Here is a 57,198-nt window from a genome sequence, read left to right as displayed (position 1 = left end):
CGGTTGCTCCGGTATCGCCCGTTGCGCCTGTTGCTCCAGTCGAGCCTGTATCACCCGTGGCGCCGGTCGCACCAGTAGCGCCGGTCGCACCTGTGGCGCCGGTGGCACCTGTGGCGCCGGTTGCTCCAGTATCGCCGGTGGCGCCGGTCGCACCTGTGGCACCGGTTGCTCCGGTCGCACCCGTCGAGCCGGTTGCTCCGGTATCACCCGTGGCGCCAGTCGCACCTGTGGCGCCGGTTGCTCCGGTCGCACCTGTCGAGCCGGTCGCGCCTGTTGCTCCGGTATCGCCGGTAGCGCCTGTCGCTCCAGTTGCACCTGTCGAGCCGGTGGCGCCCGTTGCTCCGGTATCACCCGTGGCGCCAGTCGCGCCTGTGGCGCCTGTAGCTCCGGTCGCGCCCGTCGAGCCCGTTGCTCCGGTATCACCCGTGGCGCCAGTCGCACCTGTGGCGCCGGTTGCTCCGGTATCACCCGTGGCGCCAGTCGCGCCTGTAGCGCCGGTCGCACCGGTTGCCCCGGTATCGCCCGTGGCTCCGGTCGCACCTGTGGCGCCGGTTGCTCCGGTCGCGCCTGTCGAGCCCGTTGCTCCGGTAGCGCCCGTAGCGCCGGTCGTACCGGTAGCGCCAGTCGCACCGGTTGCTCCGGTAGCGCCCGTGGCCCCGGTCGCACCTGTCGCGCCGGTTGCTCCGGTAGCGCCCGTAGCGCCGGTCGTACCGGTAGCGCCAGTCGCACCGGTTGCTCCGGTAGCGCCCGTGGCCCCGGTCGCACCTGTCGCGCCGGTCGCACCTGCGGCACCTGTAGCTCCAGTCGGACCCGCGGGTCCGGTCGCGCCTTGACCTGTGGTGGCGATGAAGGCAGCGGTATCAAAGTGATTGCCATTATCGCCATTATTATTATCTACAGGCGTAAAACTATAACCTCCGGGAACTGGAGAAAGCGTACCGTAGAGTTTGAAAGTACTGTCGTAGACAAAATAAATATCAGTAGTGTTTGGAATCGTTATTGTTGTAGAAAAGTCTGTGATTAAACCGTTTTGGTTTGCAGACGGAAGCTGAAAACTACCAACAACTGTATCATCGGCAGTATTAAGCGACGGATTGGTCGGAGGAATCGCGTGAGTGTCCACTATATAGTATGTGTTAACAGCCGAAGAGCTGCCGCCAGCAGTTATGTCCCCGGTGAGTGTGAGATCGGCCGCTGCAAGCACCCCGATGTAACTTGCTACGCCAACTGGAGTCAGCGGCGGCAGGGGCGCCGACGCGCCCGCACGTGCGGGTAGTTCCCACGCACCGCCCAGGACTGCCGCACCGACAAGCGAACTGGACGCGCAGACATCCACGCCGACGGCCGCTTCCAAAGCGTCGACGAACGCATCGCCTGCGTTTCCTCGAGCCGTCTCGCAGCTCCATAGCCGCAGTTCGCCGTCCGCAGCGAGCGCCCTGCCGATCGCGGCGAATTCCTCAGCCGCCCCCTTCAACGTCCCGACCGACCATTCTCCTGAAGCGAAAACAACCCGACCAGGTGCGCCGTGCGCGATGATGTGGACCGCGTGCAGTTCTTCGTGCCCTCTCAGCGCCGCAGCCATCTGCGCCGCCGGCGCTTGACGGCCATCGACCAGGATGGCCTCGATCCCCGGCCGGACGTTGCTCAGAACAGTCTCGAGATCGGAGATCGAAGGATCCACAAAGAGAATTTCAGAGGCACGGGCCATGACTGGCTCCTGTTCGCGTCCAATTCATTTCAAAAGGGAAACCGCCCACCGGCTTAGTCGGCGAGCGGCGCGGAAATTGCGCTTGGCCGCGGTCATCTTCCGGACGGCCCGACGGCGCCGCTTGGGCGGCCAACGAGGGGGGCCTCCACGCGGAGGAAACCGGAGGCTTGGAAATTCCCGCCATCGTCAAATGTCCCGATCGCGAGAGAGCCGGCGGTGCTCGGAACCTTCACGGTTATTGCGACAGCGTGGCTTCGCTTGACGGCGGCGGGAAGAATGACCTGGCCGACGATCGCGTTCTTGGCGGCATCCAGAATGAAATAGGTTATATGCTCGGTCGCGTCGCCGATGGGCAAAACGCCCCTAACGGTCACGTCCATTGCAGTAGACGAAGTTGCGTAGGTCATCATGCACTCCCCGATTAGCGGCGGCTGGTGCCGCGGCTTCTCCTGCTTGACACTTGATTTTCAATCACCGCAGTACCGCCCCCGATCCGACGGGCTTGGCCGCAAACTCGCGCGAAAGCTCGCGCGCGAAGACGTGATGGGCTGCAGCCTTTGCTCCAGACGACTCCCGGTCCGATCGGCGGGCAGGAAGTCGCAGACGGCGCCGTTTTCCGACGGCACTCGGTTTGAACAGCTCTGTTGAGATTTGGTTTGGATGCGGGGCACGGGAGCAATCCGCCGCACCTTGCAGCAACAAATTTCCCGCCGGCGCATAGATGGGCACGGCCTGCGGCGCTCAGTTGCGGATAGGTTTGAAGTTTGTCGAAGCGGCGGGCTTCAAACTCCCTGGGAAACGCACGTGATATCACGTGATACACGATCCACTCCCGTCACAGCCGACGCCGATCTCTTGGCGAAAACTCGCGAGAGAGCTCCGGAGTGGAAAAACCTGTTCGACCCGAACAAAAAAGACAAACGCTCACTCGGCCGCGCGCTCACTAACGCACGTGCCTTAGTCGTCCGCGACTTTGGCCTTGCTACTCCGGAACCCTCTGGCTTGACTCCCCTACGACTTCCGCAGACTGCCAGCTACCCACGACCTGTGGGCCCCCCCTCACAGCAGCAAATTAGTAAATTTGAAAATTAGCGATCTGTAAACTATGGAAGCGACTAAACCGGCCTACCTCTAAAGTATTAGGTCAGGAAATATTACAGACCGCAACTCTAGAAAATATTTTGGAAATCCATAACTTAACCTCACCCGGCAACTTGCGTCAAACCCAGAAACGTGATCGGGATCGAGCTCCCGCTATCCCGTTTCGGCGTGGCGATGGGTCGACGCCAACCACCGCTTCGTCGATCTTGACGTCGCTCGGCAAATGGCGGTGAAGTGGGCGGAGATCGTCTGAGGACCTTAGCCGCTCCGGTGGCGGGACAAGTAGACAATAGGAGCTTCGAGACGGCTCCGCGAATTAATCCGCGGCACGAAGAATGGCATTGCTGAACGTCGCGCAACGTCAGAGCGAGAGATGGCAATTTCACGGATGACCACGGGCAAGCGACTTTGCCTGAACATGATCGTCAAGAACGAGATGGCGAACCTGCAGCGCTGTCTGGGGGCGGTTGTCGACCACATCGACTGCTGGGTCATCGGCGACACCGGGTCGACCGACGGGACCCAGGATTACATCAGGGCTTTCTTCGCCGATCGCGACCTGCCCGGGGAGTTGCATCAGTTCCCCTTCGAAAATTTCGAGCAGGCCCGCAACGCCGCGCTCGATCATGCATATGCTTCGTCGCTCGTCTATGATTATCTGCTTTTCGACGACGCCGACATGGAGTTGGTCGTCGAGGACGCGGGCTTCCGAGCGCAGCTCGACTGTCCCGGCTATCGGCTGCTCCAGCGATCCGGTTCCGACCTCGCCTATTGGAACACCCGCATCGTCAGGCGCGATGCCGGCGCCCGCTACCGTGGCGTGACGCATGAATATCTCGACGTTCCCGGCGACGTGAAGGAACTGCAGGGCGTTTGGTACAAGGACCACGCCACCGGATCGAACCGCGTCGACAAGTTCGAGCGCGACATCAAGCTCCTGCTGGAGGCGCTGGAGAAAGACCCGGAGAACCACCGATACTGGTTTTACCTGGCACAGTCCTACCGCGACGCCGGACGCACGGCCGAGGCGGCGGTGGCCTACGCCAAACGCGCGGCGATGGGCGGCTGGGACGAGGAAGCATGGAACGCCCGGCTGCAGGAGGCGCGCTGCCTAAGAAAGCTCGGGGACGACGCAGGCTTCATTCGCCAGGCGCTTGCTGCCTTCAATCAGCGCCCGCAACGTACCGAACCCCTCTACGACCTCGCGCGGTTCCATCGCGAGAAGGGGATGAATGACGCCAGCGTGCTGTTTTCGGAAGCCGGTCTGGCGATCAGGAAACCGGAGCAAGACATCCTGTTTCTCGAGGATTTCATCTACACGACGGGCCTTCGCGAGGAATACGCGATCGCGGCAAACTACGCCAGCGATCCATTGCGCAAGGACCGCGGGTTCGCAGTGTGCAATTGGCTGGCGCTGAGCCGCAGCATCGCCGACGGTTCCCGCGATCTGGCGCGCTCCAACCTGTTCTTCTACATCGAGCCCGCCAAGACGATGATGCCATCGTTCACTGCGCAACCGGTCGCCTTCGTGCCGCCCGAGGGCTATCGGCTCTCAAACCCGTCCGTGGCTCGCTGGGACAACCAGATCGTAGTGTTGCAGGGGGCCATCACCTTGGCGGCGGCGGAAGAGGACCTCCGGGCTCGAGCGCCGGATCGAGCGGCGGTGCACACACGCAATTTCTTGCTGCGCATCGACAGCGAATTCGGGATCGCGTCGGCCGACGAGATTTCACAGCCGACCGACTTGCCGCGACCTGCTTACGGCTGCGGCCTCGAGGCCATGCGTCCGTTTGCCTGGGAGGGGCAATTGTGGAGCAGCGCCTATATGCGCGCGTCGGCCGCAGAAGGCGAACCGGTCATCGCGCGCATCGACCATGGCGGGCCTGCACCATACCGGATGACTGACTGGCGAGTGCTCCGGCCGATCGGTGCGAAGATGAACGGCAACAACTGGCTCCCCCTCGTCAAGCCGGCTGGCATCGGCACCGACCGGGAGCGGCTGCAGTTCCTTTCTGTGGGTGATTCCATCCGCATTGTCGGCGATCAAGGGCAGACGATATCGGAAAAGCCGTCTTCCGTCGCTGCCGACGAGCTCAAGGGAGGCACCCAGGCGATTGCCTTCGAAGGCGGATGGCTGACACTCGCGCACGAGACGCGGGCAAGGCCGGACGGGGCTCAGCCATACTGCCAGCACCGCTTCGTCTGGTTGGACGAAACAGGTTGCTTGGCAAAGATCAGCCGGCCGTTCTTCTTCAATGAAAAGGGGGGTGAATTTGCCGCCGGCCTAGCCTGGCACCCAAAAGACGAGCGCCTGCTGATTTCGTACGGCGTCGCCGAGAGCGAAGCGTGGATCGCCGCCGTCGATGCCTCGGAGGTAAGCTCGCTGCTGGAGAGGACCGACTATTTGTTCGCAAGCGAGGCATATTGGAGCTCACTTGCGACGACGTCGGCGGACGGTGCGACCATACAAATTGCGGCGGCCCAGCAGCGCAAAGAACCCGGCGACCTCCATCAACAAACCCGGCCTGACAGCGGACTCCCGAAGGAGGCGAGCAGGATTGTCCTCTCCGGCAATGCGAAAGGCACAGAGGAGGTCCTGCTCGAGCTGGCGCCGTTCCTTCGCTTCGCAGACTCGCCGCATGAGCGTCGCGATCAATCCTGGGCGTTCGATAGCCGGATAGCCCCCTTCCTGGACAGGGGAGATGCCGCGCTGCCTCAGATCCACTGCTTTTACGAGGTGCTTTCCGACACTGCGAAGCATCTGACCTTGATTGCCGCCACCACGTCGATGCGCGCCGCAGGCCATCCCGTGAGGGTCTGGAGCTACTCGCCGAACAAGCTTCAATTCCTCGTGCCGCTCGGCGTCGAGGTACGCGCCGCGGATGACGTGATGCCGCGCAGCTTGTTCGAGCGAATGGTCGCCGGCTCCGAGATCCGCTATTTCAGCGACGCCTTTCGCTACGCCGTGCTTTACGAACATGGCGGGTTGTGGATGGATTGCGACGTGGTCATGCTGCGACCGTTTCCGTTCCGCGGCGATTACTTTTTCAATCTGCAATGGCGCGGCGGGCACCAAGGCCACTTCGTCTGCGGCAACGTCATCTATGCCGAAGCCTTCAGCCCCCATTTGAGAGCGCTCTACGAGATGTCAATCGAGCGCTTCTTCGGTGCAAGCGGCAAGGGGTTCGGCGAGATCGGCCCGAAACTGCTCTCCGACTACATCGCTTCGGATCAAGGCGCCGATCTGCGCGATTGGGTCTTCGGGCCAATGTTCTTTAACGCGATCGATTGGACCGAGATAGGCGAGTTCGAAAAGCCGCTCGCCGATGTGGCTGTCTACCTGAATGATGAGCGTGTCTTCGGAACACACCTGTGGACGGCACGAAATGAGGCTCGCTCGGGCGGGGAAGGAGCGCCGCTCATCTCCTTGCTGGTCGAGCCGCTGCGGAGCTTTCCCACACTCATCGATCTTGCTGATCGCTTCAACACCGACAAGAACCGCCATACCGGCAACCGGCATGCTTACGCACGCGTCTACGAGCGGCTGCTGTCGAGCCGGAGACTTTCCATGCGGAGGCTATTAGAGATCGGCCTCTGTCGCATCGCGGCGGAAGGCAACCAGTCCGAGACGCCCTCGGTCGCGCTCTGGCAGTCCTATTTTCCTTACGCCGAGGTGATCGGTGTCGACCTGACGGATTTTTCTCAGTTCAACAATGGGAGGTTCAAGTCTTTCGTTTGCGATCAATCCAAGCTGGAGGATCTGCGCTCCGTCGCGGCGAAGCTGGAACCGGGCTCGCTTGACGTGATTATCGACGACGGCAGCCACGCCTCGTTCGACGAGCAACTGACGCTTCGCGAATTCTTCCCGCTGCTCGCAGAGGGTGGATGGTATTTCATCGAAGACCTCGACTGGCAGCCAACAGGCGAAAATGCCGGTGAAATCACACTCACCAAGCATATCTTGCGAGAAATCCAACAGCACGGCACGGCCCGATCAATCGACCCGGTCGGTATCAGCGACCTTGCCGATCAGTTTGCCGAAATCCGGTTCTTCGACAGCCACTTCGAGCTTAGCCAGGCAAAATTGCTCGGAGGGCTAGTGGCGATCCGCAAGCGCGGAGGCGTCGGCCTTGTTCGATGAGCGTCACAGGGCGGCGCGGTCGGGTTCGGGCGAGTCCAGCCGTTCAGCGGGAGGTCGCTTAGCGACTGCGTCCAATCGCGGACCCCTTCCTTGAAGATAGCGGTCTACACCATCGCGTTGAACGAAGCCGCACATGTCGAGAGGTGGGCAAATTCGGCCGTCGGCGCCGACTATCGGATAGTCGCCGACACCGGCAGCACCGACGACACGGTATCCCGACTGATCAACGCCGGCGTTACCGTGCACCGGATCGCGGTCCGCCCATGGCGCTTCGATGACGCCCGAAATGCCGCCCTGGCACTCATCCCCGCCGACGTCGACGTGTGCTGCACGATGGACATGGACCGTTTCCTCGAGCCCGGCTGGCGCCCCAAGCTGGAGGCGGCCTGGAGACCCGAAACGACAGCCCTCTATTGCCAGACGATCTATAGAGCGAGTGTCGGCGACCCCAGACCGTTGCGGCAATGGGCCACCAAGAATTTTCACCATCGCTGGGGATATCGCTTCAAGCGCCCCGTCCATGAGGCCCTCGTCTTCACCGGAGAAAGGGAGGTGGTCACGACCAGCAACGACCTGGTCATGTTCGAGGTGCAGGACCTGGCCAAGCCAACCAGGAGCAGCTACCTGCCTCTGATGGAGGTTGCCTACAAGGAAGATCCCGACGACGCACAGATGTGTTTCTGGCTCGGGCGGGACCTGATGTGGGCCAACCGGCCCGACGAGGCCGTTCAATTGCTTGAGCGCTACCTTGGCTTGCCGACAAGCACCTGGGGCGAGGAACGGTCAGAAGCGATGCGCTACATCGCACGCATGATGCCGGACCAGAGATTGGTGTGGTTGGACAAAGCGCGAATGGAAGCGCCGCATCGGCGCGAGATCTGGGCCGACCTTGCGGAGGAACTCCACGGCAGGGCCGACTGGTTGAATCTGTTCTGGGCGTGCAGCAACGGAATCGAAAACACCCGTCGCACCGGAAGCTATCTCGATGACCCGAACTGCTGGGGCTTTCGGCTGTTTGATCTGGGCGCCATCGCCTCATGGCACCTGAATGCGATGGACCGTGCTGTGGAATGGGGGCAGATGGCGCTCGAGCTTGACCCGGGCAATGAGCGTCTCAGGAACAACCTCGATTTCTTCATTCGGCGCCGGCACGAAGATCGAGCAGCGCCGCTCGGCGAAGAAGGTGTTCGGTGAAAAGGCTATCGGTTGCCTGATGGGACGGACTGGCCGACTGCGGTCAACGCCAGCCTGTCGCTCACGTATTGATCCGTACCGATTCCTCCGGCCGTTCGTCACTGATGACAAGCGGCGGCAAGCACACATAGGCGTTGAGCGAGGGCATCACGCCCGCCATGATGCAATCGATGCCTGCATTGTTCAGCCTTAGGCCGAAGCCTGCAAAATCCACGATCATCGGCCGTATCGGAAGGCACCACTCCAACAGCGCGCGCGCGCCACGTGGCGAGACGGAGTAACAAACCGTGCCGAGCAGATAGCGCGCTCGAAGCAGAGCAGGTTCGATTTCCGCCTCCTGGAAGTCAGCAATATGCGTCATGACTTCGCCCGGAAAGAACTCCAGCCTGGCACCGGTTCCGCCAGGAAGGGCATCTAGCCAGGCATAGCATCGCAGACTTGCACTCCACAGGATGAAATCCCAATCGGCCGGGATGTTCGCCAAGAGCGCGTTCGTATGTCGTTCGAACTCGCGAGAGAAGATCGCATCATCTTCGGCAACCGTTATCACCTTGTGCCGACCGACGGCCTCTCTCCAGAGCGTCACGTGCGAGATGGCGCAGCCCAGACTCCCAGGCGCATACTCCAAATCCGAACTGATAACCCCACGCTCTATCAGCTTGTCGCGGTCGATGGATTTTCCGTCAAATCCGGAGAACCTCCGGACTTCCGGCAGGTGCGAGTTCAACTTGCGAAATTTATCCAGCCGCCCGACACTTCGATCGAGATTGATTACATAAATCTCCGACATGACGCTTTTAGCCCCATTTTGGCGATGGTTCGTCCATTCACTCACTTTGCATCGAGCGAACCAGCTTGCGCCCCGGCCTCCACTTGAGAGAACTTCAAGTCTAGCCGGATCGGTGGTAGCTGGCGAGACGGCTTGGACCAGGCATTCGAACTTTTGGAGGATTTGCGTCCGGCAACTGGAGAGGCTATGAGGCGCCGAGATTTGGCGGTTGGCATCATCGTTGCGGCAGCATCGGCTACCGCAATGGCAAAGTTTTCGGCCATCCTGGACCCGGGCTATGCAGCTATGCCATCCCCCCGGAATAAGACACCCGCGACGCTTCTGTCCGCCCCGCTCGAACTCGCGGGCAATTGGGGCCGCATGCTCCCGCAAGCGGCAGAACAGGTCGTTGAAAAGGCGCGGCGCGCCTGCCTAGACGGCGTCCGACTGCTGTCTGATCGCCAGCCGGCAAGGCTCCGCGTCGACCGCCATGGCACCGGACAGCCGGCGATCTGGCTGCATCCCGACGGCAGCAGTATGGCCTGGATCATTGTCGACATCGGCGAACGGGACTGGTCGAAGCTTGCCTACCAGTTCGGCCATGAACTCGGCCATGTGCTTGCCAACAGCTGGCAGGCCGATGCGAAGCCGGCACCGCCTTGCCAATGGCTGGAGGAAGCCATGGTGGAGGCCTTCTCGCTGCGAGGCCTGGGACGCCTGGCGAAAGACTGGAAACAGGACCCGCCTTTCGCAGGTGACAACGCTTTCGGCGATGCCATTGCCGAATATCGTGGGAACATAATCAAACGCTATACCGCGCTCGCCGACAGCCAGGGACTTACCCGAGATGCTGCGACGTGGTTCGCCGACCACCGAAACGAGATCGAAGTTCCAGGTCTCAATCCGTTCGCGCAAGCAATGTGCCCGACCATTCTCGCAGAATACGAACAGGTTCCCGATTGCGTTGAGGCGCTGGGCGCGCTCAACCGCTGGCCTGGCCGCAGCGGGGTTCCAATCGCCGAATATCTCCGCCGATGGAAAAAGAGCTGTACCGAATTGCAGGCCTCGCCGCACCTGCCGGTCCGACTCCAGCAATTGTTGCATGTTACCCGGGAGCGACGCTAACCAAAGGTCGGCAATGTGGCGGGAATCTTGTGATCGGACACATACGGGGGCATGCGCGGACGCTACGGGTCTCCAAAAAAGCAGGGACGAGAACGCCCAAGCCGGCAGTTGGTCAGCGGCCGTCCGTATGTCGTGGCTGATGTGGAAGGGATTGTTGCTTGGCAGCGTCCGGATCGGTCTCCTTCGCCTTCGGCTCGGAGTGTCGCCGACCATATACAAGCCTGAACACAATCGCGAGATAGCCGACCTGCAACAGAAGCGCGGCTAGGAGGCTCCAGGCAATGCTCATCCAGACGGACCCCGTGGCCTCATAGGCCCAGGTTCCGACTACGCTCGACGTGATCAGCATTCCGACCAGAAACTGAGGAAAGTACATCTCCCCAATCCTGCTTCCAGGCACTCGAGGCGAAAATTTCACTATTTTAGCAATCGAGCAAGTATCGCCATCTGTACCAATTTCGACGCAGCACCGAGTTTCTCATTCGAGCAGCACGGTAACGGACGACGCTGGAACGTCAGGTCGAAGCTTGGAGGATGACGTGTTCCTAGGTGAATTCCGAGTTGGAAGGCGAGCGGATGTCCGGCGGGTGGCGATGTCAAACAAGGTCGCCAGCGTGTACACCCGCCGGGGAGTGAGCGACCGACGAAGATGTGGGGACTTTGCGTGGGCCTTTCTGCACCGATTCCTGCCGCAGTACGCCGTTCGTTTCGCTTTTCCATTTTCTCCCCCGCAACGAAGACGTAAGGCTTACCCGCGAACTCGCCATTAGAAGGACGCAAAAAGGCGGACCAGGGAATACCGGGTCCGCCTTTTCTGCCGACGGGCTTCGGGGAAGAAGGCTGGGTTCGACAAACTATCCGAGGCAATCTCAGCTGGACAATGAGAGAATTCTTGCGGCCGCGCGCCAAGCTGGCCGGCTGGTGGTGGTGGCGGAAAACCACACCGTCATAGGCGGACTGGGTGAAAGTGTCGCCGCATTGCTTATGCGCGAGGGCGTGACACCCGCCTTTCGGCAGATCGCCCTTCCCGACGAGTTTCTGGACGCCGGTGCTCTGCCGACACTTCACGATCGGTACGGCATCTCGACAACTGAGGTCGTGCGCCGTATTCGCGAATGGACGGGTAAGTGAGGCACGATCTCGGCTCTGCTCTTGATGACGGTGATCGGCAGCCGTAACGCCACCAGGAGCGATTTCGATCAGGTCGCCGCATCGATCCGGGACGGCGAAATACCGATTACCAGGCTCGTGACCCACCGGACCACTCTGGCCAAGAGCCCTCACGACATTGCGCGCTGGTCACGCGAGAAGGCTGGGCTGATCAAGGCTGTCATCGCCGTCCACGACAGGTCCTGACCAGCTGACGTAAGGGCCAGCAGTCTCTTGCGAGCGGCGCCTTACCCATTTGGCGCTGTGCGAACGGCATCCGCTGCGCCAAGCCCGACGACCGGGATGTCCCGGTCATCACTTGCGAGACAGTCTTCCAATCTTCAAGCCGGGGAGGCGTCGGGGAGACCAGCGAACTCAGCGCTGTTGCCAAAAATATGCTCAACCTGGTCGGGAAGCAGAACCCCCGCTTCTTCAACGACTTGGCGTAAGGTCCTCTTGCCTGCCAAAGCGCGCTTGGACAATTCGGCTGCTTTGCCGTAGCCGATCAGTTTTGCTAAGGGCGTTGCCAGAACGAGGGATTGATCAAGCAGCGCTCTGCAACGATCAAAATCGACTTCGATCCCGTCCACGCAGCGCTCTTTGAAAATCCGCATTCCTCTCGTCAACAACCGCATGGATTGCAGGATGTTCAAGACGATCACCGGCTCCATTGCATTCAACTGAAGCTGGCCCGCGCTTGCGGCCAGTGTCACGGTAAGATCGTGGCCAATCACCTGGAAGCTGAGTTGGTTCACCATCTCAGGAATGACGGGATTGATTTTACCCGGCATGATCGAAGAGCCGGCCTGCACGGGTGGCAATCGAATCTCGCCCAGTCCGCCAAGCGGCCCACTGCTAAGCAGGCGCAAATCGTTGCAGATCTTGGTGAGCTTGACCGCAATGCGCTTCAGCATGCCCGAAAAGGAAACGAAGCCGCCGGTGTCCGACGTTGCCTCGATGAAATTACGGGCAGCAACAAGCTGAATGCCTGATATTCGCGACAGATGACCGCAAACGATGCCTGGGAACTCGCGGGGCACGTTAATCGAGGTGCCGATCGCCGAGCCCCCAAGGTTGATTTCCAACAACAATCTCGCGACCGACTGAAGTTGGACGATATCTTCGTCGATGAGTTCAGCAAAGGCTCCGAACTCCTGCCCAACTGTCATGGGCACCGCGTCCTGAAGCTGAGTTCGGCCAACCTTGAGCTCATTCGCGTGCTGGAGCGCCTTGGCGCGAAACGCATCACGCAAATTGACTTGTGCCGATACGAGCCCGTCGCAGGCCCGCAAAACCGTCAGACGGATTGCGGTCGGATACACATCGTTTGTCGACTGGGAAAGGTTTACGTCGTCGTTGGGGTGCAGCCTTGCGTAATCGCCAATTTTGGCGCCGAGTTTGATCAGGGCCAGGTTGGTCACAACCTCGTTGACGTTCATGTTTGTCGACGTACCGGCCCCTCCCTGCATCATGTCAACCGGGAAGTTTTCTTCGATCCCCTTCAGTTCGATGATATCGCCGCACGCATCTGAGATAGCCTGGGCCTTTTCGGGCGAGAGCAGTCCGAGTTCCATGTTTGCAAGACAAGCAGCCTTTTTCACCATCGCCATCGACTGGATGAACTCGGGAAAATCCTTCAGCCGCAGCCCGGACACATCGAGGTTCTGTTCTGCTCGACGGGTGTGCACGCCATAGAGCACGTGGCCCGGTACAGCGAGCGGTCCGATCAGATCCGTTTCGATACGGTCGGCAATCATGGTTGCTAACTCCGCTCAGCCAAGACCTCGGGCGTCACCCACGCAGGTGCAAGATTCACAAGTCTGGATACTAAGATGAGGTCCTCACGACCGGCTGATGACGGCGCCAGCCTTGATGGCGAGCGCCGCGATAGTCAGTGCCGGGTTGACGGCCGCGGATGTCGGAAGCACAGAAGCGTCGGTTACATAGAGGTTTGCAATTTCGTGGGAACGGCAATCAGGCGACACAACCGACGTCTCCGGATCGCTTCCAAGCCTGGCAGTGCCACACTGGTGCGAAGTCGTCTTTCTGCCGAAGGTTCGAGTAAGAACGATGGGGAAGCCCGCCCTTCGCATCACACCTCGCGTCCTGCGGATCAGCAGCTCGTGCGCTCGCATGTTGCTGCGAACCCAATGCATGACGATGCGGCCATTCTGAACCGTGACCCGGCTCTCTGGATTGGGCAGGTCCTCGCTGGTCAAGAACCAGCCATAGCAATTGCGGGCTATCAGCCCCGCCAGCCACCGTGGAAGCAAGGGCGCGTTGGCCTTGAGGATGTTACCGGTGATATGTCCAAGCAATTGCACGTTGCCAAGCGGGAAACCTGTTTCCGGATCGGCGTTATAGAAGTCGTTGAATGCCAGGGTCTTCTGGTAGACCGACGTATTGGCCGACCGCGGATCGATCGCCAGCATGGCGGTGGTATTGTGGTTCATGAAGTTGCGGCCGAGTTGGTCGGAGCCGTTGGCCAGCCCGCGCGGATGTGCGGCATTCGCCGAGCGCAGCAAGAGCGCCGCGCTCTGGACCGCGCCGGCCGCAACGGCGAAGATACCAGCGCTGATCCGCCGCTCAACACCATCCTTTAGAAACACTGCGGCAGTCACCTTGCGACCCATCGGGTCGGTTTCCAGCCGCACGACATTGGCCCCGGTCACGAGACTGACGTTGCTGCTGTTCAACGCGGCAGTCAGCGGTCCAACTTCGGCGTCGATCTTGCCGGAACCCGTGTTGGGAAACGCATCCCAACCGGTCTTTGCGCGGCGAAGCCACTCATTGATGTCGATAGCCAGGGGAAGGCTGGCTGGATGGATCCCCGCCTCTTTCAAGCGAGCGCGCACGGCCGCTATGGCCGGCTCGTCGGGTACCGACGGAAAACGGTAAGGACCGGTGCGCGGCGGCTCGGTGGGATCCTGCGTGGGGTCACCCCGCACCTTGAAAATCGCCTCGGCTCGCTCGTACCAAGGCTCGAGCTCGTGATAGGTGATCGGCCACCCAGGTGAGGCGCCGTCCATGTGAGGGCGCGGCGAGAAATCTTCCAGCCTGTAGCGGTACATGACCGCGCCGAAGAACTTGGAATTGCCTCCGACATAATAGTAATTGCCAGGCAGGAAAGCTTGGCCGTCGGTGCCAACCCACTTTTCGGTCGAACGGTAGAAGCCCTCGAGAAATATCGCCCGGTCGTCGCGCGCCTGGGGCGCGTCGCGCAGGTGCTCGCCACGTTCCAGAATCACGATGCGCCTGCCGGTGCCGGCCAGGCTATGGGCCAGGGAAGCGCCTCCTATGCCTGACCCGATAATGACGATATCAGCTGTTTGATCCACGTCGATGCCTCAGTCTATGCGTTGCTCATTGTCGGCATCGAACAGCACGATCTTGCCAGTATCGACCGCGAGGGTCGCCGAAGTGCGGGCTGCCACGGCCCTTGGCGGCACACGAGCTGTGACTTCGACCCCGCCTGCCTGGAAAAGAGCAAGCGTATCGGGGCCCGTAGGCTCGACAACGTCGATGTTTACCGTGACCGCTTGCGCGGCTTGCTCGCCGGCGACGCTGAACAACTCCGGACGAACGCCCAGCAGAATACTGCGCCCAGCGTATTTGGCTGCCGCTTGTGAAGACAAAGGGATGCCTGAGAGGCGGGCAGCCGCCCCACCTGGGACGTCGATCACCGCGACTGGCCGACCGTCTTCCACGTCAAGTCTCGCCGGAACGATGTTCATGGAGGGCGAGCCCACGAACTTGGCCACGTATACGTTCGCCGGCCGGTCGTAGACCGACTGCGGATCGTCAAGGTGCTGGACCACGCCGTCCTTCATCACGGCAACGCGCGTGGCGAGCGTCATGGCTTCGATCTGGTCATGCGTGACGTATACGATTGTGGTTCCCAATCGTGCATGAAGACGCTTGATCTCGGTTCGCATGTCGACGCGCAACTTGGCGTCCAGGTTGGATAAAGGTTCGTCGAACAGGAACAGCTTGGGTTGGCGCACGATCGCGCGCCCCATTGCCACGCGCTGGCGCTGGCCTCCCGAGAGTTGCGAGGGCTTCCTGTCCAGAAGATGCGTCATCTGGAGCAGGTCGGCCGCCGTCTTGACCGCCTTGTCCCGCTCGGCTTGCGGCACGCCGCGGATCTTCATGCCGAACTCGATGTTCTGGCGCACGGTCATCGTGGGATAGAGGGCGTAGGACTGGAACACCATGGCGATATCCCTGTCTTTCGGCGACAGGTCGTTGACAACCCTGCCGGCGATGCGGATTTCGCCACCTGAGATGTTCTCGAGGCCGGCGATCATGTTGAGCAGTGTGGACTTGCCACAACCCGAAGGGCCGAGCAGCACCAGGAAGTCGCCGGTGCCGATGGAGATACTGACCTCCTTCAGGACTTCGAGGTCACCGTAGAGCTTGCGGGCCCGATCGATTTCAAGCGTTGACATAGCACTAGCCTTTCACGGCGCCGGCGGTCAGACCGCGCACGAAGTAGCGTCCCGCGACGACGTAAACGAGAAGGGTGGGGATGGCGGCAATCATGGCGGCCGCCATGTCGACATTGTATTGCTTGCGCCCCATCGTCACGTTGACGATGTTGTTCAGCGCCACGGTGATCGGCGATGATTGCCCTGCGGTGAACGACACGCCGAAAAGAAAGTCGTTCCAGATCTGCGTGAATTGCCAGATGCAAGAGACCACGATGATGGGAAGCGCGGTCGGCAACATCACTGAAAAGAAGATCCGGAAGAACCCAGCTCCGTCGATTTGAGCCGCGCGGGTCAGTTCGTCCGGGATCGTGATGAAATAGTTCCGGAAGAACAGGGTCGTGAAGCTTATGCCGTATACGGTGTGAACCAGCACGAGACCCGGAATGGTGCCGGAAAGGTGGAGGCGACCAAGCAGCTGCGCCATGGGCAAGATAACGGCCTGGAACGGCAGGAAGCAGCCGAACAGCAACAGTCCGAATATCGCGTTCGCCCCGGCGAAACGCCACTTCGTGAGAATATAGCCGTTTATCGCGCCTATCCCCGTGGACAGGATGACGGCGGGCACGACCATCAGGATGGAATTGATGAAGTATGGCCGCAGTCCCGTGCAGGCCGTGCCAATGCAGGCCTCCTGCCATGCCTTGTTCCAGGCTTCGAAGGTGATCGCCTGGGGCACCCCGATGAAGGAGCCGCCATAGATTTCATCCAGCGACTTGAGCGAGGTGACGATCATCACCCAAAGCGGCATCAGGTAGAAGGCGGCGAGCGCGATCAGCGAGCCATAGATGAACAGGCGACCGATCTGGTGTGAACGACGCGCCGAGCGTGCTTCAGTGCGCATTGCGGTCCTCCCTCAATTCCGAATAGAGGTAGGGAACGATGATGGCGGCGACCGTCATCAGCATCATGATGGCGCTGGCGGCACCTACGCCCATCTGGTTGCGCCTGAAGGTTGCGGCGAACATGAAGGTGGAGGGCATTTCGGTGGCGCTGCCGGGCCCGGCATTTGTGAGGGCGAGCACCAGGTCGAAGCTCTTGATCGAGATATAGCTCAGGAGGACGATGACGCTCAGGAATGCCGGGCGCAGCATCGGCACGATGACGCTGACGTAGATTCGCGGCAGGCTGGCTCCCTCGATCTGCGCGGCCTTGATGATGGAAGTATCGATCGCTCGCAGCCCGGCCAGGAAAATGGCCATCGCGAACCCCGTCGATTGCCAGACCGCTGCGATCACCACGCAGTAGATTGCAAAGCTCGGTTGTGTGATCCAGTCGAAGACAAAACCGGTCCAGCCGAGCTCGTTGACGACCTTCTGCAGGCCGAGGTCCGGGTTCAGGATCCATTTCCAGGCTGTGCCCGTGACAATGAATGACAAGGCCATGGGATAGAGGTAGACGGCTCGCAGGAAGCCCTCCGCCCTCACCTTCTGGTCGAGCAGAATCGCGAGGAACAAGCCCAGCGCGATGGTGATCGCCAGGAACAACGCCGTAAAGATGAAGAGATTGGCGACTGCAGTGTGCCAGCGCGGGGTCGACCACAAACGGACATATTGCTCAAGCCCGACGAAGTCGAACTTCGGGACCATCTGGGACGAAGATAGCGAGATCCAGGCCGTCCAGACTATGAAGAGATAGACGGCAATCAGAACGGCCAGCAGGCTGGGCGACAGGACGAGCCGCGGCAGCCATAGGTCCAATTTGTTTTTGAACGACATGGGACTGACCAACCTCGCTATTGCCGAGCATTGTTGCGGACGGTGTCCCCGCCGGCACGATTGCCGGCAGGGCTTTGGTGGCCTGGACTAGCGGGCGTTGTTGATCCCATCGACCAGGGCCTGAACAGCATCCTTGGACGACATGTCGGTGACGAAGAATTTGCCGACGACGTCGGTGAAGACGCCGGCGAATTGAGGCTGGGCAGCAAAGCCTTCCGTGAGGCCGCCGAGCATCGTGCCGTTCTTCACCGCCGCCTCGCGGTCAGCATAGCTACGCTTCGCGCAGTCATCGAAACTGTCGACCGGAACGTCGGAGCGAGCCGGGATTGAACCCTTGATCAGGTTGAACTGCTTCTGCACCTCGGGATCCATGATCGATTCTGCCCAGGCGTCCTGGCCTGCTGTGGTCACAGCATCATCGACCTTGAACATGCCAAATGCGTCGATCACGAACTTGAAGTTGGGCTTGTCGGTCGGCGTTGGGAAGCAGAGGAAATCGACGCCGGGCTTGAGGCCCTTGGCAAGGAACTCGCCCTTGGCCCAGTCGCCCATGACCTGCATGGCGGCTTTGCCATCCGCGACCATGCCCGTTGCGACGGCCCAATCACGCCCGGTGAAGCCGTCATCGACAAGTCCGCGGACCTTCCTAAGCTTGTCGAACGTCGCGATCATTTCGGGGCTCGAAAGAGCGCCCTCGTCCAGGTCGATGACTGCCTTCTTGTAGAATTCGGGCCCGTTCACGTCGACAAGGATTGCCTCGAAGACCTCGAGGATCTGCCAGCTCTCGTCACCCATGGCGAGCGGGACCACACCGGCGGCCCGGAGCTTGTCTCCGTCGGCGATCAGCTCATCCCAAGACTTCGGTTCCTTGACGCCGGCCTTGTCGAAAACGGCCTTGTTCGCCCAAAGCCAGTTCTGCCTGTGCATGTTGATCGGCACGGAAATGAAGTCGTCTCCGTTTTTGACGAATGCAAGCAGCTGCGGGGCGAGCGCCTTGTCCCAGCCGTTCTTGGTGTAGAGATCGTTGAGAGAGCGCAGGACGCCCTGCTTGCCCCAGTCGAGCCCTTCATAGCCAAGGAACTGCATCGTTGCCGGGGGGTTCCCGGCGGCAAGACGCGTGCGCAATGCCTGCAGCGCGTTGGCGCCGCTGAGACCGCCGACCGCGCTATCTTCCCAGGTGTAACCCTTGGAGGCCAGCTTATCGGTGATGACCTTGAGCGCTTTGACCTCGCTTTCGGACACCCAGTGATGAATGCCTTCGACCTTGCCCTTGCTTTCGGCCATTGCCGCAACCGGCATGAAGGCGATCGAGGCGGCTAGGATGGTGGTGAGCTTCATTGTAGTTCCCCTTGTTGCTTGCGTTGGTGGCTTGATGATCCGGCTCGATCCTGTGGGGCGCGTGCCGGGGCGTGTTGCGCATCAGAGCGGTTCGGCTGCCGATGCGTATGGAACGTTGCGCCGGCCATAGCGGCGGACGCGGATGTTGGACTGCTCGGCATGGCCGGCGAAACCTTCCATGATGCAGAGGCGCGAGCTGTACTGGCCGACCAAGGCGGACGCCTCATCGGTCTCGATCCGCTGGTAGGTGCAGGTTTTAAGGAACTTGCCGACCCACAGACCGCCTGTATATCGGGCTGCCTTGTTCGTAGGCAGCGTGTGGTTGGTTCCAATCACCTTGTCGCCGAAAGAGACGTTGGTGCGAGCGCCCAGAAACAGAGCGCCATAGTTCTTCATCCTCTCAAGGAAATAGTCCGGATCACGTGTCATGACCTGCACGTGCTCGGAGGCAATGCGATCCGCTTCCGCCACCATCTCATCCAGCGTGTCGCACAGGATGATCTCGCCGTAGTCTTCCCAGGCTTTGCCGGCGACAGCCGCAGTCGGCAGGATTTTGAGCAAACGCTCGATCTCATCGAGGGTATCGCGGGCAAGTTTCTCAGAATTGGTGATCAGAACGGCGGGAGAGTTGACGCCGTGCTCCGCCTGGCCAAGCAGGTCGGTCGCCACGATCTCACCGTCGACACTGTCGTCAGCAATCACCAAGGTCTCGGTCGGACCGGCGAACAGATCGATGCCAACTTCGCCGAACAGCAGCCGTTTCGCTTCGGCGACGTAGGCATTGCCGGGGCCGGCCAGGATATCCACGGGAGCGATCGTCTCAGTGCCATAGGCCATGGCCGCGATCGCCTGGACACCACCAAGGCAATAGATTTCGTCCGCGCCCGCAAGGGCCTGGGCGGCGACGATCTTGTCGGCGATCTTGCCTCGAAACGGCGGAGCGCAAGTGATGACGCGTTCGCAGCCTGCCACGCGAGCGGTCAAGACCGTCATGTGAGCAGAGGCAAGCAGCGGATATTTGCCGCCCGGTACATAACATCCGACATTCTGGATCGGTATGTTCTTATGCCCCAAAATAACGCCTGGTAGCGTCTCGATCTCCAGATCGCGAAGTGTGACCCGCTGGGCTTCGGCGAATTTGCGTATCTGGTCCTGGGCGAAATCGAGATCCTCGCGCTCGCGTTTGCTCAACGCGTTGATGCATCCGTCAATCTCAGCCTTGGTCAGGCGATAGCTGTCGCGGTCGAACTTGTCGAAGCGGATGGACAATTCGCGCACTGCCGCGTCGCCCCCTTTCTCGACTTGCGCCAGCAATGCCTGGACTGTCGCGGTGACTGCGGGCTGGCCATCGTCTGCGACACTGCCTTTGGCGGGCTTGACGGTGCGTATCATGGCAATAACTCTTGGTTTGCGGGCGCTTGCGCGCCGCATCATCAATGTGGTGGATGGCGAAGTGCGAGGGCGGCGCATGACCAACCCTCGCGTCAATTTTGCTAGAGGTGCTGTTCGCGTGCACGCATCTGGGCGTAAGCGGCCTGCTCTTTTTCGTAGTAGGCTGGCGAGGGGAAATCCCACCAGCCGGTGGCGAACGGCCCTGCCGCATCGCGCGAGACGATGACTTCGACGAGAGCGGGCCCGCCGCATTCCAAGGCTGCCTTCAGGCTGCTTTCGAGATCTTCATCCTTCTCGACCTTCCAGGCCTCGAGCCCGAATGCCCGCGCCGAAGCCGTGATATCGGCCGAATAAGGCTGACCATTGCCCGAGTGATGGTTGAATTCGGAAGCAATGTGACGGCCCATGAACTTGCGCTGACCGCCTCGGATCGACATATATCCCGAATTGTTCAGCACGAGGAAGACCACATTGATGCCGTTCATCGCGGCAGTGCCCATTTCGGGCAGCGACATCATGAAGTCGCCGTCGCCAACGATCGCCACGACTTGGCGGTCCGGGCATGCGAGCTTGGCCCCCAGCGCCGCCGGCACCGCCCAGCCCATTGGCGAATAGGAGCCCGAGGTCAGGTGGGTGCGAGGCTCGTAGACAGGGAAGCTTTGCTTCACCGAGCCCTGGGTATTGCCGGAACCGACAACCACAATACCGTTGCGATCGAGGACCTTGCGCAAAGCGACCAGCGGGCGCTGGGAGGTGAAAGGCGTTTCGCGGCTGTTTTCGCGCGGCGACACCTGAGCGATCCAGTCCGCCTTGGCCTTCTGAACGTCGGCCAGGAACTGCTCGCGTTTGCCCAGAGCCTTCTTAGCATCGCCCTCCGAGATGAGGGCCAGGATCGCCTCCAAGGCCACCTTTGCGTCTGATACGATCCCCACCTCGGTCGGATAGGTCTTGCCGATCTCGCGCGGGTCGAGGTCAATATGGATCAGCTTACCTGGAGGGATCGAGAACGAGACGCCCTTGGCGTAGGAAGATGCCGACCAGTCGGTGAAGCGGCAGCCGACCGAAACGACCACATCTGCGGAAGCAGTGATCTTGTTGCCGCAGGTCGTGCCGGTCTGGCCGACTGCTCCAATGAAGAGCTCGTGATCTTCCGAGATGGCGCCCTTGCCGTTCCAGGTGATCGAAACGGCGGCGCCGACGCGCTCGGCCAGACGCGTCAGTTCGCTCGACGCGTTGGCCGTGATCGCACCGCCACCGGCGACGATGACCGGGCGTTCGGCACTCAACAGGACCTTGACCGCGGCCTCGATCGCGCTCGGATCGGGATAGGCCACGCCAATGGGAAGGCGCTTTTCCAGCGGATGAATGGTGACATCGGCCGCTTCGACCTGAACGTCCATCGGCACCTCGACATGCACGGGACCCGGGCGGCCGGTGAGCATGGCGTTGAAGGCGCGATGCATAATGCTCGGCAGGACCTGCACGGACTGGGCTTGCCATGCCCGTTTTGTCACCTGCTCGGTGATGCGGGGGAAAGCATTGTCCTGTTGGCGCTCGATCTCCTGCATGGTGCCATGGCCGTGCATGTAGGTCTGTGGCGAGCCGGAGACGTAGAACAGCGAGGTGGAATCGCAATAGGCTGTGGCGAGGCCAATAATTGTGTTGGTCGCACCTGGCCCGACCGATGTCGAACATGCCATTGGCCGGCCGCTTGCACGGAAATAACCGTCCGCCATGTGAACGGCGCTTTGTTCGTGCATCACCTGGATGAAGGGCAGTTGCGAGCCTTCCTCCAGGAAGGCATCGAACAGAGACCAGATGCCATGGCCGGGAACACCAGCCACGTATTCGACGCCATATTCCTTGAGCGCTTTCGCGACGATCTGCCCGCCGGTCAGTTTCATTGTTCGACCCTCTTGTCTTTGTTGGCGAGGCGATTGTGGATATGCTCCTCGTCCATGCGCCTAGTAAGCAGTCATCTGTGGCTGCGCGACAAGTTCGCAGGGTAGCTTTAATAGACGCGATGTGACGCGCTGAGAAAGAAGCATTGCGACATATGGGATCGGTCAGTTCTCGTGGGCTGCGAACTCAGCCGCATAGCGGGCTCGTTTTTAGTCGGAAGCCATTTTGCCCCCTTAGCAGCGCATTTGGCGCAACGTGACGCGACCGGAACCTTAGGTCGCGCACGAATTCGGGCTGCCGCGCAGTTCCCCCTCGGCATGCGATATGTCTTGATTGCGCGGGTAGTCGGCTCGCGATGGTCAAAGCCATGAGCAACCAGAGTGGTTATCGGCCTGGCGCCGCAGAGCCAGCGAGGCTCTATGCCACCGTCGTGATCCGGCAGGGACCTGGCATTGGCTAATCCGGTAGTCAAGCGACGGGCACAGCAATGACGACGAAGCGCAACCAGCTAATTCTTCATGCTCTCGTGGCGCGACACGGCACGCTGGCCCTAGATGTGGATATTGCGCGCGAGCTCGGCTTCGACGGACTGGAAGCCTCTGGGGCCAAGATCCGCGCTTTTCTGGATGCCGGGTTCACTTTCCAGGAGCTGCGCCGCTTGATCGATGACATGTTCATTCCAGGCATCGGATTTCTTCTCGATGTGGAGCGCCACGGCAATGCCCGCAAAGCATTGCTGAAGGACGCGGAAGAGTTGATAGAACTCGCCGTCTCGGTTGGAGCGAAGGGCATTCAGGTCATCACCGGTCCAATCAGTCTCGCGGCTCTCGATCCCGAGGCCAGCAAGAGGCACCCGGATCTTTACCGAGGCGTCGTCGGGCTGCCGATCGAGGAGCAGATCGACATCACGGCGTCCGGGCTGGCAGCCGTCGCCGACCTCGCTGCTCAACGCAACCTGGTCATCTACCATGAGGCGCTGTCCTGGACCCCACTCAATACGATTGACAGGCAGCTTCTGACCATAAGGAAAGCGGCACGCGACAACATACGCGTCGTCGTCGATTTCTGGCACTGTTACACCTCCGGCGACGGCCCGGAACGCATTTCGCAATTGGACAAAGACCTCATCTACGGAGTTCACATTTGTGACTCTCTTGCGTTCAGCGGTGGCATCCCTAACGAGCCTGTTCTTCGCGACGTCGAAACCGGCAAGGGCGTATTGAACCTGAGAGAGTGGGTGGCTGCAGTGAAATCCACCGGCTACGACAGCTGGTGGAGTTGCGAGTTGTTCTGCAAAAAGCAGCACCAGATGGACAGCTACGATGTGGCGCGCGGTCTGAAAATCCTGATGCAGGATCTCGTCGCTCGTTAGTCATCCGGCGAGATGGACGCAAGGCCCTGCGAAGGATCTATCGCAGCCTTCAGCCAATGTGGTCGATAAGCGTGCCTTGGCGGCGAAACGGTTCGAGGGTCTCGGCATCAAGCTGGCGCCCAGCGAGCATATGGTCGATCGCGTCAGGTCCCGAAACCTGAAAGGGGGCGGTTTTCGCGATGCTCTCGGCCGTAGCGACAACTACTCTCGCGGCGCTTCGGCGGCACATAACGCGCTTGATTTCGGCGTCGGGAAGGTCAAAGGCGGTCAAGCCGACGGAAGGATGGACCGCGCAATCGGCGACAAAGAAGAGGTCGGCGTTGAACTGCTCCAATTGCGAAAGGGCGACAGTTCCAAGAGAGCATCCTCTGCCATGGTCGAACAAGCCGCCCAGAAGAATGGCGCTCGCTTGACGATGCCCTTCCAGTGCAGTGGTGACGCGTGGGGAATTTGTGACAATCGTCAACGAGATGTCGCGGGGCAAGGCGGCGGCGAAGGCAACGCAGAGGGCTGCATGGTGCATTATAATCGTTGCGCTGGGTTGTACGAGCTTCGCTGCGGCAGCAGCCAGCGGCGCGAGATCCGTGGCCGAGATTTTCAACCGCTCGGGCCCGGCTTGAGCTCGCGACGCCCTTGCCAGCGCTCCGCCATAGACCCTGCGGCAAAGTCCGGCTCTGGCAAGATCGCGTAGATCGCGGCGCACAGTGTCTTCAGAGACACGAAATTCATGAGCCAGCGCGTTGGCCAGGACCTTGCCATGCTCCGACAGTCTGTCGCGAATGATCGCTTGGCGTTCTTCAGCAAGCATTTCCAAACATCCTTAGGACCCGGGCAACTTTCAATTCGGTTCCAGCCCAGCGGACATAAATCCCAAGCGCCTCATGCCGCAATGTCGTCGTGAACAGACATCACGCTTGGCCTACGACAGGGGCGCGCGCTGCGGGCGACGACGCCAGTCGATCCTGCCGGCGAGCTTTGGAATGCACTTCAGGATCGGTAGAACCGGCTCGCGACCAATCCGCAGCTCATCGTGCCTGACGCCCCCGCTGCATGCAGGAGATGCTGCGCTTTTGGCGTGGCGCCGGCGCGTCTTGTGGAGCGACTATGATGTCGGTGCGGCTATCGCGATAGAGCGCTCGGCTCTCATTCCGATCGAACGGCATCAACGGTCGCATCACTGTGCGTCACTGATTGGAGCCGTGCGAAATTGTCGCTCGATTGAGCGAGTGGGAGGATGCCTTCAATCGTGACGCGGGCGCTGCCGGATTGAGCGACGCGCGACGCCTGTCTTTCCAGACCCGATGAGAGCCGGGCCAAATGCGCAAGAGTACCCCATGAACCTCCTGACAGATGACATCCCCCGCAAACGTCGCCTTCGCGCGGGTATGGTTGGAGGAGGACGAGGTTCCTTTTTTGCAAGCCGGCATCGAACTGCCATGCGGCTAACCAATCGTTTCGAACTGGTGGCAGGCGCGTTCTCGTCTGACCGTCACGCCTGCATTGAAGCCGGCCAGGCCCTAGGAGTGGCTTGGGACCGCACCTACTTCAGCTTCGGCGACATGGCAGCGGCGGAAGCGGCGCGCGATGATGCCATCGAAGTCGCGATTATCGTTACGCCCAACCATCTCCATTTCGAGCCATGCAAACTGTTTCTCGAAGCGGGGATTCCCGTCATCTGCGAAAAACCGCTGGTCCATTCGTCGGAACAGGCGCGCGAGCTTCAGCGGATAGCAGCGGCAAATGACACGTTCTTTGCCGTGACATACACCTATACGGGCTATCCCATGGTCCGAGACGCGCGCGCTCGTATCCGCGCAGGCGAAATCGGTCAGGTTCGCTTCATGCATGTGGAGTATCTGCTCGAATGGCTGGTCAACGACCCGTCGAAATTGGGCAAAGGCGGGATATGGCGCGGCGACCCGGCAAAAGCAGGACCGACGGGCGCGCTGGGGGATATCGGAACCCACGCCTTCAACATCCTCGAATTTGTTTCCGGACTCCGGTGCACCGCACTCAACGCCAATTTGATGCGAACCGTTGACTCCTTCGGGCTAGACGACACTGACGTGATCCAGTTGGAATTCGAGGGCGGCGCCAACGGCCTCTTGTGGTCCTCTCTTGCCGCTCCGGGCCACCGCAACGGCCTGCGTTTCAAGATCGTCGGCTCGAAGGCCACCCTCGAGTGGCGTCAGGAGGCACCGGAGACACTCACGGTGTCCCGCCTCGGCGAAGGCGACCTTACCTATCGTCGCGGCCACGGCGACATATCCTCGGATGCGCAACTTGCGACCAGTCTGCCGGCGGGCTCTCCTGAAGGTTACCTCGAGGCACTCGCCGTTCTATACAGCGATTATGCGACTGCGCTTGAAGCCGGCCGAAACTGGCGAGGTGCGCTCCCGGTGCCAATCGCAGACGTTTACGAAGGGCTGCGGGGCGTTCTGCTTTCCGAGATCGGCGTCAGTTCTTCAGCTTCCAAATCGTGGATTGCCTTCCCCGGCTCCGAGCAGACGAGCCAATGATCTTCTAAATCCTTGCCAAGGTGACACATGTCAAAGCCACCGGACCCATCATTCTTGCACCGTCTCGCTGATTTGGCGGATGCCGAGACGCTGCCCCGCTATATGGTCGAGCTTGCCGTCGATACCAAGCCGAAGCCCGGATATAGATTCGATCCGGTGACCGAGGCTGATCGAGAAGCAGAAATCGCGTTGCGTGCCGCCATAATGGCGGAGTTCCCGGATCACGCTGTACTTGGAGAGGAATTCGGCGAGACGGGCGGCGGTAGCGACTGGCGTTGGGTGCTTGATCCCGTGGACGGAACCCGACCTTTTATCTGCGGCATCCCCGTCTGGGGAACGCTCATCGGTCTGACGGTTCGCGGGCGCGCCGAGATGGGGATGCTCAGCCAGCCCTATATCGGCGAACGGTTCTGGGCGGACGCAACAGGCTCATGGCGCCAGCGCGCCGGTGAGCCCCAGCCACTCAGGACGCGTGGCATCGACACCCTCTCCGACGCCATTCTCCACACCAACTCCCCCGAACATTTTCACGGCGATCTCAAAGCTGGCTTCGAGCGGCTGAACAGCGCGGTCAAGATGACCCGGTACGGTGGGGAATGTTATGCCTTCGCCATGCTAGCGGCGGGCCGGATCGATCTGGCGGTTGAACCTTCCCTGCAGCCCTACGACATCGTCGCGCTGATCCCGATCATCGAGAAGGCAGGTGGTGTGATCACTCGTCTCGACGGCGGCCGAGCTGAGGAAGGAGGCCCCGTCCTTGCCGCCGCGACGCCGTCGCTGCATCGGTTGGCACTGAATGAACTCGTCCTGAACACCTAAACTGCAAGACATTCAAGCGATTGAACGGGTAGCGTGAAAGTCGGGTTCGTCAAAGCCGAATATAGGGCCGACGAGTAATGCTCTTAGTCGGTTCGCATTTCACATCTGGATCATGTCCGAACCGTCGCCCAGATATTGCAGCACTTCCCTCGGGATGCCTGGGTCGCTCCTGTCAATCACGGTAAGTTCCTTGAGGTGACTGCGTTGGAGCAGGCCCGGCCCCTTGTAGTGCAAGGCGACCTTCGTCGAATAGGGCTGTCGGAAGGCATTGGCGGCAATGCCACTGGCGATGCCGAACATGAAACGCTTCGCATTTCGCTTGACCTGGGCATAGACACCGAAGGTGAGCTCATTGCTCTGGATGCCTTCGAAATCGGCCGTAAACAGCCGGTCCGCAACTGGGAAGCTGAACCCGTAGTACTTGAAGACGTATTCCGTTCTTCCCGGCCGGTCGAAGCTCGGGAACCGCTCGATATAGTAATGCTGGAGAAAATTGTTATTTCGATAGAGGCAGAATGCCGATTTTAGAATGAAACCTTTATAGATCGACGAAAACTGATATCGGTCATAGACACCCAGGATCTCCGAATCCTGCACACTACCGTCGAAGACAATATTCGAGAGGAAGTTGACAAACTCCGGCAGATGGCGCGCCGTGGACATCGCATGAAAAAAGTTGCCATCAATGAGCGTCCTGAACTCCTCGGGGTCGGAGAAGAGGATCGGAACGCTCAATCCGAAGAAGTTAGCGATCGTGCGCAGATTGGCGCTGGACGGCACATGGGCGCCAGAGAGATATTTGTTAAATTGTTGCCGATTGACGTTTAATTTGCGACAAACAGCGGCGACAGACCCGTGGCGATCGCACAAGGTCCTCAAATTTGCCGCGAGCGCGGCGGTATCCCCCGCGATGTGGTTCACCTCGATCGCCTCCCCTATGACGCGAACAGACGCTATCTGTACGTCAGTTTAATGCAGACTTCAACGAGATGCGAAGTTGGCTGCCAGAGGCGAATGCGCCCATACTTGGGGCCAGATCAGGAGCGCCCGGCATGGCAATTCACGGCAAGACTGGGTGGTCAGTTATGGGGACCGGCACCATTGCCACGGAGCAGATGGTCGCGGGCATCAGAGCGCAGGGGCATACTCCGTTGTGGGTGGTCAGCCGCCGAAAGATGGATGCAGCTCATTTCGCTCAGGATCTCGACATTCCGCAATGGACGACCAACCTGTCGGAGGCTCTCGGCGATCCTGACGTCGAGTTCACCTATGTCAGCGCGCGATTGAGGCGGCGGGCCCATTACATCACTGCTGCGGCGAAAGCGCGAAAGAACGTCCTTTGTGACGGACCAATCTCCGAAAACAGCAAAGTAGCCGCTGAGCTTGCGCGTCTGTGCGACGCCGCCGGGATCGTGCTTGCGGTACATCACCCGTTCCGTGCGTCGGCCATACACCAGACCATGCGCAGGCTGATCCTGGATGGTGACATCGGGAAGGTCCAGTCGATCCTTCTTACCCGCGAGGGACCGTACAAGCCCGCAGCCAAGCGCAGAAAGGACGATCTCGACAGCGAGGGCGACATCTATCTCGACATGTCCGTCGACGACATCGACCTTGCCAGGTTCCTGACGGGTGGAGAACCGCGCGAAGTCTCGGCCATTTGCACTGTTGCCGATGGCAGACCCAACCAAATTTCCTATTCCTTCCAACTCGACGATGGCAGTCTGTTTCATGCATTCGAAAGTTTTGCGATCGCCGACCTGGAAAGCACGGTTGTGGTGGCTGGAGATCGCGGCACGCTGATCGCCCACGGTACGCTGAATGGCAAGGCTTCGGGTACGCTCATGCGTCGGCACGCAGCCAAGAACGAGCTCGTGCCGGTTCGCGACGGGGATTCGCATCTTGCTGCAGTCGAGGACTTTGTCAGCGCCGGGGAGCGCAGGCTGACTTGGCTGGCACGGGGGTCAGATAATGTCGCCGCCCTGCGCGCCGCGGAGGCTTTGGCTAAGGCCGCCTCGAAGCGCCGCACCGCCACAGTTCAAGGAGGTCAGCCAACGAGGGGCCTCCTTAAGCGAGATCAATCTGCACAGGATGCTGCGGGCCAGTGACCCGCACCAGAAAGCGAGGAGCAAGAGCGGCCTAGACGCGCCTGGTGTCACGGGATGGCTTCCCCGAATACCCCATTGCACGGGAGATCTGCCCTGCGATCTCGGCAATTCGCCCTCCGGTCGAGGGGACATCCTCGTCGGTAACACGCGCGATTGGTCCACTGATGCTGATGGCGCCGAGCGGGCGCCCCGATTGATCGAAGACGGGTGCACCGATGCAGCGTCCTCCTATGGCGGACTCCTCGTTGTCGATCGCATAGCCTCGCTCCCGGATAAGTGGAAATTCGGCACGCAATTGGTCGACTGTGGTGAGGGTGTTATAGGTGTAACGGGGCAGCCCCGGCTGCTTCAGCAGCACATCCACTTCATGCGGATCAAGCCAGGCGAGAATCGACTTTCCGAGGGAAGTGGCGTGCCATGGGTTGACTACTCCCACGGATGCTCCCTGACGCAACGTCTGCATGGCCTCGATACAATCCACGACAACAACCTCGTGGCGCAGCCAAAGTGCGAAGCTTACCGTCTCGTTGAACTGTTCATGCAAGGTTTCCAGATAGGGGTGGGCTACCGTTCGAACGTCTCTGCGATGGAGTGATTTCTGCCCAAGAATATAAAGCCCAATGCCCAGCACATAGCGATTTCCATTCACCTTTTCGATCAGCCCATGCCCGACGAGACTGGCCACATAACGTGACGTGGTTGGCTGTCCCAGCCCGACCTCGCGCGCGATCATCGACAGCGACATGGGCTGATCAGAGCGCTCAAGAACGCGCAAGACTGCAACCGCCCGATCGACAGCGTCGAAGCGGGCACTTTTTTCCTCGTCGGTGAACAGGTCGTTTGGCAAGATCGTTCCAGCGAATCCCGTAGCAATCGCCCTTTGGTGCTCCAAGTCGAGCCGGTCGTCAATTAAGTCGCGGCGCGGCGTCCAACAACATTCTTGTGTAAGAGTGCTTTGGCGAACGCAGGACGTCATTCGTTCGTCCCGCCTCAACGATACTCCCATCCTTCATGATTATGATGGATTGTGCAATTTCGGAGACCAGCGGCAAATTGTGGGTTATGAAAAGCATCGCAAGGCCGTCCTTCTTCAGATCGAGCAGAAGCTCGACCACGGCCGCCTGCACAGACACGTCGAGAGCCGAAGTGATTTCGTCGCACACCAGAAGCTTCGGTTTGACCGCGAGCGCGCGGGCCACGGCCACGCGTTGACGCTCGCCTCCCGATAGATCGCCCGGGTAAAGATTGACAACCCGTTGCGGTAATCGAACCCGGTCAAGAAGCGACCGCACTTCGGCACCGACCCTTGCTTTGTCAGCCAGCCCCGTCAGGCGAACGGCGCGGGCGATGCTTTGCGCGATCGATTCCTTTGGGTTGAGCGAGCGGTCAGGATTTTGGAAGACGATCTGCATGGCGCTCAAATCTGCCTTGGAGCGACTTGAGACGGCGAACGGCATCAAATGCCCCTCGAACAACAAGCCGCCCGAAGCGTTGCTGTGCAAACCGGTCACGCATCGGCCCGTAGTGGTTTTGCCGCTGCCGCTGCCGCCGACAAGGCCGACGCACTCGCCTTTGCCGACCGAGAATGAAACGCCGTGCACGACCTCGACGTGGCCATGGGCCGCGCGCAGGTTCTTCACCTCGAGGACGCTCTGGATTTTGGCACCGTCGGCCTCGGACGCCGCCGCAGGACCATCGGTTACCAGTCGTGGAATAGCGTCGAGCAGCATGCGCGTATAGTCGTCGCTCGGTGCTGCGAAGACCTGCCTGCGGCTCCCCTGCTCGACGATCCTTCCAGAAAGCATGACGGCCACCCTGTCGGCCACGACGTTCACGACCGCAAGGTCATGGGTGACGTAGACCACGCTGGCGCTGCTGGACTTGACCAGCCTCGCTATCAACTCAAGGATCGTTTGCTGGGTGGATACGTCCAGGCCCGTGGTGGGCTCATCCATCACGATGACCTGCGGAGCCGTGACGAAGGCCATGGCAATTGCGATGCGTTGCAGTTGACCGCCGCTGAGCTCGAAGGGATAGCGTCTCAAAAACTTTTCATCGTCTGGGAGATCGACGCTCCGCAACGCGTCACGCATCAGTTGCTTCATGCCGGTGCCCGAATGGCCGTGCGCCGCAAGAAGCTCGGCCATTTGCTTGCCGACTGACATGCGGGGGCTGAAGCTCGTGGTCGGATTCTGTGGAACCAGCGATACTTTGCCGCCCTGGAAGGCACGTTGCCTCCGGCCCGAGAGTGAGAGGATGTCGGTGCCGGCAATCAAAATGTTGCCGGAGGAAATGCGCATTCCCGGCCGCGCAAAGCCTAGCAAACTCAAGGCGACTGACGTCTTTCCAGATCCCGATTCACCGATGATGGCCAGGACTTCACCCCGCTTCACATGAAGGGAGACGTCGCTGACGATTTCGCGGCCGTTGAGGTCATGCATGAAAAGCGATTGCACAACGAGCGGGATTGCTTCGGTCATTTCAAATCTCTTTCGACCGACCGACCGAGCGCGCAAAGCTGTCGGCAAGCACGTTGACGGCAACGGAGAAGGCAGCAATTGCCAGAGCTGGCGCGATTGCGATCCATGGCGAGATCGTGATGCCAATCCGGTTTTCGCTGATTATCAGACCCCAGTCGGCCGCCGGCGGTGGCAGGCCCAGGCCCAGGTAGCTTAGCGAAGCGTAGAGGATGATCGACCCGCAAAGTCGGACCCCGAAGTCGGCCAGGACCGGTGTCAACACGTTGGGCAGGATGTCAAGGAAGCAGATTGCGGCCCAGCTTTCCCCGCGCGCGAAGGCAGCTTCGACGTACTCGTTCTTTGATATGTCCATCGTGATCAGTCGCACGATACGGAAGATGCGGGGTGAATGCAGGATCACAATCCCTATGATGACTGTGGGCAGGCTTGGCCCGGTCGAGGCGAGAAGGACGAGAAGAAAGATGGCCGGCGGGAGCGCGTAGATCACGTCGGAAATGGCAATCAGAAAAATATCCAGCGGGCCTCGCCGCATGCCCGAGTAGATGCCAAGCGGCACCGCGACTACATAGGCCGCCACGGTCGCGCAAAGCGCGACGACGAGCACAGTCCTCCCGCCATAGAGAAAGCGACTGAAAGTGTCGCGCCCCAGGAAGTCGGTTCCGAGCCAATGCTCGTGGGTTATGGTCGCGAAGGGAGCCCCGACGATTTCATCGAAGGCGTACGGACTGAACAATGGTCCGAACGAGGCGAGGGCAACGATGATGACGACCAGGACCAGAGCGATGCGAGCTGCTGGCTTCGCCAGGGTCAGGCGCAGGACGGAGCGGCGCATACGGTCAATCTCTCCGGCTAGGTCGTGCCGCGCGCCACGCGCAGCCTTGGATTAAGAAGAAGGATCAGCGCTTCGGACACCAGGTTGATAAGCACATAGGTCGCCGTGATGATCAGCGTGATGGCCAGCACTGTCGGCATGTCTCGGTTGATAACCGCTTCCGAGAGCGCGCTGCCGATGCCCGGCAGTTGAAAGACGGACTCGGTGACTACCACTCCGCCGGCCAACCAGGCCGCATTCAACGCGATCGTCTGGATGCTGGGTGTGATCGTGTTGGGAAGAACATGACGTAATAGCACCCGCGCGGGGCTTATGCCCCTCAGCCGTACCATATAGATGTATTCGGCGTTCAACACTTCGAGTGCCACCGCCCGCACCATGCGTACGACCTGGGCCAGCGTTGTGCCGAGCAGGGTCAGGACCGGCAAAATGAAAAGGGTCGATTGAGATGAAAGCGGAAGGCTGTCGTTGATCAGCGAAACCGGCGGCAACCAACGAAGATAAACCGCGAAAAGCACAATCAATACCGTGCCGATTACGAACTCAGGCAGGGCAACGGTCACGATTGTCGGAACTGATATCAGGTGGTCGGCCAATCTGTCTTTGTAGATCGCCGCGGCAACGCCGAGCACGAAGGAGAGCGGTATCAGCAGGAGCAGCGATGTGACCGTCAGTATCAGGGTGTTGACGGCCCTCGGCCCAATCGTCTCCCAGACTGGCCGGCCGGACGGAATTGACCGGCCGAAGTCGCCGGTGAGCGCGCCCCCGATCCAGCTGGCATATTGCACGACGGCCGGCCGATCCATGCCAAACTCGCGCCTGAGCGCCTCCACCGCCGAAGGGTCCGCCTTGGCACCGAGCGCTGCCCGGGCCGGATCTCCCGGCAGATATTGGGTCGCGGCAAAGACGACAATGGAGACGGCAAAAAGAGTGACGACAGCCAGGACTATTCTTGTCAACAGAAGCTGCAGCAAGGGTTTATTCAAGGGGTCTCACCTTCAGAGAAAGGGAGCCGCCGCGGCTTGGCTGGCCACGGCGGCTGCAGTTTACCCGAGATAGACGCTTTCGAACTGGTAATAGCCGAGATTTCTCTGGGTGGAGGGAACGATATTCTTGACCTTGGCGCTGGCGGCGTCGAGAAGATCACGGAAGCCCCAGATGATGTAAGCTCCCTCGTTCCACAGGACCTTCTGAGCCTCCACATAATATTCGCGGCGCTTGGGGCCATCGAACGTGGTTCTTGCCTTGCTTACCCACTTGTCGAACTCGTCACTGGTCCAATCCGGTTCGTTCCAGTAGGCACCCCGGGCATAGCCTTGGCCGAACTGGGATTCGAGAGTGTGCTGTCCCCAATCCGAACTGCCCATCTGCGTCTTTTTGAAGTTCGGGCCGGAATAGTAGCTGTCGGGCGGCACGACCAGAAGTTCGATGTTGACGCCGATCTTCTTGGCCTGGTTGGCGATGAGCGTAGCCGACGCCTGCATGCCTGGAGCGGCATCCGAGGTGTAGAGGGTGATCGCCTGGCTATTGTCAAAGCCCGCCTGCTTGAGCAGCGATTTCGCCTGATCCGGGTCGTAAGCGCGTTGCGGCAGTTCGGAGGCGTAGTCTGGATCCGTGATGCAATGCAGGTCGTTGCCAATCCTGCCATATCCCGACAATGCGTTGTCGAGCAGTTGCTGGCGGTCGATCATGAGCCGGAACGCCTGGCGGACGCGCACGTCCGTAAAGGGTTTCAGGTTCGTCATCATGAATTGGTCGGTCGTGGCACCGCTCTTCGAGCGCAGCAGGGTGAGTGCGGGATTTGCTTCAATCAGGCGCGCAAGACTTCCATCGAGCTGAGCCACGGCGTCGACCTGGTTGGCCACCAGCGCATTCATGCGCGCGGTCGGGTCGTTGATCGCGATGAATTCGACCCCATCGAGATATGGCTGGTCGGGCGTGCGATAGTTATCGCTGCGTGCCAGCGTCACCCGCTGACCGCGGGACCATGACACAAACTTGAAGGGCCCGGTCCCGATCGGCTTGTCGAAGTCGGTCGTGCCGTCCTTCATGAGGAACATGACCTTGCTGCCCAGCACTTGCGGCAACAGCGCATAGGGCTGCTTCAATTCGACTTCGACCGTATTGGCGTCGAGCGCGCGTACCCCTTTCGGCTCCATGAGCGGCGCCAGGTTGGGGTAGGCATCGGCCTTGTTGTCAGAATTGAGGATGTACTGGATGGTGTAGACGACGTCCTTGGCCGTGAAAGGCGCGCCGTCATGCCAGACCACACCTTTCTTGAGCTTGATTTTCCAGACGTTGCCCTCGGCGTTGTGAGTGAAGTCATCCGCCAGCTTGTTGTAGAGATTGCCATCCTTGTCGAAGTCGGTGAGCCGGTCGAAGATCGACTGGGCGACGGCGAAATCCATATCGCCTGTCGAGATGAAGGGGTTGAGCGACGATTTCGCCCCGGCTGCGCCTAGACCGACGCGGAGCGTCCCTCCCCGCTTCGGTTCATCGGCCAGGGCCGGGCGAAGCCCCGCCCCGGCAAGCATCATACCGGTGCCCAACAACAAGCCTGTCTTCAGCACATCGCGCCGCCCGATAAGCGTCGAATCTGCCTTTGGGCGATTTATGTCCTTGCTCATTCCACATTCCCTCCTGTTTAGATGGTTTTCTTCGGCTTATTCATTCAACCAATGGGCGGAGCGCCCGCGCCTGGCCACGGCTTAGGCAAGCAGTCCAGCAAGCTTGAGGGCCTTCAGGATGTTTTCCTGGTCCTGCTTGGCCAGGTTGCCATTGGGCTTGCGCGGTTCACCCACCTTGCGGCCTTGAGCGTTGATGGCAAACTTGATGCGGGCGGGGAAATTCACGCTCTTGGTCATCTCCCGTGCGAGCGGCGCGATCTTGTCCGTCAGCTTCCGGCCAAGGACGTAGTCGCCGGCTGCGTGGGCGGCGAAGATCTCCCCGTACTGTTTCGGGATGACGGTGTTGATGCCGGAAATCGAGGCCTGCGCCCCAAACAGAAAGCTCGCAATGTTCACGCTGTCCGCCCCAGCGGCAATGGCGACCCGGTCGCCGACGGTCTGGACGAGTTCCGTCACCGGCTCCAGCGCCACTTCCTTCACGCAGATGACTTCGGGCAGTTGGGCTACGCGCTGCATGACGGCAGGGGGGTTGAAGAAGTGGTTATAGTAGATGATGGGTAGAGAGGTCGCCGCCCCAACATCCTGGATGAACTTGTCCAGCCCATCGCCCGACGGGGTATTATAGATTGGTGGCCCAAGCATCAGCGCACAGGCGCCGGCCTGCTTGGCGAGCAGACCACGCTTGATGGCGTCGCGGGTGGTGGTTGTGATTATCCCGGCGATTACGCGCAGCTTGCTGTTGGCCGTGGCTGTTTCCACCAAGAGCTCGAGTTCCTCTGCGGAAAGCTCATCGCCCGAACCGGTGCTTCCGCCGACCACGGCAAGGCGAATGCCAGCGCTTTCCATGAACCGAAGCTCACCCTTGAAGAGATCCAGGTCGAGATCACCATCGGGTCTAAACGTCGAAACGAGCGGCGGGATGATCCCCTTGATCTCGTCCTTTTGAAGCACAGTCGCCATTGCAGTTCCTTATTTCACTTAGTGAAAGTCACTATTACTGAATGAACATCCTGCGAAGCGCGGAGCTTGTCAAGGGCATTTCCCAATGACGGCGCTGAATGACCGAGACAGGCTTGCTGCGCTTTGGTTTTCAGCCCGCCGAACCCGTTCGCTGGTCAACAGGCATCTTCGTGCGGGGAGCAGTGAAGCCGGCCATAATGCGACGCGGTCGGAGCACCGATCTTGTGGCGCAAGACGAGAATGCACACAGCGGGGTCATGGCATGAGTTGCGCGGGCTTGGTGGCAACCAAATCCCGCACTACACCCTTTGCGACCTTTGCACTCCTGGCGCGGCGATCGCGCTTGTGCTCAAGGCCCCGTACCTCGGCCGATCCGTAAGGATCACTGTTCTTGCGACCTGGAAACAGGCCACCCCCGTAACGCGACGGCGTGACATCCGTGACCCCGATCACAGTGTCCTGCCCCATCTCGCATCACCGTCGGCGTCTGGCAGGGAAAGCGATGCGGACGACCATAAAGGACGGTCAGTCGCTGTTTGCCCGACCGAGATCGATGATATGAGACGAACTGGCGCAGCTGTCCTCAACGGCCAAAGTACGGTCAGCTATTGTCCGTTGCGCAGATCGCTGATCTTGGCGACAGAAAGCCTGACGTCTGAGAAGACGGCGGTCGTCCCCTCGCCCGTCGGCGATTGAACGCCAAGTCCCATACGCACCGGCCGCCTTGCTACACCGGGCAGAGTGAACCAGCGCAGGAAATTCCAGTATTTGCCGTCTTCCGAAAAATGGAACGCGACCGTCTCGCCATCGCAATAAGCACGCAGCCACACGTGGGCGCCGGAATGACGAGGACCGTCCGAGTCGTCGGATGTGCCGCGCGTCACCACGCTCACGATGGTCGGCTTACGCGCGGCAGAAAATTCGAAGGCGACCTTTGCCCAATTGTTGTCGTCACATTCGATGAAGATCGCGCCGGCATCGTAAGCAGAGGCGAAGTCGACAGAGACCCTGGCAGACAGCGCAAAATGCTGCTCGTCGATCTCGCGCACCAATCGCGTGACATTCGCGGCCCGGCTTTTGCCGCTCGGGGCGAAGAACCAGTCCGTGTTCGCGTTGGCCCGCAGCCGCACCGAGGCGTTCTCGATTGCCGCGGAGCCGTTGTCAGCCCCCTCAACGCGCATGCTGTCGAGCTTCATGTTTTTTCCTTCACTTCAACAAATTCCGCCGAGAGCCGGCCGGTTTGACCGGCTTAAACAGCGCTGAGAACGCCACTCGGCGCCAATGCTTGATATCGTCCGCGAAGCGCGCCAAGGATCGCCGAATTCAGGGGTGGAGTTCTATGGCGAGCCACACCGAATCGGTATCCGCGTAGTAGCGGTGCCATGGGTAGGCCCACTCATTCTTGCCGCTGACCCTGCAGAAGGGGTCATGCGAATAACCGACCGGCATCACAACGTCTTCATAAATTGTCGTTTCGTCACGAAGTCGAAACTTCTGCATCCGGCCGGAGCCGTGGATTTGCGTGTGTGTTTCAAGGAAGCGATGCTCATTGTGAATGAAGCAGTCAGTGTCCCCCGGCGACCACCAAAGGTTCAGCTTGAGCGTGAACGTCTGCGGGGAGCCGGATGCTGCGCGCTCGTTGGTGAATACCAAAGGATCGGTGCTGACCGTGCCGATCTCATCCTGCGGGGAAATGAACAGCGGCGTGTCGCGTGGGAAGCTCTTGATTCGATTGCCAAGCCAGTCCCAGCCGCGGAACATGCACCCCCCGAGATTGGTGGCTTTTCGCACCTTCAGAAGCGCCGCCCGTTCCGCGGATTTGATTTGCCCGCCCTTCAGCCATGTCGATTTCCAGGCAGGCACGATCGCCGGATGCTCATCTCCGGTGATCATCGCGCTGGGGCTGACATTCACAACGACAGCGTCTTCAACGGGATAGTCGCGGACATCTTCGACGAGCTTGGCGAAGATGAAGTCGTCGGCAAACGAAAGGTCTCTCGTCTGGTTCGGCACGGTTTTGTCGTCCATCATCAGGGTAACCTGAGCCCGACCACACCACAATGCGGACGCCAAAAGAAGTGCGCGTCTGGACGATTCTTGTCGTAACTTGACGTCAATTCTGCGCCATATTGCGAAGTGCGCCGGTCCCGGTGGGTAAGCCGGCAATCGGGTGTCTTCGAAAGACTGGCTCTCAGGGCGCCAGCGATGCCAGGCAAAGAGTGACCTCACCACAGCGAACTTTCTCGCTCGGCGCGTCACATTGCTTCCATGTTCCATGCGTTGCGAACTTGTCATGAGCTCTCGATGTTTGCCTACTGGGCGAGATTGGCAGAGGCAGCTTCGACATTGCGTCGTATCGATGATCGAACAGGAGATCTGCCGCGCCAAAATCCGGCATGAAACCCGACCTCAGGCTGGAGCTCGATCAGAGGATCTCGACCCATGACAAAGTATGGCTCGGCGCTCTTGGGCATCCGACCGCGGGATGAAATTATGCAGACCAACTGTGACTACATAGTCGTTGGCGGCGGCTCGACTGGATGCGTGGTTGCCGCGCGGCTTTCGGAAGATCCTGATGCCTCGGTCTTCCTGCTGGAGGAAGGCCCACGCGACTTCAATCCCTACATCCATATCCCGGGTGCCTACTATAAGACCGCACAAGGGCCCCTATTGAAAAGGATTCCCTGGGAACCAACCGCAGCCCAATCCCGTGTCGAGCAGCCGACGATGGTCCAGGCCCGGGTGCTGGGCGGCGGCAGTTCCGTCAACGCGATGATCTATATCCGCGGCGCGCCATCCGACTATGCGCGGTGGGAAGCGCTCGGCGCGGATGGCTGGAATTATGATGATGTGTTGCCCTACTTTCGGCGGTCGGAAGACAACAACCGGTTCTGCAACCAGGCCCACGCCGTAGGGGGACCGCTAGGCGTTTCCGACATCGACCATATCCACCCCCTCACACGCGCCTGGCTGCAGGCGTGCCAGCAGGCTGGGCTGCCCTATAATCCTGATTTCAATTCCGGCGATCAGGCCGGCTGCGGTCTTTACCAGATCACCGCCAAAAACAGGCGGCGCAGCAGCGCCGCAACGGCCTTCATCAAACCCGCCCGCCACCGACCTAATCTCCAGGTTCGAACGGGTTCCACGGTCACGCGGATAATTGTCGAAAAGGGGCGGGCCGTCGGGGTCGAGTATGTAGCGAAGGGCCGCAAATGGGCCCTCATGGCCAGTCGCGAAGTAATCTTGTCGGCAGGTGCGATTGCCTCGCCGAAATTGCTGATGTTATCAGGGATCGGTCCGGCCGACGCTTTGCGCGGACATGGCATTCCTGTCGTTGCCGATCTGCCCGGGGTCGGACAGAACCTGCAGGACCATATCGAGATATCGCTCGTCTATCAGTTGAACGGGCCCCACAGCTACGACAAATACAAGAAGCCGCACTGGAAAGCCGCGGCTGGCCTGAACTATCTACTGTTCAGGGATGGCCCGGCTTCTTCCAATCTGATCGAAGGAGGGGCGTTCTGGTGGGGCAACACAAGCGAAGCGATCCCGGATGTGCAATATTTCATGGTCGTGGGTGCGGGCATCGAGGAAGGCGTCGACGCCGTCCCGGGCGGAAACGGCTGCACGATAAACCTAGGACAGATCCGGCCTCGGTCTCGAGGGGAAGTGACGCTGAAAAGTGCCGATCCTTACGCCAACCCACGCGTGGCCCCGCGGTATTTTTCCGACCCCTATGATCTCGATGCGGTGGTTGAAGGAACGATGGGGGCGTTCGATATCATGGAGCGACCCGCCATCCGCCGCTACATTGCCTCAAGGCAGATCCCGTCCGCCGGGACAGCGACGCCACTACAGGTGAGAAAGTTCTGCCAAGAGGTCGCGCATCCGGCGCTGCATCCTGCAGGCACCTGCCGAATGGGCAAGGACGGCATGGCAGTGGTTGATCCCGAGCTTCGCGTCCACAGTATCGAAGGCCTTCGCGTGGCGGATGCGTCGGTCATGCCAACGCTCATATCCGGCAATCCCAACGCTGTGTGCATTATGATCGGCGAGAGGACTGCGAACTTTGTCCAGCATGGCAAGTAGAAACGCGCGACCCTGCTCCCTCTCAAAGATTAGCCGGCGCCCGCGGTGGCCTGCCTTGGCCACCCCCAACCATGACGGCCTCGCTCCAATCACCGGTGTCTCAATTTGAACGCCACACCAGAGAGAATAGCGATAGTGAAGGACAGCTCGACGATCTCCCCTGCGATCCGAAGCAGCCGTTTCTTTTGCAGCCTTTTCTTTTTGGGAGCAGGCGTCGGCATCGGAGCTTGGGCGTCCTCACTTCCAGTCCTCAGCGCTCAAATGGAACTGGACAAGGCGCAACTCGGGTGGATCCTGATTGGCTTCGCTCTGGGCGCAATTGTGATGATGACCAATATCGGTCGCTTGGCTGCCATTGCCCCGAGCAGTGTGCTCAGCTTGCTGGGATCTCTAACGTTCGGCGCAGCGCTGTTGGCCCTCCCGTACGCCGGTGGCACCTATTGGCTGGCGTTGATTGTGTTTTTTGCCGGTATCGGTTTCGGGACGCTCGACGTATCGATGAATATTGATGCGTCGACAGTGGAGCGTCACATGGGTCGGCAAGCAATGTCCTCTTTTCATGCCGTATTCAGTTTCGGAAGCCTGATCGGCGCATTCGTTGTCGGCCAGATACTGTCCAACGGCGGCGCCTTGGCCGTTTGTCTTGGGGTGGCGGGACTTGGTGTTGCGGCAGTCGCGGTCGTCGCCTGCATAGGATGGAACAATTCAGGCCGGTTCGACGATCCTGCCGACTCCATTGAGGCGACGGATGGCAAATTCGATAATGCAATAAGGAAGCATCTTTACCTGCTTGGTGGCCTGGCATTCTTGGGGATGCTGGCCGAGGGCGGAATGATGGATTGGAGCGCTATTTACATCGTGACCCGATCCGGAGGAGCAGAAAGCACAGGCGCCTATGGTTTTGCGGCATTTGCAACCATGATGGCAACCGGCCGCCTATTCGGTGACGCCATCGTTAAGCGGATCGGCCAGATGCCAATGTTGCGCTATTGCACAATAGTTTGCGCAGGCTCGGTGTTCACAATGATCCTGATGGGCGGCAATCTTCCTGTTGTTCTGATTGCGCTCGCCATATGCGGTCTTGGCCTAGCAAACGTCGTGCCCACACTTTTCGCCGCCGCCGGGCGTGCAGGTGGCACTTCTGCTGCTCGGGCAATGTCAATCGTGACGACGATGGGATACGCGGGATTGCTTCTTGGGCCTGGATTGTTGGGTTTTATCGCTCAGATTTCGTCGCTCGTCGGCAGCTTATCCGTCATCCTAATGGCATTTGTCGCAGTTTCGGCGTCAGCGCGCTCGAGCAAATGCTAGGGTTTGGCCACTCACCCGTCCGTGGTGAGGCGGATGGCTCGCGTGCATTCTTAGGCCTCGCCAAGGACGTAGCTGCCAGCTGTATGGCCTCGCGCAGTTAGCTTTTGACACTGACGTACAGCCGGGGTGCAGGTTTCGCGGAACAGTGGTATTCGTCCGACTGGGCACAAGCCGATCGCGTGCTGCCGAGCCAAGTTATGTTGTAGGGGCGAACACGGTTACCAACTGAATATGAGACTGGATGTCTGAAAAGGGCCGAAGCGGAACGGGAGCTTCACAATTTCGACACCAGCCAACGGCATCGGCCCTTCCCTTTTTCGGACTCGATATCCATTTCTGACGGGTCGAGCCATCGCGCCGGAGCATACTGGCTTTCAGCAGACAGCGATGTCGCTCCCGAAAGCGTCTGAAAGGGTAACTTATGACGATCACTGGAGCTCAATGCCGCGCTGCTCGCGCGCTGGTCGAATGGACCCGCGAAAAGCTCGCCAGCAATTCAGGCGTGGATGCGCTGGCCATCGAGGAATTCGAACGTCGGATCACACTCCCCGACTACGAAGTCTGTAATAGGCTCCAAATCGCGCTCGAAGGCGCCGGCGCCTTTTTTATTGCCGAGAACGGCGGCGGTATCGGGGTTCGCCTGAAACTAAACCGCTCCGAGGTCAGGCGGATCAGCGTTCTCGAGAATGAGGGGGGCATCGTTGGCACGGATGCCGTTCCATAGATCCTGGGCAGGGTCCTCAACGGTACACCGCGCGCGAGGCGATGTAATCGAAATCAGCGAGCCCACCGCTGCTTCTGGGTACACTTTGAACAGTCTGCTCTTAGCGTGGGTCGTTTGCGGGAAACTCATGGCACGCGCGGCGCTTCACGCGACCGCAGCGAGGGCATGGTGGCGTCCCGCTCAATTCGTGGTGACCGCGGATTCCCAAGACTAACAACGATGATGATCCATGCGGACCTTGATCAACTTCGGATAGCCGGTACCGCACGTTACCCCTCGGCTCGGGGCGCCCGCTTAATCGACATGTTAGGATCAGCAGGGCTCCAACCTTTTGGCGCACTGGGATCAATTTCCGAAGTCGCCTGTCCGCCACCTTTGATGGCGGCTGAGCCAGGAGAAATATGAGCATTAGATGCAGAAAAACTCGAAAATCCGGCGCAAGCCGAATATCCGCATCTCGCAGTCGGATCATGCGCGCTTATCGGTGCTCGCGAGCACTTTCGCCGCACGATATCCGGAGGCTTCCGATGAGCTGCTCGCCGAGCTCGAGCGCGCGCGGATCGTCGCCGATGGTTGGGTCTCCGCCGGTACCGTCCGGATGGGTTCAACTGTGACGTTCAAGCCCGACACCGGTGATCGGAGAACGGTAACGCTGGTTTTCCCTGGCGATGCTGACATCTCCGAAGGCAAGGTTTCGATTCTTACACCGATTGGCACAGCCCTGATCGGCCTCTCGGCTGGACAGTCAATCATGTGGACCGCCCGAGACGGGCGCCGGCACGAACTGTTGGTGCTTGGTGTGACCCAGCCCGCCCCGCAAGGTGATGGAGTCAGTCAGCTCGCACCTGCGTCTCCAACGATGGCGGCGAGCGTCTGACATGGGCGTCTCCGTCCGTCTCCTCAATCATGCAGGCAGCTTGATCGCGGGAGTCTGACCCCTGCGCCGGCTCATCTCGGTCCGGCACAGGGGTACTTCCTCACATCCGATCAACTGCAGTTGCCGGATCGCCTTGTGCGGGCCGGCTGGAGACGTACCATGCCCAATATAGACACCTGCCAACTGACCACCAAGGATTACACGATTCTTCAAGTGATACGGGAACGCCATCCGATCCGCGACGAAACCTTCTCGACTATTCTCCAGCGGAAGATTTCGAGCGCAGTTGTCATGTTTCGCGATGACATCCCAGCGAACGTCGTGACACTCAGCAGCCGCGTGGCCTATCGGGTGAACGACGGTCCTGCCGAAACCCGCATCGTCGCACATGACCAGATGCGCGGTCTGGTTGGCATGCTTTTGCCTATCACCAATCCGCGAGGCCTGGCGTTGCTCGGTCTGGCCAAGGGGCAGTCGATGTCCATTCCGACAGCGGACGGGATGCTTGAAACGCTGACGGTGCATGAAGTGGTTTACCAACCAGAAGCCGCAAGGCGCGAGAGACTGAAACTGGCGGGAGTTGCTGCATCGGATTCGCTGCGGCTGGATGGACACGGTCCGCGGGCCGTCCATCGTTCCGATGAACCGCACGACGAAGCTCAGAACAAGGTTGCGGCGGCTTTCAACGCCGGGTTCGACGACCCGGGGCCGTCGGCTGCCTGAGGGCTCGACTATGCCGAAGGCTGTGAAGGCGGGTAGACAAGCATTCCATCGGCTCCTGCCCTCACGCCGTCGGTGAGTTTCGCCGGCACGACCTTGTCATGGCTCATCAGATGAAAAACGGACTCGCCGCGGCTGATCAGGTAGTCCGCGACGATCCTTCTGTGACAGCGCCACCACAGCGCTTCCGAGCACATGACGGCACACTGCCGCTCCCTGCCGAGCGATACAAGCCGGGTTAGGCCGTCATGAAACTCCGCCGACAACGCGTAGTCGGCGTAGTTGTGAAAACTCTGGTTAATCCAGAACGCGTTTAGCATTGGTGGAATGTCATGCGCCTTGCCCCGCAGGCCGCCAAGCTCGGCAATGTACTCATATCCAATGCCGGACGGAGCTAGGCTTTCCGCAAGCACCTCGGTGTTGAATTGCGGGTTCGCCCGCGAGCGTCTGACGGTTCTTATGTCGATTACCAGGGCGACTTCTGCCACATGCAGCAGGGCAACGAATTCCGGAATCGACCTGGTCGAATGACCGATAGTGTAAAACGGATAAGGCATTTTTTCCTTGTCGATCCACCTGCCAGCCATGTGGCTTCGCGCCTGGGGGGAACGATCATTTCACAACGTCGCTTTAAATCCGCCTAGCCTCCCGCAGTCCGCTCTCTCCCGCTGCATGCCCCCGAATAGATGAGTTCCGGCGCCTTGCGTGACCTCGAGCTTACCTGCCTCAATATGGCGAGCTTCGGCGCCGATGTCGAAATTGCCGGCATAGTTGTGCTCCGTTGTGGTTGTTGATCCCTAAAGACCCGCCCCTCCCACCGGCTCGCTTGCAAGAGCAATAAATTTGCACTTACGCGGCATTTAATTCCGTTTGCCTTCCTCTTCCCTCCGTAGCACGTTTGGGGCGGTACGGAGCTGGCGCCTCGGAATGTGGCGGCGGTTTCTTCGACAGAAAGCTCGCGGCCATGCACAGGCGGACCGCTGGCCATCGGCTTACGCCCGATCGGCTCCAAAGCCCACGACATTGCGATGGACGCAATGTCACGGACGACTGAAAACACGAAGCAGACAGCGCCTGGTTCTCCGATCGCGGCGGATGAATGCCGTCCCTCGCGAGAGCCATCAGGCTTGCCTGCAATGAAAGGCAGGTAGCGCACCATGTCGAATCCAGCGGCAGCGATGGAAGACCACAAGCCCCGGTTTCTGGTCAGGTGGCTGTACTCGACCAACCACAAGGATATCGGGTCGCTCTATCTGATCTTCTCGATCTTGGCGGGGATTCTCGGCACCGCGCTTTCGGTCCTGGTCCGGATAGAGCTCCAGGAGCCAGGGCTGCAGATATTCAGGGATCCGATGGCCTACAATGTCGTGGTCAGCTCCCACGGCCTCATCATGATCTTCTTCGTTCTCATGCCGGCCCTGATCGGCGGCTTCGGCAACTGGATGGTACCGATCATGATCGGCGCACCCGACATGGCGTTTCCGCGCATGAACAATATCTCGTTCTGGCTGCTGGTGATGGCGTTCATCCTCTTCATCACCTCGATGTTCGTGCCGGGAGCGCCAGGCACGCTCGGCCATGGCGGCGGCTGGACGCTCTACCCGCCGCTTTCGACCTCCGGCCAGCCTGGTCCCGCGGTCGATCTCGTCATCCTTTCGATCCACCTTGCGGGAGCGTCATCAATCCTCGGCGCGATCAACTTCATCACGACCATCTTCAACATGCGCGCGCCAGGAATGACGATGCACAAGATGCCGCTCCTTGCCTGGGCGATGCTGGTGACCGCTTTCATGCTGCTGATGTCGCTGCCGGTGCTGGCCGGAGCGATCACGATGCTGCTCACGGACCGCAACTTCGGCACGACGTTCTTCGTTCCTGATGGCGGCGGTGACCCGATCCTCTACCAGCACCTGTTCTGGTTCTTCGGCCATCCGGAGGTCTATATCATGATCCTGCCCGGCTTTGGCATCATCAGCCACGTCATCTCGACCTTCGCCAGGAAGCCAATCTTCGGCTATCTCGGCATGGCGTATGCGATGGTGGCGATCGGCCTGATCGGCTTCCTCGTCTGGGCGCACCATATGTATACGACCGGCATCTCCCTCGACAGCCAGCGCTACTTCGCCTTCGCCTCGATGGTCATCGCCGTTCCCACAGGCGTGAAGGTGTTTTCGTGGCTGGCCACAATGTGGGGCGGATCGATAGAGTTCAAGACACCGATGCTGTGGGCTATCGGCTTCGTCTTGCTCTTCACCGTCGGCGGCGTCACCGGGATCATGGTCGCCAGCCCCGGAATCGACCGCTCGTTGCACGACACCTATTTCGTGATTGCCCACTTCCACTATGTGCTGTCACTGGGCGCGGTCTTCGCCATCTTCGCTGGCTGGTACTACTGGTTCCCGAAGATGACCGGATACATGTACAGCGAGACGCTCGGGAAACTGCATTTCTGGACGATGTTCATCGGCGTCAATCTCGTCTTCTTCCCGCAGCATTTCCTCGGCATGGCCGGCATGCCGCGCCGCTACGCTGATTATCCCGATGCCTTCGCCGGCTGGAATTTCGTCTCCTCGATCGGCTCCTACATCTCGACCGCGGGGCTGTTCATCTTCTTCGTCGCGGTCGCAGAAGCTTTCAGCCGCAAGCGCCCGGCCAGCGCCAACCCGTGGGGCGAAGGGGCGACCACACTTGAATGGCAGCTGCCGTCGCCGCCGCCATTCCATCAGTGGGAAAGGCTGCCCCGGATCCACTGATATGGGCATCTTCGACAAGTCGATGGGTGAATGTCATGAGCGAGACCTCAGACCCGACCAGCCAGATCCTTCTCGTTGCGATTCTCGCGCTTTATTGGGCAATGCTTGGGAGTTGGAGCCAGCTCCTCTCCCGCTGGAACGACGAGAGGGCCAAGCGGGACACTGCAGCGGCGCGGCGGGACGAAAGTGCCGGACACACATCCTGTGCGGACATGTCCCAGGATGCGCTTCGCAAGATCGACCCGGATTTCGATCCCGCGGCATTTCTGGCTGGCGCCAGGAGGGCCTATGAAGCGATACTGCGGGCGTTTGCGGAGAGTGACATCCAGACATTGCAGCGCCTCGTCGGGCCGGAAGTGCTTGATGCCTTCGAGCGAGTGATCGTCGAACGCCGCGATCGGCAAGAGATGCTGGAACTCACCTTCATCAGGACAGACGAAACGAAGGTTGTCGATGCTTTCGTGGAGAATGGCACCGCTGAGATAGTTGTTCGATACGTTTCCGACGTGGTCAGCGTTACACGCTCTGCCGACAATGCAGTCGTCGCCGGCGATCCCCGGGAGATCGTTGAGATGATCGATACGTGGACGTTCGCCTGTCAAACCCAGTCAAGGAAGCGGAACTGGATGTTGATCGCCACCGAGGGCGAACAACAACAAGCCTGAGTTCTTGCGATAGGGTCCGGCGGCAGGCTTGTCACGGTTAACGAGCACCAACCCAGCGGGCTGGGATGCGTTCGCGAAATCTGTCAGCAGGTGGGATGCACTCCGCCATCGGTGCCGGCGATCAGTTCGACATGAGCCGGTTCAGCCGATCAGCTTCAAGTAGCGAGCGGGTAGCGCCGCCGAAGATCCACTCCCTGAACCTGCTGTGGCCATAGGCGCCGGATATGACGAGATCCGCGTTCATTGCGCCGGCGACGTCGGCGATCGTTCGGCCATTGGATTTTTCCGGAAACACCTCCGCCTTGGCCTCTACGCCGTGCATGTCCAGGAAGGCGACAACATCGTCCAGCCCGTTCCAGGTTTGGTCAGTTGGGCCATCGTCGATCGTAATGACCCGAACCTCCTGAGCCATCCGCAAAAAGGGCATGGCATCTAGAACCGCGCGCCTGGCTTCACGCGTGTCCTTCCATCCGACCAGAACCTTGTTGATGCGGAAATTCTCCTGGTTGGTCGCTGCCACAAATACGGGCCGTCCGGCCTGAAGGATCAGATTGCCGAGGTCGGTCGACCGATACGCGTCGTCGAAACTGGCACCCTCCGGCGATGCTGTGACGATGACATCGGCCAACCGCGCCGATTCAATTAGCGAGCGGGTCGGATTGCCCACGGTCCCACGCCATTGCGTATGAACCGTCGTGCCAGCAATGCTTTCGAACTGCGCGTGGAGGTCCTCGAGCCGTTGCTTGATGTTCTTGCGCTGGCGCATCATGCTCTCGCCTTCGAAGGCCACTCCACCTTCCATTACAACCGGCGGCGGAACGTCGGCGGCCGACAGACCTATCAGGCGCGCGTCGAAGCGCTGGGCGAGATCGACTCCGAGCTTGACAACAGGAGCGACCATCCCGTCGATGTCGAGGTTGAGAACGATCGACTTGTAGCCCATGTTGGCTTTCCTTCCGTTGGTTGCGGTTGATCGCGGCGCCGGAACGCAAACGTCAACAGGGCCCGCCGCGAGATCCGGCAAGGTTTCAACAACCTCAAGGACGAACGATGGCTGGAGTGAGGAGTTCGCCGGCCGGCGCGATCGTCAGGTCCCCGCCTACTCGAACATAATCCGAGCGGTGCCTCTTTTGGCGATCAAGGCTCTGCGAACTTCCTGAACCCGTTCAGCCTCTCGTTTGGTATAGGGGCCCATCGGCCGGGTCTTTTCATTGCCGCGACGGACCTGGCAGTACCAACGACCGCTGTCGGAGAAGATTGCGACCGACGTCGGCATCTGATGGGACTCTTGTTCGGCAACCTCCTTGGCGAACTCGACGATCTTTGAATGATGCTGAGTGGGCGCAATGATTTGCAAATCCCTGGCAACGTCCTGTTGCAATGCGGACATAGATCGGTCTCCTTTCGGTCACGGTGACATGCTCGGCTGCGTCATTCTCGGTGCGCTCCCACCCGTGCTCGAGAGCGCGTTCTAGCTTGCCGTTTGGCGCTCCATTTCCAGCTCGGCCTGCAAACTTTCCAGGTCGCGGAAGATCGAGGCGACAGCGAGCGTGCGCCCCTCCCGTTTGAATCGGAGCAGGCAATCCCTGGCCGCGACGTCTCCATCGACCGAGATCTCGTCCCATCGCTCGGCATGGCCGACATAGTTGATGGGCACATCGTAATGCTGGCTCCAGAAGAACGGCACAGCCGCGAACTTCTCGCGATGGCCAAGCATGTTGAGTGCGGCGGTGCGACCTTGTCTCTCCGCAACCACCCAATGCTCTACCCGAAGATTCTCGCCACTATGCGGATCGGGCCACCGGGCAATGTCGCCGGCCGCGAAAATTCCGGGCGCGCTTGTTTCCAAAAACGCGTTCACCGCAACGCCGCGATTGAGTTTGAGCCCGGCCTTTTCGGCGAGACCTATGCGTGGCCTGACGCCGACGCCGGCCACGACGAAATCCGCCATCAACGTGCCGCCGCTGCTGAGCTTCATCTTGTTGCCGTCGATGCTGGCCGCAGTCGCCTCGAGATGGAAGACGACACCCTTCTCCTCATGGAGGGCGCGGATGAAGTCGCCCATCCGCGGACCCAGGACCCGCTCCATAGGCCGTCTGTCCGGCGCTACGACATGAACGTCGATGCCGCGCGAGCGCAGCGCCGCCGCAACCTCGAGGCCGATGAAACTGGCGCCGAGCACGGCGCAGCGTCGCGCATTCGCGGCCCGCTCGATAATCGCCTTGCAGTCGGCGAAAGAGCGCAGCGTGTGGACAAATGATTGCTCGGCTCCGGGGGTAGCAAGCCGAACTGGTTCGGTCCCCGTGGCAAGGAGCAGCCTTTCGTAAGAAATCGTGCTGCCATCCGACAGCACAACCTCGCGGGACCGCGGGTCGATGCGGTCGGCCTTTGTGTCGAGACGCAGGTCGATGTTGTTTTTCGAATAATACTTCTCGCCGCGCAGCGGAATCCAATCCTGCGGCGCCCTGCCGGCGAGATAGTCCTTTGAGAGGTTCGGTCTGTCGACGGGCGGCGCCTGGTCATCGCTGATCATGGTGATGCTGCCCTGGTATTGCTCACGCCGCAGTGTCTCGACGGCAGCGAAACCAGCCGCGCCACCCCCGACAATGACAATTCTTTCCGGAGCCGCACCGCCATCTCGCACCACCGGTGCCGTTCGCTTACGCTTCTCGACCACGAATATCTTGCCTTCTCGCTGTTCCACAGACCAGCAGGCGAGCGGGCTGAAGGCGGGCGCGCGCAGCGCCTCGCCCGTGCGCAGATCGAAGCACGCGTGATGCCACGGACACCGAACCGTGTCTTCTGCTACCAGACCGTCGACGAGCGGCCCGCCGTAATGCGTGCATGTCGCGCTGACCGCGAATACCTCGCTCCCGCGGCGCACCAGCAGCACCTGCTCGTCGCCGCAATGGCCGACGAGCTTGCCGCCATCCTCAAGATCGGCGATCGCGATGCCCTGAACCAGATCCGGACCGTTTGCCTTCGAATGGCTCCCAGCCATTTTCGTCTCCGTTGGCGATTCTCAGCGCAAGATCGATAACTGGAGCCTCGATAGACTTCGCACGCCCTGAACATGTTCCATCCAGGCGCGCCTTCAGACCGACGCTTTCGTTTTCACCGGAGCTCCCGACTAAAGCGGAACCGCTACGTCCCAGTCTCCTGCCATCCAGGGCACCATGCAAACGAATTTAGTGAGCGATTGAATGCATTTTTTGTGTTGGATTCCAGGAGCATGTGATGGACGGACGAAGTGAGGACAAAGTGAACATGCCGGCCACTTTGAGGCTGTCGGTGTCACCACGGCGCGTGTTCTCGACCAGCCCGTCCCTTGGGCTGCTCACGGCTCAAGTCGGACCGCCGGCCAGCAAGTTTTAAAGGATCGCTTGCCTGGTCTTGCCCCAGTCCGCGAGAAAGGATGCCAACCCCTTGTCGGTGAGTGGATGCTTGGCAAGGCTCCGAAGTACAGTTGGGGGAATGGTCGCAATATCGGCGCCTGCAATTGCCGCAGCTTTGACATGGAGTGGAGTGCGTATTGAAGAAGCCAGGATTTCCGTCGTGAAGCATGCGTCGTTGTCGTAGATCGCGCGGATTTCCCGGACCACTTCCATGCCGTCCAATCCGAGGTCGTCGAGCCTGCCGATGAAGGGCGAAATGAACGTCGCGCCCGCCTTGGCCGCAAGCAATGCTTGGTTTGCGGAAAAGCACAGCGTGACATGACCTTGTGGCCGAGGCGAGCGAGCGCCCGACAAGCCCTGAACCCATCCCAGGTGGATGGTACCTTGATGGCCACGGTGGTCGCGATGCTCGCCAAACGCTCTCCTTCGGCAATCATGCCGTCGAAGTCGGTCGCGGTGACTTCCGCTGAAACCGGGCCTTCGATCGTCCCGCAGATCTCCTTGATCACATCCCTGATCGGCCGACCGGTCTTCGAGATGAGCGACGGGTTCGTGGTCACCCCATCGACAAAGCCTGCCGCGGCAAGCTCGCGAATTTCAGATATATCGGCTGTATCGACAAAGAATTTCATTGTGCGTCTCCTCGATGATTTGATGAACCTTGCTCGGTTTGGTTCCAGAAAAGTGATTTGAACCCGCTGTAGTGGTCACACGCCCCATGTCCTTGATGGCACAAAGGCAGGGCGGCGCGACGTCTCTAGCGATGTCCCAGCAAAATCTCTCTCAGGACGACGGCATCGTTGTGGGCCTCGTCATGAGCCGAGTAGACGAGCGTGACAGGGCCGTGTCGTATCAGGTCGCGGAGCCGGTCGAGCTCATCGCCATGCGCGTGGATTTCCGCCGCATATCTCCGACGGAATTCGTCCCAGCGGGCGGGATCGTGTCCGAACCATTTCCGAAGCTCGGTGCTTGGCGCGAGTTCTTTCATCCAGCAGTCAATGCCGGCATCGATCTTCTTGACCCCGCGCGGCCAAAGCCGGTCAATCAGCACCCGCGTGCCATCGTCGGCAGCTGGGCTCTCATAGGCGCGCTTCAGTTTTATGCTCTCGTCGATGGCTCTTCCGCTCATCCGTCCGTCTCCTTTCGTTGACGGCATCGAGAAGCCCGGAGAACTCGTTTCGAAGGATCGTCTCGTCGGCTTGATCGGATACGATGACGAAGATGCTACCCCGATACCGTTCGATCCAGTGATGGCCGGTTCCGTGGCTTCGCAGGTAGTCGCCGATCTGATGAACGGTCGAATACCCCAGGCCCTGATGCAGGAGGAATTTCATAAGATTGTGCTTTGCAAGCCGGACAGATCGTCCCTGCCTCAGGGAGAGGCCTTCTGTCCTTGGGCGTTGAACTGTTTCAGATAGGCGATCACATCGGCGATCTCCTGGTCTTTGCTGAGACCAGCGAATGTCATCTTCGTGCCGGGCACCAACTTGCGCGGCGCGTGCAGATATGTGGTCAGCGTCGGTTCATCCCAGGTCAGGCCCGAATTCTTGTTCGCCGCGGAATAGCTGTAACCAGGGTAAGTGCCTGCCGCACGGCCAACGACGCCATTCAATACCGGCCCTACCCGTTCTTGGCGTCGGGCCCGACCGCATGGCAGGCCATGCATCTCTTGAAGACCGAGGCGCCGGCGTCAGCATCGCCAGGAGATTTGTCCTGCGCCTGCGCAGATCCGACTGCGCTGAGAACCGCGGTCGTCAATCCAAGAATGGTTGATCTCATCTTCGCGTGCTTTCAATGAGGGGCGGCTTGGTTGCCGCCAAGCCACCCTGGTTATGTCGGTATTCGAAACGCACAGCCTGCCGGATCCGAAGCTTGGATCCGGACCCGGCAGACTTGCCTCAGGAGGGAACCAATGGGCCGGGGTTCTTCAGATAATTCTTGATCGCGTCCGCCGCCCAATAGGCAAGAGCGCCCACCGGTCCGGTCGGATTCTTCCCGGCGTTCTGCGGAAATACGCAGGCGCCGGTGACGAATACGTTCGGGACATCCCAGACCTGAAGATGTTTGTTCAGGACACTGGTGGTGGGGTCGGCGCCGAAAACGGCCCCGCCGGTATTGTGAGTGCTCTGATAGGGAACGATGGAATAGGGCACCGGCGGAATGCTCCGGTCGACCCTGATCGCACCCATCTCCTTGGCGATCTTCACGCAAATGTCGGCCTGGCCGTTCATCTGCTTTATTTCGTTATCCTGGAAATCGAACGTCATCCTCATCAGCGGGCGTCCGAAGATGTCCGTATAGGTCGGATCGAGGCTGAGATAGTTCTGCCTGTAGGCCATCACCGCGCCTTGATTGCCAACGTTGGCAGCATGGTCATAGTTGTCGACCACTGCTTTCTTCCAGTCCGAGCCCCAGCGCGGCGTGCCATGGGGTGTCGGATGTGACTGGATAGGCCGGGCGCCCGAGTTGCTGCAACTGATACCGCCGCCGCCGATGTATCCGGCCTTCACGAAATCGTAGTTGTCGCCGTTGAAATCATCCATGCAGGTGCCGAGCGCGCCGGCGCCCATGAAGCGGTTCAGGATGGTCTTCTTGTCGAAGAAGGCGGTAGCCCCGCCGCCGCACTGGTAGGCATAGTTTCGGCCGACCACGCCTTTACCCGTGGCGGGATCGTAAGGAACGCCGATCCCCGACTGCAGCAGCAGGTTGACGTTCCCGAGCGCGTAGGCCGACAGGATGATAAGGTCGGCAGGTTGTTCGAATTCTCGCCCGCGAGCGTCGAGATAGCTGACGCTGACGGCCTTCTTGCGGGTCGAATCGAGATTGATCTTCAGCACGATCGAATTTGTGCGCAGTTCGAAATTCGGATTCTTCAGCGCCAGCGGAATAACGGTGAAGTGCGGGCTGGCCTTTGCATTCGCCTCGCAGCCGAAACGCTCGCAGTAGCCGCAGTAGTGGCATTGGCCGAACGCCACGCCATCGGGATTGACGTAATCGCGAGACGCGTTGGACGAGGGGTTTGGGAAGGGATGGTAGCCGAGATTGCGGGCCGCCTTCTCGAACATCACCATGCTCTGCGCGGCGATCATTGGCGGGTTGGGATAATCCTCCTTACGCGCGCGCTCGAAGATATTGCCGCCGTCGATTTTCTTGCCGTTGAGATTGCCGGCCTTGCCGGAGGTGCCGCAGGTCTTTTCGAACTTGTCGTAATAGGGTTCGAGATCGTCATAGGTGATCGGCCAGTCCTGCAGGTGCATGTCCGAAGGGATGATCTTTTCGCCGTACTTGTCGACGGTCCGGGTGCGCGCCTGATGATCCCATTCGAGCCAGCGCCAGGTCACGCCGTTCCAATGCACGCCGGCACCGCCGACACCCTGCCCTGGCAAGAACGAGCCGAGTTGACGCATCGGCAGCGCCGTTTGCGATTCACTATTGCGGAATGTGATGGTTTCCCGCCGCACGTTCTGCATGAGGTCGTGGCGGGCGGCGTAGCGCAGTTCGTCGTGGATTTCAGGATCGATGAAATCCGGATTGGTGTCACGCGGGCCTCCCCGCTCAAGGGCGACGATCTTGAGCTTGGTGGATGCAAGCTCCTTGGCAATGATGCCGCCTGTCCATCCAAGACCGACAATCAGCACATCGACCGGGTTCAGTTTGGTGGCCATGTCAAAGTCTCCTTTTTCTTGCGGCGATCAAATGAGGTCCTGGATGCCCTTCGGTTCAGCCTTGTAGGGCTTGTTCCGGAACGGCTCGATCTTGTCCGCGTACATGGCATCTGCGCCGGGGAAGCCGATCATCTTCCAGGCAGCCGCGTCCTTGTTCCCGCCGTACATCGGGTCCGCGAAATAACCCTCGATCGTGAGCTGCAGAAGGAGGCTGAAGAAGGTTGCAGCGGGCACCGTTGGAAGCTCGATCTTCGTGGCCTCAAGGTCCGCCATAATGGCGGCGCGGTCCTTTGCCGAAAGGGCCGCGAAGCTGTTCTCGTGGCTTTTCTGTACGACGGCATTGACGTCGGCGATTCCCGCCCGGATCAGCTCCGAGGGCGTCATCGGCAATTGATATCCCTGCCCGGGCGTACCCTCGCCGAACGGCCCTTCCAGATAAAGCCGGTCGCCCTTGCCGTATCCGCTGGCCATCTGCCGGTCGATGTATGTCGCCACGCCAAGCTCCTTGGCTCCGGGACCGGCCGCATCCTTTGGAATGAGCGTGTCGACCGCCGCCTCGACGAAGGCGGATTCGTCGACATTGAAGAATTCGTAGCCACTGCCTCGGGCACGAGGTTCGGCGGCGTGATGGTGCTTCGTGTCCGTGGCGGCAGCTGCCACGATCTCGTCCGCCGATGTGGATCCGCCAAACGGCAGGGTGCCCGCTGCCGCGCCGGCTGCGCCGAACAGTTTTAGAAAGTCACGACGTCCGACATCGCCTTGGCCGTTCTTTTCTTTCGTCGACATGATCGCTCCTGTGACACCGCGGGCAAAACGGGGGTGAGGATGGAGAGGCCTATGCCCGCTCCATCCCGGCGCTGCGCCGCATTCAGCGCTCAATCCGGTGAGTATTCGGAGAGCCTAATGTTCGCGCCTACTATGTGGCAAACGAAATTCATTGACATTTAAGCGCAATTTTTATGCTATTAGCGGTCATGGATATCGAACTCGCTCGCACCTTTGTTGAGATCGTCTCGACCGGGAGCTTCATTCGCGCCTCGGAGCGCTTGAACGTCGCCCAGACGACCGTCAGCGCACGGATCCGCAACCTCGAGCAACAATTGGGCCGACCACTCTTCGTTCGCCACAAAGGTGGCGCTTCGCTCACGCCCGCGGGTGAGCAATTTCTGCGGCACGCTCCGATGTTCGTCCAACTATGGCAACGCACCCTTCACCAGGTTGCCGTGCCTACGGGACGCCGGGCTGTTCTGACGGTCGGCAGCGAAGTCAGCCTTGCGCAACCTCTTCTGCTCGACTGGGTCCGCTGGATGCGCCGCTCGCTTCAGGATATCGCGCTGCGAGTACACGTCGACGTGCCACAGGACCTGATCAACCAGGTCGCCTCGGGAATGGTCGACATAGCCATCATGTACGCGCCCCCACACAGACCGGGCTTGAAGATCGATCTGCTTCTTGAGGAAAAACTGGTTCTCGCGACCACCAACCCCGAAGCGCAACTCTTGGACGGATCCGATTATGTCTATATGGATTGGGGGCCGGATTTTGAGCTTCATCACGGCGTGAATTTCCCGAGTGCTGCGCCGGATCTTTCCTTCGACCTCGGTCCGCTCGGATTGAACTATGTTCTGGCCGCTGGCGGGTCCGGATATTTCCGAATGAGCTCTGTGCAACCTCACATAGAAGCCGGCCGGCTTCATCTTGTGCCTGAAATGCCCCAGTTCTCCTATCCGGTGTACGCGGTGCAATCCGCGAGTGCGGATGAGAGCGTAGTAGGTCCTGCCCTGTCAGGATTACATGCCGTTGCAGGCGGCGACGTTAAATTCTAGTCATTCTTGACGAGGCTTTGACATCCGGTCGGATTGACGGGAACAGCAGGTCGACTGTCGTCCCAATCCCCGGCTCGCTTGCAATGCGAACATGGCCGCCGATCATACGCATCAATGCGCGCACTTGCGGCAGCCCCATGCCGGTACCTTCCTCACCCTTCGTGGTGAAGAAAGGATCGAACGCGTTTCGCAACACTTCGGCGGTCATGCCGCAACCTTGGTCCTTGACGCTAACGCAGACATAGGTTCCCGGCCCCGGCGGATCGGGTGTCGCGGTCTCCTGCACCAACGGTCCGGTGATGACTCTGATCTCGCCGCCATTTGGCATGGCATCGCGCGCGTTGACGACGAGATTAAGCACTGCGGTGTCGAACAATGCGGGATCGATCAGGCAGTCGGGAGTTTCTGCACCGAGTTCAAGCTCGACGCGCACATCGGGTCCGCCGCCGTACCTCAGCAAAGGCGCGAAGGATCTGAGGAATTCATTCACGTCGCCAGCATGAGCATCAAGTTCCTGGTGCTTTGCAAAGGCGAGGAGCTGCGAGGTCAAATCGATCCCGCGATTGATTCCTTCTCGCGCCAGCGTGATGCAGGCCCTCACACGGTTGGGCTCGTCGGCTCTTGCTTCGGCAAGCCTCAGGCCGGACTCGATGACCGCCAGCAGGTTCCTGAAGTCATGCGCAATGCCGCCAGTCATCTCCCCCAATGCAGCAAGGCGATTCCTCGCACGCTCGCGTCCCTCGACTACGGCCCAGCCATCGATAGAAGCGTCCAGCAACTGAGAGCGCCCGCCTCGCCCAGCTTGAGACCGCGACTGATTTTCGCATGTATGCACGTCGCCTGTCATGAGAGCCGTCCCCAATCGACGACAGCCGGGAACTCGTGCCCCGGTCTGACGCAGTATCCAATCCTTCCTTGTTTCAGCCCGGTCCCGTAGGCATGGTCTGATCGCGCCGGACGAACCCTCGTGTCATGATGTCTTCGACTTTCGGAAATGCCTTGAGGGCCGCCTCCGGCAGAACGCCATTCGGGCCAACCAGCTCGGTCCAGCCATGTGCCTCGGGCGCTCCGACGATGATACGTCCGACCATTCCGGCGTGCTCATGCGGGATGCAATAGTAGTCATAGGCCCCCTTCTCGGTGAAAATGACCGAAAAGCTCTCATTGGGCAGGAGGTAATCGGAATCCCACGGTTTTGCCGCCTTGGGCATGCGGCGCGGTCTCTCGAAGTTCGTCGGACTGTAGGCAGTCGCCGTGTGCGAATTGCCGGAATTGAGATTCGTCCAGCGCACCGTCTGTCCCGGTTCGACCAGGATGCCGATCGGGTCGAACCAGACCTGTGAGCCGTCGTCGCGGCCTCGCATTCTGATTTCCACCACCTCGTCGGCCCACGCGACCTGGGGAGAGAGGGAAAGGGCAGCCACAAGCCCGC

At 60.1% G+C, this 57,198-nt stretch carries 47 protein-coding genes and 3 pseudogenes; 17 read left to right on the top strand and 33 right to left on the bottom strand.

Annotated features, from left to right (window positions below; genetic code table 11):
• The 3 genes from EOA79_RS02200 to EOA79_RS02190 all read right to left on the bottom strand — a co-directional run.
• The coding region (locus EOA79_RS02200) for a DUF4347 domain-containing protein (RefSeq protein WP_128292737.1) at window positions 1-1,708 on the bottom strand (1,708 nt) is incomplete at its 3' end.
• A 92-nt stretch (window positions 1,709-1,800) separates the two neighbouring features.
• Window positions 1,801-2,118, bottom strand: coding sequence for a hypothetical protein (locus tag EOA79_RS02195; RefSeq protein ID WP_095826372.1), 318 nt, complete (start codon window positions 2,116-2,118; stop codon window positions 1,801-1,803).
• Between the two features lie 1,073 nt (window positions 2,119-3,191).
• Entirely contained in the window at window positions 3,192-3,638 is a 447-nt protein-coding gene (locus EOA79_RS02190) for a hypothetical protein (protein WP_128292735.1), read from the bottom strand.
• Between the two features lie 24 nt (window positions 3,639-3,662).
• Between EOA79_RS02190 and EOA79_RS02185 the strand changes: the two genes are divergently transcribed.
• Both EOA79_RS02185 and EOA79_RS02180 read left to right on the top strand, forming a co-directional pair.
• Window positions 3,663-6,950 (top strand): glycosyltransferase, encoded by a 3,288-nt coding sequence (locus EOA79_RS02185; RefSeq protein WP_128292734.1) that lies wholly within the window; start codon window positions 3,663-3,665, stop codon window positions 6,948-6,950.
• A 90-nt stretch (window positions 6,951-7,040) separates the two neighbouring features.
• On the top strand, window positions 7,041-8,144 hold the full coding sequence (locus EOA79_RS02180; protein WP_095826374.1) for a glycosyltransferase: 1,104 nt from the start codon (window positions 7,041-7,043) through the stop codon (window positions 8,142-8,144).
• 61 nt (window positions 8,145-8,205) lie between these two features.
• Here EOA79_RS02180 and EOA79_RS02175 read toward each other — a convergent pair whose 3' ends face one another.
• Entirely contained in the window at window positions 8,206-8,934 is a 729-nt protein-coding gene (locus tag EOA79_RS02175) for a glycosyltransferase family 25 protein (protein ID WP_095826375.1), read from the bottom strand.
• A gap of 243 nt (window positions 8,935-9,177) precedes the next feature.
• On the opposite strand from EOA79_RS02175, the gene EOA79_RS02170 reads away from it, so the two are divergent.
• From EOA79_RS02170 to EOA79_RS02155, 3 genes and pseudogenes are all read left to right on the top strand, one after another.
• On the top strand, window positions 9,178-10,038 hold the full coding sequence (locus EOA79_RS02170) for a hypothetical protein (protein WP_095826394.1): 861 nt from the start codon (window positions 9,178-9,180) through the stop codon (window positions 10,036-10,038).
• A gap of 873 nt (window positions 10,039-10,911) precedes the next feature.
• Window positions 10,912-11,169, top strand: a pseudogene (locus tag EOA79_RS02160) (transketolase C-terminal domain-containing protein); the annotation flags it as partial.
• Window positions 11,170-11,193: 24 nt separating this feature from the next.
• A pseudogene (locus EOA79_RS02155) lies at window positions 11,194-11,394 on the top strand (dehydrogenase); the annotation flags it as partial.
• 134 nt (window positions 11,395-11,528) lie between these two features.
• Here EOA79_RS02155 and EOA79_RS02150 read toward each other — a convergent pair.
• The 8 genes from EOA79_RS02150 to EOA79_RS02115 all read right to left on the bottom strand — a co-directional run bounded on the left by EOA79_RS02150 (window position 11,529) and on the right by EOA79_RS02115 (window position 22,026).
• Entirely contained in the window at window positions 11,529-12,944 is a 1,416-nt protein-coding gene (locus EOA79_RS02150; RefSeq protein WP_127334750.1) for an aspartate ammonia-lyase, read from the bottom strand.
• A gap of 84 nt (window positions 12,945-13,028) precedes the next feature.
• The gene (locus EOA79_RS02145) at window positions 13,029-14,525 is read right to left on the bottom strand and encodes a GMC family oxidoreductase (RefSeq protein WP_095826376.1); all 1,497 of its coding nucleotides are present in this window, start codon (window positions 14,523-14,525) and stop codon (window positions 13,029-13,031) included.
• A 9-nt stretch (window positions 14,526-14,534) separates the two neighbouring features.
• A complete protein-coding gene (gene ugpC, locus EOA79_RS02140) occupies window positions 14,535-15,635 on the bottom strand; it encodes a sn-glycerol-3-phosphate ABC transporter ATP-binding protein UgpC (RefSeq protein WP_095826377.1) in 1,101 nt (366 codons plus the stop codon).
• Window positions 15,636-15,639: 4 nt separating this feature from the next.
• Window positions 15,640-16,518, bottom strand: a complete 879-nt coding sequence (locus EOA79_RS02135) for a carbohydrate ABC transporter permease (protein WP_067330598.1) — start codon at window positions 16,516-16,518, stop codon at window positions 15,640-15,642.
• A complete protein-coding gene (locus EOA79_RS02130) occupies window positions 16,508-17,392 on the bottom strand; it encodes a sugar ABC transporter permease (RefSeq protein WP_164748139.1) in 885 nt (294 codons plus the stop codon). Before EOA79_RS02130 ends, EOA79_RS02135 begins: the two co-directional genes overlap by 11 nt.
• Window positions 17,393-17,479: 87 nt before the next feature.
• Window positions 17,480-18,730 (bottom strand): ABC transporter substrate-binding protein, encoded by a 1,251-nt coding sequence (locus EOA79_RS02125; protein WP_095826379.1) that lies wholly within the window; start codon window positions 18,728-18,730, stop codon window positions 17,480-17,482.
• A gap of 81 nt (window positions 18,731-18,811) precedes the next feature.
• On the bottom strand, window positions 18,812-20,122 hold the full coding sequence (gene hisD / locus EOA79_RS02120) for a histidinol dehydrogenase (RefSeq protein ID WP_095826380.1): 1,311 nt from the start codon (window positions 20,120-20,122) through the stop codon (window positions 18,812-18,814).
• 101 nt (window positions 20,123-20,223) lie between these two features.
• Window positions 20,224-22,026 (bottom strand): thiamine pyrophosphate-binding protein, encoded by a 1,803-nt coding sequence (locus tag EOA79_RS02115; protein WP_095826381.1) that lies wholly within the window; start codon window positions 22,024-22,026, stop codon window positions 20,224-20,226.
• Between the two features lie 485 nt (window positions 22,027-22,511).
• On the opposite strand from EOA79_RS02115, the gene EOA79_RS02110 reads away from it, so the two are divergent.
• Complete coding sequence (locus EOA79_RS02110) at window positions 22,512-23,396, top strand: sugar phosphate isomerase/epimerase family protein (protein WP_095826382.1); 885 nt, start codon at window positions 22,512-22,514, stop codon at window positions 23,394-23,396.
• 49 nt (window positions 23,397-23,445) lie between these two features.
• On the opposite strand, the gene EOA79_RS02105 is transcribed toward EOA79_RS02110, so the two are convergent.
• Window positions 23,446-24,204 carry a DeoR/GlpR family DNA-binding transcription regulator gene (locus EOA79_RS02105; RefSeq protein WP_095826383.1) on the bottom strand — a complete coding sequence of 253 codons (759 nt, stop codon included), beginning with the start codon at window positions 24,202-24,204 and terminating at the stop codon, window positions 23,446-23,448.
• 526 nt (window positions 24,205-24,730) lie between these two features.
• Between EOA79_RS02105 and EOA79_RS02100 the strand changes: the two genes are divergently transcribed.
• The gene (locus tag EOA79_RS02100; protein ID WP_095826384.1) at window positions 24,731-25,915 is read left to right on the top strand and encodes a Gfo/Idh/MocA family oxidoreductase; all 1,185 of its coding nucleotides are present in this window, start codon (window positions 24,731-24,733) and stop codon (window positions 25,913-25,915) included.
• A gap of 27 nt (window positions 25,916-25,942) precedes the next feature.
• The gene (hisN, locus tag EOA79_RS02095) at window positions 25,943-26,734 is read left to right on the top strand and encodes a histidinol-phosphatase (protein ID WP_095826385.1); all 792 of its coding nucleotides are present in this window, start codon (window positions 25,943-25,945) and stop codon (window positions 26,732-26,734) included.
• Window positions 26,735-26,833: 99 nt separating this feature from the next.
• Here hisN and EOA79_RS02090 read toward each other — a convergent pair whose 3' ends face one another.
• Window positions 26,834-27,655 (bottom strand): helix-turn-helix transcriptional regulator, encoded by an 822-nt coding sequence (locus EOA79_RS02090; RefSeq protein WP_067330581.1) that lies wholly within the window; start codon window positions 27,653-27,655, stop codon window positions 26,834-26,836.
• Between the two features lie 131 nt (window positions 27,656-27,786).
• Between EOA79_RS02090 and EOA79_RS02085 the strand changes: the two genes are divergently transcribed.
• Window positions 27,787-28,842 (top strand): Gfo/Idh/MocA family oxidoreductase, encoded by a 1,056-nt coding sequence (locus EOA79_RS02085; protein ID WP_095826386.1) that lies wholly within the window; start codon window positions 27,787-27,789, stop codon window positions 28,840-28,842.
• A gap of 31 nt (window positions 28,843-28,873) precedes the next feature.
• Here EOA79_RS02085 and EOA79_RS02080 read toward each other — a convergent pair whose 3' ends face one another.
• The 8 genes from EOA79_RS02080 to EOA79_RS02045 all read right to left on the bottom strand — a co-directional run bounded on the left by EOA79_RS02080 (window position 28,874) and on the right by EOA79_RS02045 (window position 37,772).
• Entirely contained in the window at window positions 28,874-29,689 is an 816-nt protein-coding gene (locus tag EOA79_RS02080) for an IclR family transcriptional regulator (protein WP_245322550.1), read from the bottom strand.
• A gap of 58 nt (window positions 29,690-29,747) precedes the next feature.
• Complete coding sequence (locus EOA79_RS02075; protein WP_245322551.1) at window positions 29,748-31,322, bottom strand: ABC transporter ATP-binding protein; 1,575 nt, start codon at window positions 31,320-31,322, stop codon at window positions 29,748-29,750.
• A gap of 1 nt (window position 31,323) precedes the next feature.
• A complete protein-coding gene (locus EOA79_RS02070) occupies window positions 31,324-32,154 on the bottom strand; it encodes an ABC transporter permease (RefSeq protein ID WP_095826388.1) in 831 nt (276 codons plus the stop codon).
• 17 nt (window positions 32,155-32,171) lie between these two features.
• Window positions 32,172-33,128 carry an ABC transporter permease gene (locus tag EOA79_RS02065; protein ID WP_245418846.1) on the bottom strand — a complete coding sequence of 319 codons (957 nt, stop codon included), beginning with the start codon at window positions 33,126-33,128 and terminating at the stop codon, window positions 32,172-32,174.
• 72 nt (window positions 33,129-33,200) lie between these two features.
• A complete protein-coding gene (locus EOA79_RS02060; protein ID WP_095826390.1) occupies window positions 33,201-34,781 on the bottom strand; it encodes an ABC transporter substrate-binding protein in 1,581 nt (526 codons plus the stop codon).
• Window positions 34,782-34,862: 81 nt separating this feature from the next.
• Window positions 34,863-35,741: a dihydrodipicolinate synthase family protein gene (locus EOA79_RS02055; RefSeq protein WP_095826391.1), complete on the bottom strand. Its 879-nt coding sequence runs from the start codon at window positions 35,739-35,741 to the stop codon at window positions 34,863-34,865.
• 605 nt (window positions 35,742-36,346) lie between these two features.
• Window positions 36,347-36,937 carry a DUF1349 domain-containing protein gene (locus EOA79_RS02050; RefSeq protein ID WP_245322552.1) on the bottom strand — a complete coding sequence of 197 codons (591 nt, stop codon included), beginning with the start codon at window positions 36,935-36,937 and terminating at the stop codon, window positions 36,347-36,349.
• A 127-nt stretch (window positions 36,938-37,064) separates the two neighbouring features.
• Window positions 37,065-37,772 (bottom strand): hypothetical protein, encoded by a 708-nt coding sequence (locus tag EOA79_RS02045; protein ID WP_245322553.1) that lies wholly within the window; start codon window positions 37,770-37,772, stop codon window positions 37,065-37,067.
• A gap of 462 nt (window positions 37,773-38,234) precedes the next feature.
• On the opposite strand from EOA79_RS02045, the gene EOA79_RS02040 reads away from it, so the two are divergent.
• The 5 genes from EOA79_RS02040 (at window position 38,235) to EOA79_RS02020 (ending at window position 43,465) form a co-directional block, all read left to right on the top strand.
• Entirely contained in the window at window positions 38,235-39,830 is a 1,596-nt protein-coding gene (locus EOA79_RS02040; RefSeq protein WP_067330764.1) for a GMC family oxidoreductase N-terminal domain-containing protein, read from the top strand.
• A 135-nt stretch (window positions 39,831-39,965) separates the two neighbouring features.
• Window positions 39,966-41,141: an MFS transporter gene (locus tag EOA79_RS02035; RefSeq protein ID WP_164748138.1), complete on the top strand. Its 1,176-nt coding sequence runs from the start codon at window positions 39,966-39,968 to the stop codon at window positions 41,139-41,141.
• A 421-nt stretch (window positions 41,142-41,562) separates the two neighbouring features.
• Window positions 41,563-41,865 (top strand): hypothetical protein, encoded by a 303-nt coding sequence (locus tag EOA79_RS02030; protein ID WP_067330561.1) that lies wholly within the window; start codon window positions 41,563-41,565, stop codon window positions 41,863-41,865.
• Window positions 41,866-42,277: 412 nt separating this feature from the next.
• Window positions 42,278-42,742, top strand: a complete 465-nt coding sequence (gene rnk, locus EOA79_RS02025; RefSeq protein ID WP_067330551.1) for a nucleoside diphosphate kinase regulator — start codon at window positions 42,278-42,280, stop codon at window positions 42,740-42,742.
• A gap of 159 nt (window positions 42,743-42,901) precedes the next feature.
• On the top strand, window positions 42,902-43,465 hold the full coding sequence (locus EOA79_RS02020; protein ID WP_127334749.1) for a nucleoside-diphosphate kinase: 564 nt from the start codon (window positions 42,902-42,904) through the stop codon (window positions 43,463-43,465).
• Between the two features lie 8 nt (window positions 43,466-43,473).
• Here EOA79_RS02020 and EOA79_RS02015 read toward each other — a convergent pair whose 3' ends face one another.
• Complete coding sequence (locus tag EOA79_RS02015; protein WP_127334754.1) at window positions 43,474-44,019, bottom strand: DUF488 domain-containing protein; 546 nt, start codon at window positions 44,017-44,019, stop codon at window positions 43,474-43,476.
• A 600-nt stretch (window positions 44,020-44,619) separates the two neighbouring features.
• On the opposite strand from EOA79_RS02015, the gene ctaD reads away from it, so the two are divergent.
• Window positions 44,620-46,215: a cytochrome c oxidase subunit I gene (ctaD, locus tag EOA79_RS02010; RefSeq protein ID WP_127334748.1), complete on the top strand. Its 1,596-nt coding sequence runs from the start codon at window positions 44,620-44,622 to the stop codon at window positions 46,213-46,215.
• Between the two features lie 35 nt (window positions 46,216-46,250).
• Window positions 46,251-46,880, top strand: coding sequence for a Tim44/TimA family putative adaptor protein (locus tag EOA79_RS02005; RefSeq protein ID WP_164748137.1), 630 nt, complete (start codon window positions 46,251-46,253; stop codon window positions 46,878-46,880).
• 121 nt (window positions 46,881-47,001) lie between these two features.
• On the opposite strand, the gene EOA79_RS02000 is transcribed toward EOA79_RS02005, so the two are convergent.
• From EOA79_RS02000 to EOA79_RS01965, 8 genes and pseudogenes are all read right to left on the bottom strand, one after another.
• A complete protein-coding gene (locus tag EOA79_RS02000) occupies window positions 47,002-47,823 on the bottom strand; it encodes a universal stress protein (protein WP_127334746.1) in 822 nt (273 codons plus the stop codon).
• A 156-nt stretch (window positions 47,824-47,979) separates the two neighbouring features.
• Window positions 47,980-48,270, bottom strand: coding sequence for a hypothetical protein (locus EOA79_RS01995; protein ID WP_127216072.1), 291 nt, complete (start codon window positions 48,268-48,270; stop codon window positions 47,980-47,982).
• An 81-nt stretch (window positions 48,271-48,351) separates the two neighbouring features.
• Window positions 48,352-49,881, bottom strand: a complete 1,530-nt coding sequence (locus tag EOA79_RS01990; protein ID WP_127334744.1) for an FAD-dependent oxidoreductase — start codon at window positions 49,879-49,881, stop codon at window positions 48,352-48,354.
• 370 nt (window positions 49,882-50,251) lie between these two features.
• A pseudogene (gene fsa, locus EOA79_RS01985) lies at window positions 50,252-50,907 on the bottom strand (fructose-6-phosphate aldolase).
• Window positions 50,908-51,032: 125 nt separating this feature from the next.
• Window positions 51,033-51,404 carry a DUF488 domain-containing protein gene (locus EOA79_RS01980; RefSeq protein ID WP_127334743.1) on the bottom strand — a complete coding sequence of 124 codons (372 nt, stop codon included), beginning with the start codon at window positions 51,402-51,404 and terminating at the stop codon, window positions 51,033-51,035.
• 243 nt (window positions 51,405-51,647) lie between these two features.
• Window positions 51,648-51,887: a hypothetical protein gene (locus tag EOA79_RS34240; RefSeq protein WP_348627446.1), complete on the bottom strand. Its 240-nt coding sequence runs from the start codon at window positions 51,885-51,887 to the stop codon at window positions 51,648-51,650.
• Between the two features lie 286 nt (window positions 51,888-52,173).
• Window positions 52,174-53,940, bottom strand: coding sequence for a GMC family oxidoreductase (locus tag EOA79_RS01970; protein WP_127334742.1), 1,767 nt, complete (start codon window positions 53,938-53,940; stop codon window positions 52,174-52,176).
• A 27-nt stretch (window positions 53,941-53,967) separates the two neighbouring features.
• Window positions 53,968-54,819 (bottom strand): gluconate 2-dehydrogenase subunit 3 family protein, encoded by an 852-nt coding sequence (locus EOA79_RS01965; protein WP_127334741.1) that lies wholly within the window; start codon window positions 54,817-54,819, stop codon window positions 53,968-53,970.
• A gap of 95 nt (window positions 54,820-54,914) precedes the next feature.
• On the opposite strand from EOA79_RS01965, the gene EOA79_RS01960 reads away from it, so the two are divergent.
• Complete coding sequence (locus EOA79_RS01960) at window positions 54,915-55,766, top strand: LysR family transcriptional regulator (protein ID WP_095800316.1); 852 nt, start codon at window positions 54,915-54,917, stop codon at window positions 55,764-55,766.
• Here the strand turns inward: EOA79_RS01960 and EOA79_RS01955 are convergent.
• Both EOA79_RS01955 and EOA79_RS01950 read right to left on the bottom strand, forming a co-directional pair.
• A complete protein-coding gene (locus EOA79_RS01955; RefSeq protein ID WP_067330508.1) occupies window positions 55,756-56,463 on the bottom strand; it encodes an ATP-binding protein in 708 nt (235 codons plus the stop codon). The two genes, EOA79_RS01960 and EOA79_RS01955, sit on opposite strands and share 11 nt — an antisense overlap.
• Before the next feature lie 223 nt (window positions 56,464-56,686).
• Window positions 56,687-57,198, bottom strand: a 512-nt coding sequence (locus EOA79_RS01950) for a plastocyanin/azurin family copper-binding protein (RefSeq protein WP_245489833.1), incomplete at its 5' end; no start/stop codon positions are given.

This window comes from Mesorhizobium sp. M1A.F.Ca.IN.020.03.2.1 (assembly GCF_004023205.1).
GTDB lineage: Bacteria > Pseudomonadota > Alphaproteobacteria > Rhizobiales > Rhizobiaceae > Mesorhizobium.
This window is presented reverse-complemented; position numbering and strand designations above follow the sequence as displayed.

What these genes read in the sequence shown, in the direction of transcription:
- EOA79_RS02195 (WP_095826372.1), bottom strand. Translation starts at nt 2,118, where the DNA reads ATGATGACCTACGCAACTTCGTCTACTGCAATGGACGTGACCGTTAGG.
- EOA79_RS02190 (WP_128292735.1), bottom strand. Translation starts at nt 3,638, where the DNA reads ATGCGTCACGCCACGGTAGCGGGCGCCGGCATCGCGCCTGACGATGCG.
- EOA79_RS02175 (WP_095826375.1), bottom strand. Translation starts at nt 8,934, where the DNA reads ATGTCGGAGATTTATGTAATCAATCTCGATCGAAGTGTCGGGCGGCTG.
- EOA79_RS02170 (WP_095826394.1), top strand. Translation starts at nt 9,178, where the DNA reads ATGGCAAAGTTTTCGGCCATCCTGGACCCGGGCTATGCAGCTATGCCA.
- EOA79_RS02150 (WP_127334750.1), bottom strand. Translation starts at nt 12,944, where the DNA reads ATGATTGCCGACCGTATCGAAACGGATCTGATCGGACCGCTCGCTGTA.
- ugpC (WP_095826377.1), bottom strand. Translation starts at nt 15,635, where the DNA reads ATGTCAACGCTTGAAATCGATCGGGCCCGCAAGCTCTACGGTGACCTC.
- EOA79_RS02135 (WP_067330598.1), bottom strand. Translation starts at nt 16,518, where the DNA reads ATGCGCACTGAAGCACGCTCGGCGCGTCGTTCACACCAGATCGGTCGC.
- EOA79_RS02130 (WP_164748139.1), bottom strand. Translation starts at nt 17,392, where the DNA reads ATGTCGTTCAAAAACAAATTGGACCTATGGCTGCCGCGGCTCGTCCTG.
- EOA79_RS02125 (WP_095826379.1), bottom strand. Translation starts at nt 18,730, where the DNA reads ATGAAGCTCACCACCATCCTAGCCGCCTCGATCGCCTTCATGCCGGTT.
- hisD (WP_095826380.1), bottom strand. Translation starts at nt 20,122, where the DNA reads ATGATACGCACCGTCAAGCCCGCCAAAGGCAGTGTCGCAGACGATGGC.
- EOA79_RS02115 (WP_095826381.1), bottom strand. Translation starts at nt 22,026, where the DNA reads ATGAAACTGACCGGCGGGCAGATCGTCGCGAAAGCGCTCAAGGAATAT.
- EOA79_RS02110 (WP_095826382.1), top strand. Translation starts at nt 22,512, where the DNA reads ATGACGACGAAGCGCAACCAGCTAATTCTTCATGCTCTCGTGGCGCGA.
- EOA79_RS02105 (WP_095826383.1), bottom strand. Translation starts at nt 24,204, where the DNA reads ATGCTTGCTGAAGAACGCCAAGCGATCATTCGCGACAGACTGTCGGAG.
- EOA79_RS02100 (WP_095826384.1), top strand. Translation starts at nt 24,731, where the DNA reads ATGAACCTCCTGACAGATGACATCCCCCGCAAACGTCGCCTTCGCGCG.
- hisN (WP_095826385.1), top strand. Translation starts at nt 25,943, where the DNA reads ATGTCAAAGCCACCGGACCCATCATTCTTGCACCGTCTCGCTGATTTG.
- EOA79_RS02085 (WP_095826386.1), top strand. Translation starts at nt 27,787, where the DNA reads ATGGCAATTCACGGCAAGACTGGGTGGTCAGTTATGGGGACCGGCACC.
- EOA79_RS02075 (WP_245322551.1), bottom strand. Translation starts at nt 31,322, where the DNA reads ATGACCGAAGCAATCCCGCTCGTTGTGCAATCGCTTTTCATGCATGAC.
- EOA79_RS02070 (WP_095826388.1), bottom strand. Translation starts at nt 32,154, where the DNA reads ATGCGCCGCTCCGTCCTGCGCCTGACCCTGGCGAAGCCAGCAGCTCGC.
- EOA79_RS02060 (WP_095826390.1), bottom strand. Translation starts at nt 34,781, where the DNA reads ATGAGCAAGGACATAAATCGCCCAAAGGCAGATTCGACGCTTATCGGG.
- EOA79_RS02055 (WP_095826391.1), bottom strand. Translation starts at nt 35,741, where the DNA reads ATGGCGACTGTGCTTCAAAAGGACGAGATCAAGGGGATCATCCCGCCG.
- EOA79_RS02050 (WP_245322552.1), bottom strand. Translation starts at nt 36,937, where the DNA reads ATGAAGCTCGACAGCATGCGCGTTGAGGGGGCTGACAACGGCTCCGCG.
- EOA79_RS02045 (WP_245322553.1), bottom strand. Translation starts at nt 37,772, where the DNA reads ATGATGGACGACAAAACCGTGCCGAACCAGACGAGAGACCTTTCGTTT.
- EOA79_RS02040 (WP_067330764.1), top strand. Translation starts at nt 38,235, where the DNA reads ATGCAGACCAACTGTGACTACATAGTCGTTGGCGGCGGCTCGACTGGA.
- EOA79_RS02030 (WP_067330561.1), top strand. Translation starts at nt 41,563, where the DNA reads ATGACGATCACTGGAGCTCAATGCCGCGCTGCTCGCGCGCTGGTCGAA.
- rnk (WP_067330551.1), top strand. Translation starts at nt 42,278, where the DNA reads ATGCAGAAAAACTCGAAAATCCGGCGCAAGCCGAATATCCGCATCTCG.
- EOA79_RS02020 (WP_127334749.1), top strand. Translation starts at nt 42,902, where the DNA reads ATGCCCAATATAGACACCTGCCAACTGACCACCAAGGATTACACGATT.
- EOA79_RS02015 (WP_127334754.1), bottom strand. Translation starts at nt 44,019, where the DNA reads ATGCCTTATCCGTTTTACACTATCGGTCATTCGACCAGGTCGATTCCG.
- ctaD (WP_127334748.1), top strand. Translation starts at nt 44,620, where the DNA reads ATGTCGAATCCAGCGGCAGCGATGGAAGACCACAAGCCCCGGTTTCTG.
- EOA79_RS02005 (WP_164748137.1), top strand. Translation starts at nt 46,251, where the DNA reads ATGAGCGAGACCTCAGACCCGACCAGCCAGATCCTTCTCGTTGCGATT.
- EOA79_RS02000 (WP_127334746.1), bottom strand. Translation starts at nt 47,823, where the DNA reads ATGGGCTACAAGTCGATCGTTCTCAACCTCGACATCGACGGGATGGTC.
- EOA79_RS01995 (WP_127216072.1), bottom strand. Translation starts at nt 48,270, where the DNA reads ATGTCCGCATTGCAACAGGACGTTGCCAGGGATTTGCAAATCATTGCG.
- EOA79_RS01990 (WP_127334744.1), bottom strand. Translation starts at nt 49,881, where the DNA reads ATGGCTGGGAGCCATTCGAAGGCAAACGGTCCGGATCTGGTTCAGGGC.
- EOA79_RS01980 (WP_127334743.1), bottom strand. Translation starts at nt 51,404, where the DNA reads ATGAGCGGAAGAGCCATCGACGAGAGCATAAAACTGAAGCGCGCCTAT.
- EOA79_RS01970 (WP_127334742.1), bottom strand. Translation starts at nt 53,940, where the DNA reads ATGGCCACCAAACTGAACCCGGTCGATGTGCTGATTGTCGGTCTTGGA.
- EOA79_RS01960 (WP_095800316.1), top strand. Translation starts at nt 54,915, where the DNA reads ATGGATATCGAACTCGCTCGCACCTTTGTTGAGATCGTCTCGACCGGG.
- EOA79_RS01955 (WP_067330508.1), bottom strand. Translation starts at nt 56,463, where the DNA reads ATGACTGGCGGCATTGCGCATGACTTCAGGAACCTGCTGGCGGTCATC.